Origin of the sequence: Psychroflexus salarius (assembly GCF_900129035.1) — a bacterium.
GTDB lineage: Bacteria > Bacteroidota > Bacteroidia > Flavobacteriales > Flavobacteriaceae > Psychroflexus > Psychroflexus salarius.
In genome coordinates this window covers 173,015-230,685 of record NZ_FQTW01000004.1, presented here as the reverse complement: position 1 = coordinate 230,685, position 57,671 = coordinate 173,015, and the positions used below count along the sequence as shown (strand labels likewise).

General features: G+C 34.6%; 55 protein-coding genes (2 of these 55 running past the window's edge). 35 read left to right on the top strand and 20 right to left on the bottom strand.

The features are described from left to right. Positions 1–379: the 5' end (the start) of a GumC family protein gene (locus BUB82_RS07095; protein WP_073192911.1), read on the bottom strand. The gene continues 2,015 nt to the left of window position 1, outside the view; only the first 379 of its 2,394 coding nucleotides appear in the window; its start codon is at positions 377–379; its stop codon lies beyond the left edge, outside the window. Positions 380–388: 9 nt separating this feature from the next. Next, entirely contained in the window at positions 389–1,153 is a 765-nt protein-coding gene (locus tag BUB82_RS07090) for a polysaccharide biosynthesis/export family protein (protein WP_073192910.1), read from the bottom strand. A 120-nt stretch (positions 1,154–1,273) separates the two neighbouring features. Here BUB82_RS07090 and BUB82_RS07085 point away from each other — a divergent pair, with 120 nt between their 5' ends. Continuing rightward, positions 1,274–3,172: a polysaccharide biosynthesis protein gene (locus BUB82_RS07085; protein ID WP_234949767.1), complete on the top strand. Its 1,899-nt coding sequence runs from the start codon at positions 1,274–1,276 to the stop codon at positions 3,170–3,172. Here the strand turns inward: BUB82_RS07085 and BUB82_RS07080 are convergent. After that, a complete protein-coding gene (locus tag BUB82_RS07080; protein WP_073192908.1) occupies positions 3,169–3,621 on the bottom strand; it encodes a GAF domain-containing protein in 453 nt (150 codons plus the stop codon). The genes BUB82_RS07085 and BUB82_RS07080 overlap by 4 nt on opposite strands. Before the next feature lie 84 nt (positions 3,622–3,705). On the opposite strand from BUB82_RS07080, the gene xrtF reads away from it, so the two are divergent. The 7 genes from xrtF (at position 3,706) to BUB82_RS07045 (ending at position 13,269) form a co-directional block, all read left to right on the top strand. Then, positions 3,706–4,242 carry an exosortase family protein XrtF gene (gene xrtF, locus BUB82_RS07075; protein WP_073192907.1) on the top strand — a complete coding sequence of 179 codons (537 nt, stop codon included), beginning with the start codon at positions 3,706–3,708 and terminating at the stop codon, positions 4,240–4,242. Next, positions 4,242–4,685: an exosortase F system-associated membrane protein gene (locus tag BUB82_RS07070; protein WP_159432028.1), complete on the top strand. Its 444-nt coding sequence runs from the start codon at positions 4,242–4,244 to the stop codon at positions 4,683–4,685. Before xrtF ends, BUB82_RS07070 begins: the two co-directional genes overlap by 1 nt. A 23-nt stretch (positions 4,686–4,708) precedes the next feature. Further along, a complete protein-coding gene (locus tag BUB82_RS07065; RefSeq protein WP_073192906.1) occupies positions 4,709–5,119 on the top strand; it encodes an HYC_CC_PP family protein in 411 nt (136 codons plus the stop codon). Positions 5,120–5,203: 84 nt separating this feature from the next. Further along, positions 5,204–9,118 (top strand): efflux RND transporter permease subunit, encoded by a 3,915-nt coding sequence (locus tag BUB82_RS07060; protein WP_073192905.1) that lies wholly within the window; start codon positions 5,204–5,206, stop codon positions 9,116–9,118. A gap of 17 nt (positions 9,119–9,135) precedes the next feature. Beyond that, a complete protein-coding gene (locus BUB82_RS07055) occupies positions 9,136–10,401 on the top strand; it encodes a TolC family protein (protein ID WP_083574490.1) in 1,266 nt (421 codons plus the stop codon). A gap of 2 nt (positions 10,402–10,403) precedes the next feature. After that, positions 10,404–11,630, top strand: a complete 1,227-nt coding sequence (locus BUB82_RS07050; RefSeq protein ID WP_073192904.1) for a permease — start codon at positions 10,404–10,406, stop codon at positions 11,628–11,630. A gap of 10 nt (positions 11,631–11,640) precedes the next feature. After that, on the top strand, positions 11,641–13,269 hold the full coding sequence (locus tag BUB82_RS07045; protein WP_073192903.1) for an efflux RND transporter periplasmic adaptor subunit: 1,629 nt from the start codon (positions 11,641–11,643) through the stop codon (positions 13,267–13,269). A 32-nt stretch (positions 13,270–13,301) separates the two neighbouring features. Here the strand turns inward: BUB82_RS07045 and BUB82_RS07040 are convergent, their stop codons facing one another. Together BUB82_RS07040 and purN are read right to left on the bottom strand one after the other, a co-directional pair. Further along, complete coding sequence (locus tag BUB82_RS07040; protein WP_073192902.1) at positions 13,302–13,916, bottom strand: ribonuclease H1 domain-containing protein; 615 nt, start codon at positions 13,914–13,916, stop codon at positions 13,302–13,304. Continuing rightward, complete coding sequence (purN, locus tag BUB82_RS07035) at positions 13,916–14,497, bottom strand: phosphoribosylglycinamide formyltransferase (RefSeq protein WP_073192901.1); 582 nt, start codon at positions 14,495–14,497, stop codon at positions 13,916–13,918. Before purN ends, BUB82_RS07040 begins: the two co-directional genes overlap by 1 nt. A gap of 154 nt (positions 14,498–14,651) precedes the next feature. Here purN and BUB82_RS07030 point away from each other — a divergent pair, with 154 nt between their 5' ends. From BUB82_RS07030 to pyk, 5 genes are read left to right on the top strand one after another with little or no spacing between them, the layout of a single operon-like run. Continuing rightward, on the top strand, positions 14,652–14,885 hold the full coding sequence (locus tag BUB82_RS07030; protein ID WP_073192900.1) for an acyl carrier protein: 234 nt from the start codon (positions 14,652–14,654) through the stop codon (positions 14,883–14,885). A 9-nt stretch (positions 14,886–14,894) separates the two neighbouring features. Then, complete coding sequence (gene fabF / locus BUB82_RS07025) at positions 14,895–16,145, top strand: beta-ketoacyl-ACP synthase II (protein WP_073192899.1); 1,251 nt, start codon at positions 14,895–14,897, stop codon at positions 16,143–16,145. 12 nt (positions 16,146–16,157) lie between these two features. Next, positions 16,158–16,910: a ribonuclease III gene (gene rnc / locus BUB82_RS07020; protein WP_073192898.1), complete on the top strand. Its 753-nt coding sequence runs from the start codon at positions 16,158–16,160 to the stop codon at positions 16,908–16,910. A 47-nt stretch (positions 16,911–16,957) separates the two neighbouring features. Next, positions 16,958–17,437 carry an IPExxxVDY family protein gene (locus BUB82_RS07015; protein WP_073192897.1) on the top strand — a complete coding sequence of 160 codons (480 nt, stop codon included), beginning with the start codon at positions 16,958–16,960 and terminating at the stop codon, positions 17,435–17,437. A 1-nt stretch (position 17,438) separates the two neighbouring features. Next, positions 17,439–18,869: a pyruvate kinase gene (pyk, locus tag BUB82_RS07010; protein ID WP_073192896.1), complete on the top strand. Its 1,431-nt coding sequence runs from the start codon at positions 17,439–17,441 to the stop codon at positions 18,867–18,869. 51 nt (positions 18,870–18,920) lie between these two features. On the opposite strand, the gene rsmI is transcribed toward pyk, so the two are convergent. Further along, positions 18,921–19,592 (bottom strand): 16S rRNA (cytidine(1402)-2'-O)-methyltransferase, encoded by a 672-nt coding sequence (gene rsmI, locus BUB82_RS07005; RefSeq protein WP_073192895.1) that lies wholly within the window; start codon positions 19,590–19,592, stop codon positions 18,921–18,923. Continuing rightward, positions 19,585–20,691 (bottom strand): hypothetical protein, encoded by a 1,107-nt coding sequence (locus tag BUB82_RS07000; protein WP_073192894.1) that lies wholly within the window; start codon positions 20,689–20,691, stop codon positions 19,585–19,587. The genes rsmI and BUB82_RS07000 overlap by 8 nt, the downstream gene beginning before the upstream one ends. A 101-nt stretch (positions 20,692–20,792) precedes the next feature. Here BUB82_RS07000 and BUB82_RS06995 point away from each other — a divergent pair, with 101 nt between their 5' ends. From BUB82_RS06995 to BUB82_RS06910, 18 genes are all read left to right on the top strand, one after another. Further along, positions 20,793–21,431 carry a thymidine kinase gene (locus BUB82_RS06995; protein ID WP_073192893.1) on the top strand — a complete coding sequence of 213 codons (639 nt, stop codon included), beginning with the start codon at positions 20,793–20,795 and terminating at the stop codon, positions 21,429–21,431. Beyond that, complete coding sequence (gene alr, locus BUB82_RS06990) at positions 21,431–22,534, top strand: alanine racemase (protein WP_073192892.1); 1,104 nt, start codon at positions 21,431–21,433, stop codon at positions 22,532–22,534. The genes BUB82_RS06995 and alr overlap by 1 nt, the downstream gene beginning before the upstream one ends. Positions 22,535–22,875: 341 nt before the next feature. Beyond that, a complete protein-coding gene (gene amaB / locus BUB82_RS06985; RefSeq protein ID WP_073192891.1) occupies positions 22,876–24,429 on the top strand; it encodes an L-piperidine-6-carboxylate dehydrogenase in 1,554 nt (517 codons plus the stop codon). A 221-nt stretch (positions 24,430–24,650) separates the two neighbouring features. Further along, positions 24,651–25,646: a beta-ketoacyl-ACP synthase III gene (locus BUB82_RS06980; RefSeq protein WP_073192890.1), complete on the top strand. Its 996-nt coding sequence runs from the start codon at positions 24,651–24,653 to the stop codon at positions 25,644–25,646. Positions 25,647–25,665: 19 nt separating this feature from the next. Further along, on the top strand, positions 25,666–26,169 hold the full coding sequence (accB, locus tag BUB82_RS06975; RefSeq protein ID WP_073192889.1) for an acetyl-CoA carboxylase biotin carboxyl carrier protein: 504 nt from the start codon (positions 25,666–25,668) through the stop codon (positions 26,167–26,169). A 31-nt stretch (positions 26,170–26,200) separates the two neighbouring features. Next, positions 26,201–27,580: an acetyl-CoA carboxylase biotin carboxylase subunit gene (gene accC, locus BUB82_RS06970; RefSeq protein WP_073192888.1), complete on the top strand. Its 1,380-nt coding sequence runs from the start codon at positions 26,201–26,203 to the stop codon at positions 27,578–27,580. A gap of 214 nt (positions 27,581–27,794) precedes the next feature. After that, positions 27,795–28,847 (top strand): thiamine-phosphate kinase, encoded by a 1,053-nt coding sequence (gene thiL, locus BUB82_RS06965; RefSeq protein WP_073192887.1) that lies wholly within the window; start codon positions 27,795–27,797, stop codon positions 28,845–28,847. 106 nt (positions 28,848–28,953) lie between these two features. After that, positions 28,954–29,283 carry a HesB/IscA family protein gene (locus tag BUB82_RS06960; RefSeq protein WP_073192886.1) on the top strand — a complete coding sequence of 110 codons (330 nt, stop codon included), beginning with the start codon at positions 28,954–28,956 and terminating at the stop codon, positions 29,281–29,283. A gap of 11 nt (positions 29,284–29,294) precedes the next feature. After that, a complete protein-coding gene (gene sufB, locus BUB82_RS06955) occupies positions 29,295–30,740 on the top strand; it encodes a Fe-S cluster assembly protein SufB (RefSeq protein WP_073192885.1) in 1,446 nt (481 codons plus the stop codon). A gap of 13 nt (positions 30,741–30,753) precedes the next feature. Then, the gene (locus BUB82_RS06950; RefSeq protein WP_073192884.1) at positions 30,754–31,155 is read left to right on the top strand and encodes a hypothetical protein; all 402 of its coding nucleotides are present in this window, start codon (positions 30,754–30,756) and stop codon (positions 31,153–31,155) included. A gap of 1 nt (position 31,156) precedes the next feature. Beyond that, positions 31,157–31,915 carry a Fe-S cluster assembly ATPase SufC gene (sufC, locus tag BUB82_RS06945; RefSeq protein ID WP_073192931.1) on the top strand — a complete coding sequence of 253 codons (759 nt, stop codon included), beginning with the start codon at positions 31,157–31,159 and terminating at the stop codon, positions 31,913–31,915. A 16-nt stretch (positions 31,916–31,931) separates the two neighbouring features. Continuing rightward, complete coding sequence (gene sufD, locus BUB82_RS06940; RefSeq protein ID WP_073192883.1) at positions 31,932–33,245, top strand: Fe-S cluster assembly protein SufD; 1,314 nt, start codon at positions 31,932–31,934, stop codon at positions 33,243–33,245. A gap of 50 nt (positions 33,246–33,295) precedes the next feature. After that, positions 33,296–34,534 carry an aminotransferase class V-fold PLP-dependent enzyme gene (locus tag BUB82_RS06935; protein WP_073192882.1) on the top strand — a complete coding sequence of 413 codons (1,239 nt, stop codon included), beginning with the start codon at positions 33,296–33,298 and terminating at the stop codon, positions 34,532–34,534. Then, a complete protein-coding gene (locus BUB82_RS06930; RefSeq protein WP_073192881.1) occupies positions 34,531–34,938 on the top strand; it encodes an META domain-containing protein in 408 nt (135 codons plus the stop codon). The genes BUB82_RS06935 and BUB82_RS06930 overlap by 4 nt, the downstream gene beginning before the upstream one ends. A gap of 4 nt (positions 34,939–34,942) precedes the next feature. Continuing rightward, the gene (locus BUB82_RS06925) at positions 34,943–35,371 is read left to right on the top strand and encodes a SufE family protein (protein WP_073192880.1); all 429 of its coding nucleotides are present in this window, start codon (positions 34,943–34,945) and stop codon (positions 35,369–35,371) included. 4 nt (positions 35,372–35,375) lie between these two features. Beyond that, a complete protein-coding gene (locus BUB82_RS06920; protein WP_073192879.1) occupies positions 35,376–35,702 on the top strand; it encodes a DUF59 domain-containing protein in 327 nt (108 codons plus the stop codon). Between the two features lie 3 nt (positions 35,703–35,705). Then, on the top strand, positions 35,706–36,224 hold the full coding sequence (locus BUB82_RS06915; protein ID WP_073192878.1) for a DUF2480 family protein: 519 nt from the start codon (positions 35,706–35,708) through the stop codon (positions 36,222–36,224). Positions 36,225–36,261: 37 nt separating this feature from the next. Beyond that, positions 36,262–37,161 carry a DUF3078 domain-containing protein gene (locus BUB82_RS06910; RefSeq protein WP_073192877.1) on the top strand — a complete coding sequence of 300 codons (900 nt, stop codon included), beginning with the start codon at positions 36,262–36,264 and terminating at the stop codon, positions 37,159–37,161. Between the two features lie 43 nt (positions 37,162–37,204). Here BUB82_RS06910 and BUB82_RS06905 read toward each other — a convergent pair whose 3' ends face one another. From BUB82_RS06905 to BUB82_RS06895, 3 genes are read right to left on the bottom strand one after another with little or no spacing between them, the layout of a single operon-like run. Beyond that, positions 37,205–37,645, bottom strand: coding sequence for a hypothetical protein (locus tag BUB82_RS06905; protein ID WP_073192876.1), 441 nt, complete (start codon positions 37,643–37,645; stop codon positions 37,205–37,207). Position 37,646: 1 nt separating this feature from the next. Continuing rightward, complete coding sequence (dprA, locus tag BUB82_RS06900; protein ID WP_073192875.1) at positions 37,647–38,753, bottom strand: DNA-processing protein DprA; 1,107 nt, start codon at positions 38,751–38,753, stop codon at positions 37,647–37,649. A 17-nt stretch (positions 38,754–38,770) separates the two neighbouring features. Beyond that, positions 38,771–40,633: a cation:proton antiporter gene (locus BUB82_RS06895; RefSeq protein WP_073192874.1), complete on the bottom strand. Its 1,863-nt coding sequence runs from the start codon at positions 40,631–40,633 to the stop codon at positions 38,771–38,773. 93 nt (positions 40,634–40,726) lie between these two features. On the opposite strand from BUB82_RS06895, the gene BUB82_RS06890 reads away from it, so the two are divergent. The 3 genes from BUB82_RS06890 to BUB82_RS06880 are packed head-to-tail and all read left to right on the top strand — an operon-like array spanning position 40,727 to position 45,107. Beyond that, entirely contained in the window at positions 40,727–41,584 is an 858-nt protein-coding gene (locus BUB82_RS06890; protein ID WP_073192873.1) for an MBL fold metallo-hydrolase, read from the top strand. 9 nt (positions 41,585–41,593) lie between these two features. Continuing rightward, complete coding sequence (locus BUB82_RS06885; RefSeq protein ID WP_073192872.1) at positions 41,594–43,270, top strand: S8 family peptidase; 1,677 nt, start codon at positions 41,594–41,596, stop codon at positions 43,268–43,270. 4 nt (positions 43,271–43,274) lie between these two features. Then, positions 43,275–45,107: a M1 family metallopeptidase gene (locus BUB82_RS06880; protein ID WP_073192930.1), complete on the top strand. Its 1,833-nt coding sequence runs from the start codon at positions 43,275–43,277 to the stop codon at positions 45,105–45,107. A gap of 232 nt (positions 45,108–45,339) precedes the next feature. Here the strand turns inward: BUB82_RS06880 and BUB82_RS06875 are convergent, their stop codons facing one another. The 6 genes from BUB82_RS06875 to BUB82_RS06850 form a co-directional block, all read right to left on the bottom strand. After that, positions 45,340–46,272, bottom strand: coding sequence for a T9SS type A sorting domain-containing protein (locus BUB82_RS06875; RefSeq protein ID WP_073192871.1), 933 nt, complete (start codon positions 46,270–46,272; stop codon positions 45,340–45,342). 20 nt (positions 46,273–46,292) lie between these two features. Then, entirely contained in the window at positions 46,293–47,006 is a 714-nt protein-coding gene (locus BUB82_RS06870; RefSeq protein WP_073192870.1) for a 3'-5' exonuclease, read from the bottom strand. 1 nt (position 47,007) lies between these two features. Further along, complete coding sequence (locus tag BUB82_RS06865; RefSeq protein ID WP_073192869.1) at positions 47,008–48,150, bottom strand: serine hydrolase domain-containing protein; 1,143 nt, start codon at positions 48,148–48,150, stop codon at positions 47,008–47,010. Between the two features lie 124 nt (positions 48,151–48,274). Next, complete coding sequence (locus tag BUB82_RS06860) at positions 48,275–50,314, bottom strand: M13 family metallopeptidase (protein WP_073192868.1); 2,040 nt, start codon at positions 50,312–50,314, stop codon at positions 48,275–48,277. Between the two features lie 85 nt (positions 50,315–50,399). Continuing rightward, positions 50,400–50,915 carry a nuclear transport factor 2 family protein gene (locus BUB82_RS06855; RefSeq protein WP_073192867.1) on the bottom strand — a complete coding sequence of 172 codons (516 nt, stop codon included), beginning with the start codon at positions 50,913–50,915 and terminating at the stop codon, positions 50,400–50,402. Next, positions 50,869–51,369 carry a hypothetical protein gene (locus tag BUB82_RS06850; RefSeq protein WP_073192866.1) on the bottom strand — a complete coding sequence of 167 codons (501 nt, stop codon included), beginning with the start codon at positions 51,367–51,369 and terminating at the stop codon, positions 50,869–50,871. Before BUB82_RS06850 ends, BUB82_RS06855 begins: the two co-directional genes overlap by 47 nt. Positions 51,370–51,480: 111 nt before the next feature. Between BUB82_RS06850 and BUB82_RS06845 the strand changes: the two genes are divergently transcribed. Continuing rightward, positions 51,481–52,431 carry an NAD-dependent epimerase/dehydratase family protein gene (locus BUB82_RS06845; protein ID WP_073192865.1) on the top strand — a complete coding sequence of 317 codons (951 nt, stop codon included), beginning with the start codon at positions 51,481–51,483 and terminating at the stop codon, positions 52,429–52,431. Between the two features lie 96 nt (positions 52,432–52,527). Here the strand turns inward: BUB82_RS06845 and BUB82_RS06840 are convergent, their stop codons facing one another. The 4 genes from BUB82_RS06840 to BUB82_RS06825 all read right to left on the bottom strand — a co-directional run. Then, positions 52,528–53,274, bottom strand: a complete 747-nt coding sequence (locus tag BUB82_RS06840; RefSeq protein ID WP_073192864.1) for a succinate dehydrogenase/fumarate reductase iron-sulfur subunit — start codon at positions 53,272–53,274, stop codon at positions 52,528–52,530. A gap of 7 nt (positions 53,275–53,281) precedes the next feature. Beyond that, a complete protein-coding gene (locus BUB82_RS06835; protein ID WP_073192863.1) occupies positions 53,282–55,285 on the bottom strand; it encodes a fumarate reductase/succinate dehydrogenase flavoprotein subunit in 2,004 nt (667 codons plus the stop codon). A 9-nt stretch (positions 55,286–55,294) separates the two neighbouring features. Further along, entirely contained in the window at positions 55,295–55,975 is a 681-nt protein-coding gene (locus tag BUB82_RS06830; RefSeq protein ID WP_073192862.1) for a succinate dehydrogenase cytochrome b subunit, read from the bottom strand. Between the two features lie 233 nt (positions 55,976–56,208). Then, positions 56,209–57,671: the 3' portion of a T9SS type B sorting domain-containing protein gene (locus BUB82_RS06825; RefSeq protein ID WP_073192861.1), read on the bottom strand. 874 nt of this gene lie beyond the right edge of the window; the window shows 1,463 of its 2,337 coding nt (coding positions 875–2,337); its start codon lies beyond the right edge, outside the window — the gene reads right to left on this strand; it ends in the stop codon at positions 56,209–56,211.

Genomic DNA, 57,671 nt, shown 5'->3' with positions numbered 1-57,671 from the left:
TTTCTGAAGCTTTTAATGTGCCTAATTTATAGTATTGAGTTTCTAAGTTTAATGTTTGAATAATTTTTTTAGAAAGTCGTCTTGATTTTAAAATTTGAATTTCATTTTCAAGGTTAACTTTACTCATATCAATTAAAGGAGAACTACCTTGTAAGCCTGACAAATCTAAACCTTCTTGCTCTTTTAAAACTTTAATTTTAGAGCTTGTTGTGTAAATGTTGGTCGCATATTTTAAAAAAATAAAAGAAACGCCTAAACTTATAATAACGCAAATCACAAACCATGGCCAGTAGCGAAGATATTGAAGGATAACAGCTTTGATATCCTCTTCTCTTTCTGGCTCGTTTTGATGGTATTGCGTAGACGGATTGTTGTTCATAAAATCGATTTATCTTAATAAAAGTACAGCTGTCGAGAGTAAAATTGAAAATACTGAAAGTAAAGTGCCAACATTTGTTATGAAGCCAGCTGATTTTATTTGAGGGTCGTTAGGTTCTATATAAATAATGTCGTTAGGATTAACGTAATAATAATCGGTATTCATCCAATCTACTGAAGTTAAATCAATGGTTTTTACCACACGTTTATCTTCAAGTTGTCTAAATATTTTTATGTTTTCACGTTGTCCTCGAATAGTTAAACCGCCTGCTAAACCAAGTGCTTGTGGTAGGGTAACGCGTTCATCAATAATTTCATAGGTGCCAGGTCGGCTAACTTCGCCTTGAACGGTAAATGAGTTGTTGATAATCCTAATATTCACAGTGGCATCTTTGACATACGTTTTTAATTGCGACTCTATTAAGTTTTGTGCCTTTTGGGTTGTGAGTCCTCTTACTTTTATTTTGCCTAATTCAGGGAAATTAATTTCACCGTTTTCATTAACGAGATAACCTTCAACTTTAAGCATTTGAACTTGTCTTGCTTGCATTTGTTGGGTGCCAGCATCTTTAGAGAACGCAGCGATACTTTCGGGATTAGCAGATGAAATACTGATGTGCAAAATATGATTGGTCTGTATGACAGGATGTGTGTAAACTTTTTCAATTGCCGATAAACTAATATCGTCGCTATTTTGGTAATAAACAACGTCTTTACGGGTGGCACATGAAGTAATAATTATTACTATTAAAAGTAGGAATCCAAATTTTTTCATGCTACAAATATAAATTAAATATTGATTTTATAACCTTTACACTAAATAGGTTTGAAGTAATGAAGTTGAATTATTTAGAATATTTTTATAAATTTGTATTCCTAACCAATTTGCGTAAACGTGCTGAAATTAAAGCTATTAACAATAGAGCTTCTTAAAAGGCTTTCTAGAAATTACGTTCCTCGTTATCTTATTTTTGCAATTGATTTTCTGATTGCTTTTGTCTCGGCTCAAGCCACATTTTTTTTAATATCCTCAATTCAGTCGCCTCAACTGATTTATTTTGAGTTTTCATGGAAACTTTTAACCATTCTATCAATTCAAATTATTGCTTTCTTAACCTTTAAAAGTTATTCAGGTATTGTTAGATATACGGGTTTTAGAGATGCCATTAAGCTCATACAAACCACTATTTTTTCAGTAGCTGTCTTGTTGATTATCAACAATATTTATTACATGGCTTATGAAATTAAAATAATTGTTGATGCCGGTTTAATTATGTATGGCTTTATATTATTTTCAATATTATTTTTATTCAGAATTGTAGTTAAAAGAGCTTATCAATTAATTCATGCCAATCAAACCACGACCAATGCCTATATTTTAGGAACAGGTCTTGCTGATGTTGCTATTGCAGAAGGAATTATCTCTGATACCCAAACACAATTTAAACTATCGGGTTTTGTAAACGTTAACTCAAAAATAAAACGCAACCGAATTTTTAACCTCCCAATTGTTCTTGTAGATGACTTGTTAGAAAGCCAAAACGAACAATGTGTTATCATTAATAGCAGTAAGTTAGACCAGCTAGACCAATCACTTCAACAAAAAATAGATATACTTCTTGAAAATAATATTAAAGTCTATAAACTTCCTGAAATTCAAGACTGGAATGATACAGCCAATGTCCTGTCTCAAATTAAAGAGATTAATTTAGAAGATTTACTTCAGCGGAACCCAATAAAACTGAATAAAGAAAAGTTGAAGTCGATTTATCAAGGAAAGACTATTTTAGTAACAGGTGCAGCTGGCTCAATAGGAAGTGATATTGTACGGCAGTTAATTCCGTTTGACCCTCAAGAAATTTTACTTTTAGATCAAGCCGAAACGCCATTACACGACATGTGTATTTATATTCGGAAAGAACATCCAGAGACCGAGTTTAAATCTATTATTGCTGATGTTCGAAATTATGAGCGCTTAGCTGAAATTTTTGAAGAATATAGTCCTGAAGTCGTATTTCATGGTGCAGCCTATAAACATGTTCCTATGATGGAAGACAATCCTATTGAAGCGATGCATGTGAATTATTTAGGGACTCAAAACTTAGTTAACTTGGCGTCTAAACATCAAGTTAATAGGTTTGTGTTTGTTTCTACCGACAAGGCTGTTAACCCAACAAATATTATGGGTGCTACCAAACGAAGTGCCGAAATTTTTGTACAGTTTGTCTCACGCCAAAAAAATAATAAAACCTTATTTATAACTACCCGTTTTGGTAATGTTTTAGGGTCTAATGGTTCTGTGATTCCGCATTTTAAAAAGCAAATTTTGCAAAACGGACCTGTGACGGTAACTCATCCTGAGATTACTCGGTATTTTATGACAATCGATGAAGCTTGCCAATTAGTTCTTGAGGCTGGTGCATTAGGTAAAGGTGGCGAGATCTTTGTATTTGATATGGGCAATCCAGTTAAAATAGTAGATTTAGCGAAACAAATGATTCGCTTATCTGGTTTTACGCCTAATGTAGACATTAATATTACCTACACTGGCTTACGTCCTGGCGAAAAGCTTTATGAGGAATTACTCGCTGATAAAGAAAATACGTTGCCAACACATCACCAAAAAATATTAATAGCAAAGTCATCTTTTGAGTTTGATAAAGAGAATACAATTTTGTTAGAGAATTTATCTAATCAAATTATGCAAAATCAAACTTTAGCTGCGCTAAAAATATTATATCAACTTGTTCCAGAATTTAACCATAATAAGCTTGAAAACAGAAAAATCGGTTAATATAGTTGGGCAACTTCTGCGTTAAGCCAAACTAGAAAGCTTTCATCTTCTTGAGAGAAAGCATTAGCAGTATTTGAATCAATATCTATTTGACCAATGTTTTCGTCATTTACAAATAAAGGAATTACAATTTCAGATTTTACATCTATACTACAGGCAATATAATTGTCTTGAGCACTAACATCTTCAACTAAAAAATTTTCATTACTTACGGCAACTTGACCACATATGCCTTTTCCAAAAGGGATAATAGTATGGTCTGTAGGTTTTCCAGCGTATGCTTTAAGCTTAAGTTCAGGCTTGTCTCCGTTTTTAAAGTAAAAGCCAACCCAATCGTAATGCTTTACGTTTTCTTGTAAGAATTCACAAATCTTGCTAAGTTTTGAGTCTACTGTTTTGCTTGTGCGTATAATTTTTGTGATTTCAGGCTTTAAAAGGCTTAAACTCATAATCTTTAATTTTGTGCAAAAGTATTTAGAAATCTTAATTAATTAGCTCATCTAAAAACTATAAATTTGTTAAATATATAAGTGATGGAATTAATTAAGAAAAATAAAGCGGTATTAAAATTCTTAGGAATTTTTTTTGGAAGTTATCTTATCTTCACGATAGCCTATAATTACTATTTGACTAACTTCTCATCACAAACCTATTACCCAGAAATTATTACTCATGTTGTAACACTCCAAAGCCAAGAATTAATTGAAGCTTTTGGCTATACAACAAAAAGTATTAAGAGTCTTAATGACCCGTCGATGCGGCTTGGAGTTAATGGCCAATATTTGGTTCGTATTGTAGAAGGTTGTAATGCCATAAGTGTTATGATTTTATTTATGGCGTTTATTCTGGCATTTAAAACCACTTGGAAAAAAACTTTGCTCTATATTTTGGCTGGATTGGCCATCATTTATGCACTAAACATCGTTCGTATTGCATTGTTAACAATTGCCTTATACGAATATCCTCAATATGAACACTTCTTGCATGGCACCGTTTTTCCTGCTATAATTTACGGTGTTGTCTTTTTACTTTGGTTTATTTGGATCAAGAATTTCAAGCCCAAGAAATAGTGAAATTAATACCGACAAGCTTCAAAGTAATTTCTATAATTTTTTTAATCTTCTCGTTAATTGCGATTAGATTTTTTGAACGCTCCTTGTTTCCTGAGGCTTTACTTGACTTTTATGCAACAACTTACAGTTTTAGTGAGCCACCAAACTTCAACTGGTTTAACTTAATTTCTACAACTATACTCAGGTATTTGGTTAATTCTATCTTATCGATTTTAATTATTTACATATTATTTCCTTCAACTAAAACATTAAAATTTGTAGTTTGGTTTTACAGTGTAGCCTTTGTTGTTTTAATTTCCGCGTTTTCAATTTTGTTATCTCAACTTACGCCTGAGTATTATATGACATTATTTTATATACGCCGATTTTTAATTCAACCTTTATTTTTAATTCTTTTAGTACCAGCTTTATATTATCAAAAAAAAGTAGCACAAAAATAATTTTGTGTAAATTTGCTTTAGATATGAAAAAAGGCTTATCACAAATATTAAGTGTTTTAATGGCTATTGTAGTCTTAGTTTCTACAATGTCAATGACAGTTAGCACCCACTACTGCGGTAATATTTTGGTTGATAAAACGATTATGAAACCCGCTCAAAAATGTGCGATGCACGACGCAACTTCGCAACACGAGAATGAAGATAAACACAACAGTTGCTGTGATGATGAAGTCAAAATCATTAAAGGTCAAGACCAATTAAAACTTCAATCTACTGATTTTGAATTGCCGCAGCCCATTTTTGTTCAAGCCCTAGTCTATACTTTTTTTGTAAAACCAGTTCTTCAAACTGATACAAATCCTAATTCCTACGAATATCCACCACCTTTATATCAAGGTGATTTTCAAGCTTTATACCAGGTTTACTTAATTTGATTTTAAAACATCACTCTTTTAGCTCTTTTTGATTTTCATCAAACTGAGCCGAGCTATAGTATTTATGTTTTAATCTCAAATTTTATGTTGAATAAAATCATTCAATTTTTTCTGAATCAACGATTGGTGTCGTTCATTCTATTGTCAGCCATAATTATAAGTGGTTTAATCGTTTCGCCTTTTCAATGGGCAGATTCGTTTTTGCCCAAAAACCCTATTCCAGTAGATGCCATTCCCAATACGGGTGCCAATCAACAAATTGTATTTACCGAATGGCCAGGGCGTTCGCCACAGGATATAGACGACCAAATTACTTATCCGTTAACTACCTATTTGCTCGGATTACCTGGCGTAGAATCGGTGCGTAGTAATTCTATGTTTGGATTTTCTAGCATTTACATCATTTTTGATGATGATGTAGCGTTTTATTGGTCGCGTTCACGAATTTTGGAGAAGCTGAGTTCCATTCCGCAAGGACTTCTTCCGGCAGAAGCTAAACCCACGCTGGGTCCAGATGCCACAGCACTTGGTCAGGTGTTTTGGTATACCCTAGAACCCCGAGATAAAAACAACAACCCAACGGGCGGCTGGAATTTAGATGAAATTAGAAGTGTCCAAGACTTTTATGTGAAATACGGTTTGAGTAGTGCGAAAGGCATTTCAGAAGTAGCTTCTATTGGTGGTTTTGTAAAGGAATATCAAATTGATGTCAATCCAGATGCGCTAAAGTCTTACGGAATTTCCTTAATGCAAGTAGCCAAGGCGGTAAAAGAAAGCAATCGCGATGTGGGCGCAAAAACTTTAGAAATAAATCAAGTAGAATACATTGTTCGCGGTTTAGGCTACATAAACAATCTTCAAGATTTTGAATCCATAGTGGTTGATGAAAATCAAAATGTGCCAATTTACCTAAAAGACGTGGCGCAGATCAAAACAGGTCCGGCTCAACGTCGTGGTGTTCTCGATAAAGCAGGAGCTGAAGTGGTTGGTGGTGTGGTTATAGCTCGAGACGGTTTTAATCCTATGGAAGCCATTAATCACGTCAAGGATAAAATCAAGGAAATTTCACCAGGTCTTCCAAGCAAAACTTTAGCTGATGGCACTAAAAGTCAATTGAAAATTATCTCGTTTTATGACCGTTCTGAGTTGATAAATGAAACCATTAACACACTTGAAGATGCCATAAGTCTTCAATTGATCATCGCGTTGCTGGTTGTCATAATTATTGTTTTCAATTTAAGGGCGTCTTTGGTCATTTCAGCAGTATTGCCCATTTCAGTGTTATTGGTGTTTATCGCCATGAAATGGTTTAATGTGCAAGCCAATATTGTAGCTTTATCAGGTATTGCTATCGCTATTGGAACGATGATAGATTTGGCGATTATCCTTTCTGAAAATGTATTGAAGAAACTTGAAGAATCCCCAAAAAACTCCTTAGTTAATAATATTTATAAAGGTTCTGCTGAAGTCAGTTCAGCCATTTTGACTGCAGTTTTAACCACCGTAGTCAGTTTTATTCCTGTTTTTGCATTAGAAGCTGCTGAAGGCAAGCTTTTTATGCCGTTGGCTTATACCAAAACTTTTGCACTGATTGCCGCATTTTTAGTCACAGTTTTGATTTTACCAAGCTTGATGCATATTGTGTTTAAAATTAAAATTAATAAAACCAAAATTTCATACGTCTTGAATGCTTTGCTTTTTGTCATAGGTGTTTGGACTATTTTTAATGCATTTTGGCTTGGCTTATTTGTATTGCTTTATGCTGTCAGTTATGGGTTGTCGCATCAATATTTTAATAAAAGATTTCGCATAAAAAATCTCCATTTTTATGCTTTAATCGCTGGAGTTTTAGTCTTATTATCAAAGCTTTGGTTGCCACTTGGCGCTCAGCAATCTATGGGTTCTAATATTATTTTTGTTGGACTTTTAGTAGGTGTGTTGTTAGCATTTTACCTGATTCTTCAAAAGTATTATGCTCAACTATTGACTTTCTTTTTAAAACACATCAAAGGGTTTTTACTCTTGCCTTTATTGTCAATTTTGATAGGAATTATGATTTGGCTTGGGTTTTCTAAGGTTTTTTATTATCCAAAACAAGCGTCAAATGCATTAGGATTTTCTATTGAAAATACCCGATTTTGGAATACTATGAATGATCTTTTTCCTGGAATAGGCAAAGAGTTCATGCCTAGTTTAAATGAAGGCAGTTTTATCTTGATGCCAACCAGCATGACGCATTCAGGGATCGAGTTTAACAAAGATAAGCTTCAACAGATGGATGTTTTAGTGAGCCAAATTCCTGAAATTAAAACTGTAGTCGGGAAGTTAGGCCGGGTAGAGTCTGCCATCGATCCCGCGCCGATTTCGATGTTTGAAAATTTAATCACTTATAAATCAGAATTTATTTTAAATGAAGATAACAGTTTACAAGCTTTTGAAGTCAACGCCAAGGGATGGTTTAAAATTCAGGGATTAAAAATTGAAGAGCATCAAGTTTATCTCACTAAACAATCAAATGATGTGCTTTGGTTTGATAACCAAAACTATGTGTTTGCTAATAAAAATGGAATGGTGTTTTCTGACGATATTCAATCTGAAATATTTTATGAAATTGAAAATGATTTCGCGCCCTATTTAATTGAAGACTCTAATGGAAATTACTTTAGAAATTGGCGTCAGCATATACAATCAACAGATGATATTTGGAATGAAATTGTCAAGGTGACTAAAATTCCTGGTTTGACTTCTGCACCAAAATTGCAACCAATTGAAACTCGTCAAGTCATGTTGCAAACGGGAATGCGTGCGCCAATGGGTATAAAAGTTTCAGGCCCTGATTTAAAAACAATAGAAGATTTTGGACAGCAATTAGAACCTATTTTAAAACAAGTTGATGCAATTAAGTCCCAAGCCGTATTTGCCGATAGAGTAGTGGCTAAACCGTATTTACACATCAATCTCAACAGGGAAAAATTAGCACGATACGGATTGAGCATCAATGATGTCCAAAACTATATTGCTGTGGCTATTGGTGGAGAAGTGTTGACGCAAACTGTTGAAGGTCGCGAGCGCTACGATGTGCGAGTTCGTTATCCTCGTGAGTTGAGAAACACACCCCAAGCGATTCAAAATATGTTGATTTCAACGTCATCTAATACGCAAATTCCTCTAGGAGAACTTGTGGATATTGAATATGAGCCGGGTCCGCAAATGATCAAAAGAGAAGAAACCTTTCTTAATTCTTATGTCTTGTTTGATCGAGCTGATGGCGTTGCTGAAGTCACTGCGGTAGAAGCCGCCAGAGATGCAATTGCTAGTGAAATCAAAAGTGGCAACCTGAAAGTGCCCAGTGGTGTAAGCTATCGATTTGCAGGTAATTTTGAAAATCAAGTGCGATCAGAAAAGCGCCTATCTATCATAATTCCTGTGGTTTTCGTGATTATCTTCTTGGTTTTGTATTTCCAATTCAAATCAGTACGCATCAGCTTGATGGTATTTTCATCAGTTGCTTTAGCCTTTAGCGGTGGATTCATCATGATTTGGTTTTACGGTCAGGATTGGTTTCTGAATTTTAGTTGGTTTGGAGAAAATCTTCGCGATATTTTTCAGCTAAAAACCATCAACTTGAGTGTCGCGGTTTGGGTGGGATTTATTGCTTTGTTCGGTATTGCTACTGATGATGCGGTGTTGATGGCAACCTATTTAAGGCAATCCTTCAAAGCGAATCCTACCAAAACCAAAAAAGAACTGCGTGAAGCGGTGATGGAAGGTGGATTGAAACGAATTCGTCCAGCGGTGATGACTTCCGTAACTACGGTTATTGCGCTTTTACCAGTGTTGTCTTCTACAGGAAAAGGCTCAAACATTATGGTGCCGATGGCTATTCCAGCTTTTGGTGGGATGCTGATGGCAAGTTTAACCTACTTTTTACTGCCTATTTTATTTTACGTCATTTACAGCAGACAATTAAATCAATCATCTGATATGAAATTCAAATGATTATAAACGACAAACTTATGTTTAAAATACATCACATAAAATCCATACCAATTTCAATTCAACTTGTGCTTATAAGTGTTTGGCTATGTTTTAGTTTTAATTTAAAAGCGCAATCTCTTGAAGAATTAAAAACTATTGCCGCTGAAAATAATTTAGCTTTAAAAGCTCAATACAAAACTTTTGAAGCCCAATTAGAACAAGTGTCGCAGGCCAAATCCTGGCAAGACCCCAATTTGAGCTTTGGCTATTTTATCAGTCCGATTGAAACTCGGGTGGGACCACAAATCGCAAGATTTTCACTGACACAAATGCTGCCTTGGTTCGGAACCTATAAAGCCAAAGGCGATATCGCATCATATAGAGCTGAAGCTGAATTTGAAAAGTTTCAGAATCAAAAATTGAAATTATATCTCGATGTTGCTGAAAAGTATTTCGACCTTTCTGCGTTAAGACACATCACCGAATTGGAAGCCGAACAACTTCAAATTTTAGAAGATTTGAAATCTATTGTGGAGTCGAATTACGAAAACAACAAAGCAAATTTGGTGGATATTTTAAGAGTTGAACTTCAAATAGACAAACAAGCCAATGTGCTTCAGGTACTGAAAGACCAAGATGCTGCAATGGTTGCACAACTCAATCAATTGATGAATCGACCGTTGAAAACACCCATTCTCATTTCAAATCCAAAACAAATTTTGGAGCAAAAAGAAATCGTAGAAACGGATTCTATTTCCAGTAATCATCCGCGATTGAAAGCCATTCGTAATTTACAAGCATCCAACAAAGCGGAAAGTCTGTTAGCCAAAAAGCAAGCGATGCCGCAGTTTGGGTTGGGCTTGGATTACGCCATTATTCAAGATCGAAATGTGATGTCGGCAGATGCTGGACAGGATGCGATTATGCCTATGCTTTCGGTGAGTTTGCCCATTTTTGGAAAGAAAAATAAGTCCAGAAAAAAACAAGCTTCACTCCAAGGCGAATCCCTTCAGCTTCAACTGGAAAACGAAGAAACACAGATAGCTACAGAAATTCAAGTCGCTCAATACCAATGCGATGAACTTTATAGTCTTTTGGATTTATATAAGCAGCAACTTTTGCGTTTAAAAGACATATTACAACTTTCAGAAACCGCATTAGCCAATGCCTCCATGGAAATTGAAGAAGTACTACGTCTACATGAAGAACGTTTGCTTTATGAAAAACAATGTGCTAAAACTTTGGCGAAACTTCAAAAAACAAATGAAACTTTAATTTACCTCACCTCAAATTCAGCATTATGAACATGGATGCTTTTTTAGAAAATTGGGGGAATGCAGCGAATACGGCCTTAGGATTTTTTTGGATGGCGCTTTGGGCTTTTATTTTGGGCTATGCGTTGAGCAGTCTTATCCAAGTCTTTGTGACCAAGAAAAACATGCAAAAAACCATGGGAGAATCCGATGCCAAATCTGTGCTTTTTGGAACTTTCTTTGGCTTTATCAGCAGTTCGTGTAGTTTTTCTGCTTTAGCGACTACCAAATCGCTTTTCCAAAAAGGAGCAAGTTTTGTGTCGTCTATGGCGTTCTTGTTGGCTTCAACCAACTTGGTGATAGAACTCGGAATCGTGATTTCCATCTTTTTGGGTTGGCAGTTTGTGGTTGGTGAATACGTCGGAGGGATTTTGCTCATTCTCATCAGTTGGCTATTGGTTGGGTTAATCAATCCCAAATCTATCATTTCAAAAGCTAGAAAAAACCTTGGTGAAGCAGAGAAAGAAAAAGCCGATTCTAACCCCATTTCAGAAAAATTAAGAAATACAACCAATTGGGTAAAAGTTGGGAAACAATATGGCATGGAATGGAAAATGGTCTGGAAAGATGTCACTATCGGTTTTACCATTGCCGGGATAATTTCTGCTTTTGTGCCAGATGCTTTCTTCCAAACTTTATTCATCAACACAGGAGAAGGACAAAGCAGTTTTGGTTTTTTCACACTGTTAGAACATGTTATTGTTGGGCCTTTTGCCGCTTTTATCACCTTTATTGGTTCGATGGGAAATATACCTTTGGCGGCTTTGCTTTTTGGAAAAGGCGTTAGCTTTGCAGGGGTTATGGCATTCATATTTAGCGATTTGGTGGTGTTTCCAGTATTGAGAATCAATGCTAAATATTACGGTTGGAAAATGTCACTTTTCATACTTTCTCTTTTGTTTACGGCATTAATCATCACATCATTGGTCTTGCATTACAGCTTTGAAGTGTTTGATTTAATTCCAGATTTTACATCAAATAATATTTCAGAAAAAGAACATTTTCAATTTAATTACACCTTTTTCATGAACATCGGATTTTTAATCATCTCGGGGATTTTAGTCTATCTGGGTTTCTTTTCAAAACAAAAAGACATTTCCTATATGAAGGAAATGGCCCCTAAAAGTCCACTTTTGGAGAAGGTTTTAAAATACCTTGCTTTTGTAAGTTACTTCTGGTTAGCAGGTGGAATTTTAGTCAAATATATATTCAATTTTTAAACAACTTAAAATGAACAATAAATTAAAAACCTTTAGTATTGCAGGGCTTATTCTAGTCCTAGGTGTCTTTCTTGGCGCTATTTTGTTTTCTTCAGAAGACAATAAAGAAGCACACGATCATTCTCAGGCGCAGGCAGATGAGACCGTTTGGACCTGCTCCATGCATCCGCAAATTCGTAAAGATGAACCTGGAGATTGCCCCATTTGTGGAATGGATTTGATTCCGGCATCTTCAATGGAAGATGATGTCGATCCAGATGCCATCAGGATGAGTAAAACCGCACGTAAATTGGCACAAGTCGAAACCATGTCTGTCGGTAACGAAGACCAAAAATCGAGCATGAATTTCTCTGGTCGCTTAGAAGTTAATAAGGATAATACATCGTCTATTTCTGCTAATTTTAAGGCGCGAATTGAACGTTTGTACATTAACGAAGAAGGCGAAGAAGTGCAAAAAGGGCAAGTCATCGCCGAATTGTATGCGCCAGAAATTCAGGTTTTAAAAGATGAATTGGAGTTAGCCACTCGACAGGAAAATGATGTTCTTCTGAAAAGCATCACCAGAAAAATTGAAAACTATGAGCTTTCCCTTAGCGACATTCAATCTTTAGAAAATGGAACCTTAAAATTGAGATCTCCCAAAAATGGAATGATTTCAAGTTTGAATGTACAACAAGGCGATAATGTAAAAGCCGATCAAAATTTGATGAGTATTGCAGATTTATCAACGCTTTGGGCGATTGTAGATGTGTACGAAAGTGATTTAAATCGAATTAAGAAAGGCGACGAGCTTAGAGTTTCTATTCCTAATGAAGAAAATTTGACCGGGAAAGTGGTTTTTGTTTCGCCTGTTTTGGACGCCAATTCTAGGTCGGCCAAAGCGCGAGTAGTTATCAATAATCCGTTTCGAAACTTGAAGCCAGGGGTGTTTATAACGGCTGAGTTAACGAATACAAAATCAGAATCTACTGAAAACCAAGTTTTGATGGTTCCAAAATCGGCTGTGCTCTGGACAGGCAAACGTTCGGTGGTGTACCAAGAATTGGAAAATGAAAACGGCGTGTATTTCAAAATGAAGCAGGTGGAAACGGGTTCTTCTTCATCAGATTTTATTGAAATCTTATCTGGTTTAGAAGCAGGAGATGAAGTGGTAACCCGCGGCGCTTTCAGCATAGATTCGGAAGCACAACTATCTGATAAATCGAGTATGATGAATCCTTCAAAACCTCATCGAGAAATTGAAATTGCTGAATCTGACCTTTCCAATAGTAATTTAGAGCAATTACTTTCGAAATATCTTGAATTGAAGAATATTTTGGTTCAAGATAATTTTAGTCAAGCACAAGGAAGCTTTAAGGACTTTATTTCAATTTTTAAGGAACAAAATTCAAACCTCAATATTCAACAAGACTTTAAAAATATTGAAGCCTTAAGAGAAGAATTTCAACTCATTTCTCAAATAATGATTAAAATCGTTAAAAAAGCTGAAGGTTTACCTAAAACAATATACATCCAAAATTGTCCGATGGCAGATGATAATTCAGGAGCAGATTGGTTGAGTTATTCAGATGCAATTCGTAATCCTTACTTTGGTTCAGCAATGCTTAAGTGTGGCAGTGTGATAGATTCTCTTCAATAGGATAAATGTAATTATAAGACTTATTTAAATCATTATTTACGTCCAAAATCCGCTGGAATTTCGCCCCATTCTTTTGTATTCCATTTTAAAATCTGAGTATTATAAGTGTTTTTTTTAAGCCAATGTTCAGCTCGCATGATGAGGTCAAATAATTTTTGATTTTTTTGATTTCTCGCTAACTTAGTTTTACATTTCTTTTGTTTCACCCAACTGATAGCAATTTTAGAATCAGAGTAAATTGCTGCGTTGCTTTTTTTAGTTTGTAGAAAGGCTAAACCATGGACTAAGGCTAAAAACTCTCCAATGTTGTTAGTGCCTTGAGCAAATGGACCAATATGGAATAATTGAGCCTTGGTTTTAGTTATGACACCGCGATATTCCATTTTTCCAGGATTTCCACTTGAGGCGGCATCTACTGAAATACTATTAAAATTGATTTCAGAAAGTACTTTTGAGGATAAATTTTGCTTAGATTTCTTATAATTAAAAAAACCTTCGTTGTAAGCTTGATTTGCTTCAGTTTTAGTTTTGAAGGATTTATATTTGGCATTTGGGTAATTATTTATCATCCGTTTGCAAGTGTTCCAAGAGTCATAAATTCCTGGCTCCCAACCATCCCAAACCACATAAAACTTTTGCTTTGCCATTAACTTAAAAGCTTGTGAATTTCTTTAGGGAAATGCTTGTATTCTAAACTGTGAATTTTTTCAGCAAGGGTTTTATGATTGTCATCGCTTGCAACATCTAAATGATATTGTGCAATAATTTCGCCCTCATCATAAACTTCATTCACATAATGTATAGTGATCCCACTTTTTGTTGCACCATCTTTGATAACTGCTTTGTGAACTTTTTCTCCATACATACCTTTACCACCATATTGTGGTAATAAAGCAGGATGAATATTAATAATTTTTTTAGGAAATGCTTTGATGAAATTATCAGGTATTTTCCATAAAAATCCCGCAAGAACAATTAAATCTGGTTGAAGCGCTTCAATGTAATCAAGTAATTCAGTGGTTGAATAGAAGGATTCTTTATCAAATTGAATGGCGGTAATACCCAAATCATTGGCCTTTTTTAAAACTTTAGCCTTAGCATTATTCGAAAAAATATGGCTAACGCTAATTCCTTCAACTTTATTGAAATAATGATAAATATTGATGGCATTAGTACCGTTTCCTGAGGCAAAAATGACAATTTTCTTCAGTTTTTTTGGTTGTTTCATCTTTAAATGGACGTTTCTAAAAGTGGTCTAATAGCAACAAATATCTGCTTTTAAGATCAATCCTTGTAATTTTATTCACATTTTTTTAATTAAAACTTGTTTTAAAATAAAGTTTTTTATTTTTGCTGACTGATAACATAAAACATAAAAAATCATGTCAGACATTGCATCAAGAGTAAAAGCAATTATCGTTGACAAGCTAGGAGTTGACGAAAACGAAGTTGTTACAGAAGCTAGCTTTACAAACGACTTAGGTGCGGATTCTTTAGACACCGTTGAATTAATCATGGAGTTTGAAAAAGAATTTGATATTCAAATACCAGACGATCAAGCAGAAAACATCTCAACAGTAGGTCAGGCCGTAGCTTACATTGAAGAGGCAAAATAATTTAATTTAATGGAACTAAAGCGAGTTGTTGTTACAGGTCTTGGTGCACTTACACCTATAGGTAATAATATTTCAGAATACTGGGATGGACTTATTGCTGGTAAAAGTGGTGCTGCGCCTATAAGTTATTTTGATACAGAACACTTCAAAACAAAATTCGCTTGTGAAATTAAAAATTTTGACACTAAAGCTTATTTTGATAGAAAAGAGCTCAGGCGTTTAGATAAGTTTGCCCAATATGCCATGGTTTCTTCAGACGAAGCTATTGCTGATTCGGGAATAGATTTAAATAATGTTGATAAGTATAGGGTTGGTGTAATTTGGGGTGCTGGAATAGGTGGTTTAGAGACATTTCAAAATGAAGTGATGAGTTACGCTAAAGGCGATGGTAAACCGCGTTTTAATCCATTCTTTATCCCTAAAATGATTGCTGATATTGCCCCAGGTAATATTTCAATCAAACATGGGTTTATGGGGCCAAACTATACAACTGTTTCAGCTTGTGCTTCATCAGCCAACGCATTAATAGATGCGTTAAATTATATCAGACTTGGCTACAGTGATGTCATTGTTTCAGGCGGAAGTGAGGCTGCAGTTACAGAAGCTGGTATGGGAGGTTTTAACTCTATGCATGCTTTATCAACTCGAAATGAAAGTCCAGAAACAGCCTCAAGACCATTTGATGCTAACAGAGATGGTTTTGTTTTAGGTGAAGGTTCAGGTGCTTTGATTTTAGAGGAATATGAACATGCTAAAGCTAGAGGAGCCAAAATATATGCTGAAGTTGTTGGTGGCGGACTATCTTCTGATGCTTACCACATGACTGCACCACATCCTGAAGGTCAAGGTGTTATTGCTGTGATGAAAAACTGTCTTAACAATGCAGGTTTAAAACCTGAAGATGTTGATGCTATTAACACTCACGGTACTTCAACACCATTAGGAGATGTGGCCGAGTTAAAAGCGATTAAAGAAGTCTTTGGTGAACACGCTAAGAATATCAATATAAATTCAACCAAGTCAATGACAGGTCATTTGTTGGGAGCAGCTGGTGCTATTGAAGCTATTTCTTCAATTTTAGCAATGCAAAATGGGATTGTTCCTCCAACAATAAACCACTCTCAAGCCGATGAAAATATTGATCCAGAGCTAAACTTAACACTCAATAAACCTCAGAAACGAAATATCAAGGTTGCTTTGAGTAATACTTTTGGTTTTGGTGGTCATAATGCTTGTGTGGCTTTTAAGACTTTAGAATAATTAATTCATTTTATGAATTTCTTACAAAACTTATTGTCAAAATCCCGTTCTGAAGCGAACGGGATTTTTTTTGCTTCACTTGAGAAAATATTAGGTTTTAAACCAAAAGCCTCTAATTATTATTTACGAGCATTTACGCATCGTTCAATGCAAGAGAAAAATGAATTTGGACATCCCGTGAATTACGAAAGACTCGAATTTCTAGGTGATGCTGTATTAAGCACGGTAATTTCAACCTATTTGTTTGAAAATTCTCCAGATGGTAATGAAGGTTATTTAACGGTTATGCGATCAAAAATAGTAAGTCGTAAAAACTTAAATCAAATAGGTCATGATCTCGGTTTAGTAGATTTATTAATAACTAATATGCCAGAACACCAACACGGTAAAAATATTTCTGGTAACTTGTTTGAAGCTTTAATCGGCGCAATTTATTTAGATCGAGGATTTAAGTTTACAGAAAAATTTATCCAAAAACATTTAATTTCAGCTTATGTTAATCTTTCAGAACTTGAAAAGAAAGTAACTAGCTATAAAAGCCTCATTATTAAATGGTGTCAGAAACATAAATTTGAGTTCGATTTTTGTACCAAAGCTGATGATGGTAAAGATCATGAAAAACATTTTTCTGTTTGTTTTTATATTAACAACGAACTCGTTTCAAAAGCCCGAGAAACTTCAAAGAAAAGAGCAGAAGAAAAAGCAGCTAAACGCGCATATTATGCTTTGCAAAACAAAATTGAAAGTAAAAGTTTAAACATTTAAGCCTTCTTAAACTATTTCAATCTTAGTATATTTACACTAAAAATAAATTGTATAAGTTAAAATCACTCGTATTAGAAGACGATTTTAAGTTAATTGGTATTCACACGTCATTAGAAGCTTATAAGTTAGCCTATCTGATTAATAAGCATTTTAGTATCAGTTTTGAAAGAGCAACTTATGATTTAGATATGACTTATAAAGATAGTTTTGCACATTTTCCACTATTCAATTATTACGACCAAAATTGGGATTGTGACATGTATTTAATTGCTAATAAATTTAGCGATGATGTCCCTAATTTAAAAAGTTCAGGTTCTCTATTTGATGAGGCACAAACCGAAACTCAAACGTTTTACCTCTTTAGTAGTATGAAACATATTGATTACTTTATTAAAGTTGAAGATGAATTAGATATATTTGACAGCCAACATATTTTAAAGACTATAAATTCTATAGGCCGTATTAAAAAAGCTTATTTAATCAACAACAAAAGCATAAAAAATCCTGAATATTTAATTTTTAAATAAAATGAAGACAACAAAAAAAACAAAGATAGTTTCAACCTTAGGTCCAGCAACTAGCCAAAAAGATGTTTTAAAGGCTATGATGGAAGAAGGCGTTAATATTTTTAGAATTAATTTTTCTCATGCTGAATACAGCGATGTACGTGAACGCGTGAAAATGATTAGAGGCCTCAATGAAGAATATGGCTTTAATGTTGGTATATTAGGAGATTTACAAGGCCCTAAACTTCGTGTTGGTAAAATGAAAGACGAAGTAGTTGTAGAAAAAGGTGACCGTATAAGCTTTGCAACAGGTAAGGAGTTTGAAGGTACGAAAGATCGGGTTTACATGAATTACGAAACCTTTCCGCAAGATGTTAAACCTGGTGAGCGTATTTTACTTGATGATGGTAAATTGATTTTTGAAGTTGTTAAGACCAATAAAAAAGATGAAGTTTTAACCGAAGTTGTTCAAGGTGGACCTTTACGTTCTAGAAAAGGCGTTAACTTACCAAACACAAAAATTTCATTGCCTGCTTTAACTGAAAAGGATGTTAAAGACGCTATTTTTGCTTGTGAATTAGAAGTTGATTGGATTGCACTTTCATTTGTACGCTATGCAAGCGACCTTAAAATTTTACAAAAATTGATTGCAGAAAACAGCGATCATAAAATTCCTATTATTTCAAAAATAGAGAAACCTGAAGGTGTTAAAAATATTGATAAAATTATTGCTTATTGCGATGGTTTAATGGTTGCAAGAGGTGATTTAGGTGTTGAGGTGCCAGCTCACGAAGTACCGCTTATTCAAAAGCAACTCGTGCTTAAAGCTAAGCAAGCCAGAATTCCAGTTATTATTGCTACACAAATGATGGAAACCATGATTACTAGCTTAACACCAACACGTGCCGAAGTTAACGATGTTGCTAATTCAGTCATGGATGGTGCAGACGCTGTAATGCTAAGTGGCGAAACTTCAGTTGGTAAATATCCAGTTCAGGTAATTCAAAAAATGGCTCAAATTGTTAAAAGTGTCGAGAACTCACCGCTTATTCGTGTTCCTCATGAAGCACCACATATAAAAACCAAACGCTATATCACAAAATCAGTATGTTATCATGCTGCTGTTATGGCAAATGAAATTAATGCAAGTGCTATTTGCACATTAACCAATAGTGGTTATACGGCGTTTCAAATCTCAGCATGGCGACCACAATCACATATTTTAGCTTTTACCTCAAACAAACGAATTTTAACCCAATTAAGTTTACTATGGGGCGTTAACGCTCAGTTTTATGATAAATTTGAAAGTACTGATCAAACCATTGAAGATGTAAATACAATTGCTAAAGAGAAAAAGTATGTTGAAAAAGGCGACTTTACAATTAACTTGGCTTCAATGCCAATTGAAGCAAAAGGTATGGTAAATACACTTCGCGTTTCTGAAATAGATTAAAAGATAAATAGTAATAAATCATCAAACACTGCTTTTAGAAAGCGGTGTTTTTTATGATTTACCAGAAACAACAATTACAAATTCACCTTTTGGTGTTTGAGTTTTAAAATGTGTGATTAACTCTATTAAACTGCCATTTATAGTTTCTTCATACAGCTTTGTTAACTCTCTTGATATTGAAGCTTGCCTATTTTCGCCTAAATATTTGGCTAAATGCTCCAAAGTTTTTAAAATTTTGTAAGGTGATTCGTACAAAATCATTGTCCGCTGTTCTTCAGCAAGAATGTTTAAACGTTTTTGCCGACCTTTTTTTATAGGTAGAAAACCTTCAAATATAAATTTATCATTCGGTAAACCGCTATTAACCAATGCAGGAACAAAAGCTGTAGCGCCTGGTAGACAATCAACAGAAATTTTATGCTCAACACATGCGCGACTCATTAAAAATCCCGGATCAGAAATCGCAGGCGTACCTGCATCAGTAACCAAGGCAAATTGCTCACCTTGTTTAATTCGCGCGATGATTTGCTCAGTTTTTTGGTGTTCATTATGTTGGTGATAACTCAACATTGGCGTTTCAATAGCATAATGCTTTAACAATTTACCCGTAACGCGCGTATCTTCAGCCAAAATAAAATCGACAGATTTTAAAACTTCAACGGCTCGAAACGTCATGTCTTTCAAGTTGCCAATTGGTGTTGGAACAATAAATAATTTAGGCATCAAATTTACGTTCTATAATAGTTAAAAAGCGTTCGTAAACTTCTGGCTTCTGCTCAAAGCTTGGGTATTCTGGCTTGATTGTTAATTCGATAAATGATTTAGCTTCATCAAATTGACTAAAAGAATCTAATTGTGAAAGTACACGGTTATAATCTTCAACTTTGCCGTCAAATAATTGTTTCGTAAAAGCTAATCGATCATTTAAACCTATTTTGATGCCTTTTTGAAGTTGATCGTTTAATGATTTCTTTTCCTGTTGAAATAAATCTAAGGTACGCTTAGGTGTTGAGGATTTATCTTCAACATTGCGTTCCTTTTTGTCTTGCTCGGTTGGTGATTCGTTCTTAGTTGAAGTTTCCGAAGCCACCTCTTTTGTAGAGCTATCGGTTGGCTCTTTAGGTGTTTTTTGTTGACTTGAATCAGTAGTTTCAGTTGGCTTGTTTTGGCTTGAGTCTTCAGCTGGTTTAGGTTCAAAGTCTGGCAAATCGTCAAAATGAACACCGAAATCTTCTTCTAAAGACGAGGATTTGTTTGATGAATCTCTAAGGTCATCAACTTGATTTTGATCTAAATTTTCTTCAGAAGTTGCATCGCTATTATTTCCTTCATTAGATGTTGTTTCATTGTTATCAAGATCGTCATTGTTATGGCGACCGTCGTCATTACTAATTTTAGATTCACTTGAGTTACTTGGCTGTTTTTCTTTAGTTTGCCCTAAATCTTCACTCGTAAGTTTTTGAAACTGTGCCATTAAATAATCAACTTGCTCGGCTTCTGGTGGCATTTGAGAGACAATGTCTTTAATTTTTTCAGTATTAGGCTCAGAGATCGCATCTTCATTATATTCGGTGCCATCAGGATATTTTTGATCACCATCATCATCAAAATCTTCATATTGTTTGAAGTAAGCCTCAGTAAACTCTTTTTTACCTATCGTTGGTCTTATTCCACCAAAATGTTGTTCAGCAAATGATAAAACTGAAAGTTTTTCATATAAAATACTAGCTTCTTTTTTTAATTGATGAATATCAGCCCGACTTTTTAACTTTAAAATTCTGTGTGCTAGACTTATTAACTCGTCTTCTAAAACTTTCTTCATAACTTTTAGCGTTTCGCCTTGTTATAGCGCTTAAATTTTTACTAATTTTAGCAATTAATAGTGATTAATTTCAACTTTAATTTAAACGCCTAAATTACAAAATGTTTCTCGAAAATACAGTAAATCCAGAAGAGCAATTTGGTTGGATAGAAGTTATTTGTGGCAGTATGTTTTCGGGTAAAACCGAAGAGTTAATTCGCCGGTTAAAACGTGCCCAATTTGCCAAACAAAGAGTTGAAATCTTCAAGCCACAGATAGATACGCGTTATGATGATGAAAACGTTGTCTCTCACGATGAGAATGAAATTCGCTCTACACCAGTGCCTGCGGCTGCTAATATTAGACTTCTGGCAGATGATTGCCAAGTGGTAGGCATTGATGAAGCTCAATTTTTTGACGACGAAATTGTAAGCGTTTGCAACGACCTTGCTAACAAAGGTATTCGCGTTGTTGTGGCTGGCTTAGATATGGATTTTAAAGGCAACCCTTTTGGGCCAATGCCAAATTTAATGGCTACTGCAGAATATGTAACTAAAGTTCATGCAGTGTGTACACGAACAGGGAACTTGGCGCAATACAGCTACCGAAAAACAAGCCAAAGTGATATTGTTTTACTTGGTGAGACTGAAGCCTACGAACCATTAAGTCGCGCTGCTTTTTATAAAGCCATGAATAATGAAAAACTTAAAACTATTGAAGTCAATAATTCTGAGGAAATCACTAAAGATTCAACACACTAATGCCAGTTAAAGAAACTAGACTCATTATTAACCTAAACGACCTAGCTTTTAATTATGCTGTTATAAAAGAAAAGCTAAAGCCAGAGACCAAAATAATGGGTGTTGTAAAAGCTTTTGCTTATGGTACAGACTCTGAAGTTGTAGCTCAAAAATTAGTCGATTTAGGCGTTGATTATTTAGCGGTTGCTTACATTGAAGAAGGTGTGAGATTACGCAAATTTGGCATAACAATTCCTATTTTAGTATTTTATCCGCAAGTAGAAGAATTAAAACAATTACTTACCTACAACTTAACGCCTAGTATTTATAATTTTAGATATCTAAAAAAATTAAATGCAACTTTAAACAAAGAAGACATTGAAGACTTTCAAATACATATTAAAATAAATACAGGTTTAAATAGACTGGGTTTTGACTTAAATGAGCTTGAAGCAATTTATAATGAAATTAATCAGTCTAAACGCATAAAAGTTGTGGGCTTATTTTCGCATTTAGCAGCCTCAGGAAATGCGAAAGAAGCTAAATTTACGCAATCACAAATTGAAAAATTCGAAATTGCTAAGCGTTTTTTTCAATCTAAATTCGACCAAAAACTAATAGCGCATTTGTGCAATTCAAGTGGCATTTTTAACTTTCCTGAAGCAGAATATGATATGGTTCGTGCAGGAATTGCTCTGTATGGTTATGGCAACAACACAAAAGAACACGAGCAACTTCAACCAATTTCAAGTTTAAAAACAGTGATTACCCAATTAAGAAGCATTCAAGTTGGTGAAAGTGTTGGCTACGAACGTTTATTTAAGGCTTCACGAAAAACAAAAGTGGCCACCTTACCACTAGGTTATGTAGATGGTATTGCACGACAATTTGGTAATTTAAAAGCCGAGGTGCTAATTAATGGTAAAACGGCACCAATTATAGGTAATGTCTGTATGGACACAATGATGGTTGATGTTACAGATATAGAATGTAAAGAAGGTGATCACGTCACTATTTTCGGAAAAGAACATTCTGCACTAAAGTTTGATAAGCTTCAGCAAAGTATTCCATACGAAATTATCACACGCATTTCACAACGTGTTACAAGAGTTATAGAGTCTTAAAGATTTCAACAAAGTGCACCGCTGCACTACATAGATGTTTAACCAAACCACAAGCTTAGAGTTTGTGGTTTTTTTTGATGTTATGCTTTAAATGATTTCAATTTAACCCGACTTATTTGTTAGAACTTTGTGATGAGATTTAAAAATACAATAAAATCAGCTGATTTGGAAGATTTAGCATTGCACAGCTATGGTAAATCTGAAAACTCCAATGAAATGTTGATTTTGAAGTAGTTTAAGGTCGTAATAGATTTTCTGATGCATAAGTCTGGTTTAAAGCGCCTAAAAATTGTTACTTTCGCATTAAATTATTTAATAATCGATTAAAATTTGAAAATAATATGAGTGAAATTGCCAAAAACTTCGGAATTGATAAAGCCTTTAAAGAATTAGGCTTAGAACACGAAAATAAAGGAACATCAGTTGGAACTGATTTTTTTGCTAATGGCGAAACAATCGAATCTTACTCGCCAGTTGATGGTGCTTTAATTGGTAAAGTTCAAGCAACGACAGAAGCAGATTATCAAAAAACTATTGAAACAGCTCATAAAGGCTTTTTAGAATGGCGAAAATGGACGGCTCCAGCTCGTGGTGAAGTGGTTCGCCAATTTAATGATGAGCTCAGACGCTTAAAAGAACCACTAGGAAAATTAGTGTCTTATGAAATGGGTAAATCTTATCAAGAAGGTTTAGGAGAAGTTCAAGAAATGATTGATATCTGTGACTTTGCCGTAGGTTTATCACGTCAACTTCATGGTTTAACAATGCACTCAGAACGTCCAGGACACCGCATGTACGAGCAGTGGCATCCTTTAGGTGTGGTTGGTATAATTTCAGCCTTTAATTTTCCTGTAGCTGTTTGGTCTTGGAATACAGCTTTAGCTTGGGTTTGTGGAGATGCTTGTGTTTGGAAAGGTTCAGAAAAAACACCACTTACATCGGTAGCATGTCAAAAAATTGCTGCTCGAGTATTTGAGAAAAACAATGTGCCAGCTGGCGTTTCGTCTTTAATAACAGGTGATTATAAAGTTGGTGAATTAATGACAAACGATAAACGTATTCCATTAGTTTCAGCAACAGGCTCAATTAGAATGGGTAAAATTGTTGCTCAAGCTGTAGCTAAGCGCTTAGGTAAATCTTTACTAGAATTAGGTGGAAATAATGCCATTATCGTAACACCAGACGCAGATATTAAAAATACGGTTATTGGTGCTGTTTTTGGAGCTGTAGGAACTTGTGGTCAACGTTGTACTTCAACTAGACGTTTAATTATACACGATTCAATTTACGATAAAGTAAAAAATGCAATTGTAGATGCCTACAAGCAAATAAAAATTGGAAACCCATTAGATGAAAATAATCACGTGGGACCATTAATTGATCAAGATGCTGTAAAAAATTATCAACATGCTTTAGAAAAAGTTGAAGCTGAAGGCGGTAAGGTTTTAGTTGAAGGCGGTGTTTTAGAAGGTGAAGGTTACGAAAGTGGATGCTATGTTAAACCAGCCATAGCCGAGGCAGAAAATCATTTTGAAATTGTTCAGCACGAAACTTTTGCACCAGTATTGTATATTATGAAATATTCTGGTGATGTTGAAAATGCATTAGAATTACAAAATGGCGTTGTACAAGGCTTGTCATCTGCAATTATGACTAATAACCTTAGAGAGGCCGAAAAATTCTTATCAGCTGAAGGCTCAGATTGTGGTATTGCTAATGTAAACATTGGAACATCAGGTGCTGAAATTGGTGGTGCATTTGGCGGTGAGAAAGAAACCGGTGGCGGTCGCGAATCTGGCTCAGATGCTTGGAAAGTTTACATGAGACGTCAAACCAACACCATTAATTATACAACAGAGTTGCCGCTTGCGCAAGGCATAAAATTTGATTTATAAGTTTTATTTAAAAGCCGATGAAATATCTCATCGGCTTTTTTATTTAGATATTTTAATAAGCAGAAGAACACTTTTTTGGTGTTAATTTGAATAGTATTAAGTCAATGTTAAATAATTGTTTAGCTAGTTTTTTGTGTAACAACAAAAAACATTTTACTTTGCAGTGTTTTTTAGTTTGTGAAATTAAAACCTATTTAATTTTGCAATAAAATAATCTTTATATGAGTCAAATTAAAGCAGCAATTACAGCTGTAGGTTCTTTTGTTCCAGAGCATAAACTAACCAATCAAATGCTCGAAGAAATGGTAGATACCAATGATGATTGGATTACCACAAGAACAGGAATTAAAGAAAGAAGAATATTAAAAGAAGAAGGTAAAGGTTCTTCTTATTTAGGGATTAAAGCTGTTGAAAATCTAATTGATAAAACAGGTTTAGACCCTTTAGAAATTGACCTTGTTCTTTTTGCAACAGCTACGCCAGATATGCCAGTAGCATCATCCGCTGCTTATTTAGCGACTCAAATTGGCGCTAAAAACGCCTTTTCATATGATTTGCAAGCTGCTTGTTCTAGCTTTTTATTTGGGATGTCAACAGCATCAAGCTATATTGAGTCTGGACGTTATAGGAAAGTACTTTTAGTTGGTGCCGATAAAATGTCTTCAATTATAGACTATACGGATAGAGCTACCTGTATTATTTTCGGAGATGGTGCAGGCGCTGTTTTGTTTGAGCCTAATTCTGAAGGCCTAGGTTTACAAGACGAAATCTTGAGAACTGATGGCATAGGCCGTGAATTTTTGAAAATAGATGCTGGTGGTTCACAATTGCCTGCAAGTGAAGAAACCTTGAAAAACAAACAACACTTTGTTTTTCAGGATGGTAAAGCCGTTTTTAAATTTGCAGTGTCTAATATGGCAGATGTGAGCGAAAAAATAATGTTAAAAAACAACCTCACTGCGAAAGATGTTAACTGGCTAGTTGCACACCAAGCCAATAAGCGAATAATAGACGCCACATCAAAACGCATGAATTTAGATCAAGATAAAGTACTTATGAATATTCAGCGTTATGGAAATACGACTTCAGCAACGCTACCTTTATTACTCAGTGATTACGAAAAACAATTAAAAAAAGGCGATAACATTATTTTTGCAGCATTTGGTGGTGGATTCTCTTGGGGATCTATTTACTTAAAATGGGCTTATAATGCTTAAGTCTAAAATACCTTAAACTATGGATATTAAACAAATTCAGAATCTTATTAAGTTTGTCGCTAAATCAGGCGCTAGCGAGGTCAAGTTAGAAATGGACGACGTTAAAATCACCATCAAAACCGGCTCTGAAGATTCAGGAGAACGTGCTGTTATACAGCAAGTTCCGATGGGGATGCCTCAGCAACAAGTAATACCTCAGCAACAACAGCCCGTACAGCCTGCAGCTCAACAAACTCAAGCAACGTCAGAATCTGCAAACAATGAAGCAAAAGAAAATGACAAGTACGTTACTATAAAATCACCAATTATAGGGACATTTTATAGAAAACCTTCGCCAGATAAACCAGCTTTTGTTGAAGTAGGCGACTCGGTTAATGAAGGAGATGTACTTTGTACAATCGAAGCGATGAAGCTTTTTAACGAAATTGAAAGTGAAATTTCAGGTAAAATTGTGAAAGTTTTGGTTGATGATTCATCACCAGTCGAGTTTGATCAGCCATTATTTTTGGTAGATCCGTCATAAATTCACTTTCCCCATAAACAAAACAACGCCTATGTTTAAGAAAATTCTTATCGCCAATCGTGGCGAAATAGCCTTACGTGTCATTAGAACATGTAAAGAAATGGGCATCAAAACAGTGGCAGTATATTCTACTGCAGACAAAGAAAGCCTTCACGTTCGTTTCGCAGACGAAGCGGTTTGTATAGGTCCAGCAGCTTCAAGCGATTCGTATTTAAAAATACCAAGTATAATTTCTGCTGCTGAAATTACTAATGCTGATGCCATACATCCAGGCTACGGTTTTTTATCTGAAAATGCTAATTTTTCAAAAATTTGTGCTGAACACGATATCAAGTTTATCGGTGCCTCAGCTGATATGATTAGTAAAATGGGAGACAAAGCCACAGCAAAAGAAACTATGAAAGCTGCAGGTGTTCCTTGTGTTCCAGGCTCAGATGGAATTATTAAAGATTTTCAAGAGTGTAAAAAGACAGCAAAAAAAGTAGGTTATCCTGTAATGCTTAAAGCCACTGCTGGTGGCGGTGGTAAAGGTATGCGTGCTGTTTGGAAAGAAGAAGATTTAGAGCATGCTTGGGAATCTGCACGTCAAGAAGCTAAAATTGGCTTTGGTAATGACGATATGTATATGGAAAAGCTGATTGAAGAGCCACGCCATATCGAAATTCAAATTGTTGGTGACCAAACCGGTAAGGCTTGCCATTTATCAGAGCGTGATTGCTCAGTTCAACGCCGTCATCAAAAATTAACCGAAGAAACACCATCGCCATTTATGACCGATGAACTTCGTGAAAAAATGGGTGAAGCCGCTGTTAAAGCTGCAGAATACATCAAGTATGAAGGCGCTGGAACTATTGAATTTCTTGTAGATAAACACCGTAATTTCTATTTTATGGAAATGAATACAAGAATTCAAGTTGAGCACCCGATTACAGATGAAGTTGTAGATCATGACTTAATTAAAGAACAAATCTTAGTTGCAGCTGGTATACCAATTTCAGGTAAAAATTATTACCCAAAATTACATTCAATCGAGTGCCGAATCAATGCTGAAGATCCATTTAATAACTTTAGGCCATCTCCTGGGAAAATAACAACTTTACACATTCCAGGCGGGCATGGTGTTCGCGTTGATACACATGTTTATAGCGGTTATGTAATTCCTCCTAATTATGATTCTATGATTGCTAAACTTATTGTTACTGCGCAATCACGAGAAGAAGCTATTAGTAAAATGCGCCGTGCCTTAAGTGAATTTGTTGTTGAAGGTGTTAAAACTACAATTCCGTTTCATAAGCAATTAATGAAAAATGAAGATTATGTTTCAGGAAATTACACCACAAAATTTATGGAAGATTTCGAGTTGAAACAACCCGTTAATCAAGAAGAAGATGATGATGATGACGATGAATAAATAATTTACGATTTACATATTCTAAAAACCGTTTCTATTTTGAAGCGGTTTTTTTGCTTCTGGAATCCTTTACAAACTGTTCACTTCAACTAAAACTTAAATCAAGGTGTAAGATTTCAGCTATGCAAAAAAGCTGAAGCTTTTTTCCTCTACAAGAGGTTTAATCAATTTAAATTCCAAATTTAAGTTTGCTACCTTTGTAAAAAATTAATTCATGTTCGAGAATACTAATAATAGCAAAACAAAATTGTCTGAACTTGGTGAGTTTGGTTTAATAGATCACCTAACGCAACACTTTAAAATCAAGCATACAACAAGTACTTTAAAAAGTATTGGTGATGACGCTGCTGTTTTAAAACATGAAAATGAAATAGTTGTTACCACCGATTTATTAGTTGAAGGCGTCCATTTTGATTTGGCTTATATGCCGTTAAAACATTTGGGCTATAAAGCTGTGATGGTCAATTTATCTGATGTATACGCAATGAATGCGCAAGCAAAACAAATCACAGTTTCAATTGCATGCTCAAATCGATTTACAGTTGAAGCTTTAGAAGAATTATATGCTGGCATTTCTGCAGCTTGTGAAGTTTATAATGTTGATGTTGTTGGCGGTGATACAACTTCATCTGTAAAAGGAATGCAAATTAGTATTACAGCTATTGGTGAAGCTTCAAAAGAAAATATAACTTATAGAAATGGTGCAAAACCAAATGATTTATTAGTGGTCTCAGGAGATTTAGGTGGTGCTTTTTTAGGTTTAAAAATTTTAGAACGTGAAAAAGAAGTCTTTAAAGTTAACCCAAATGCTCAGCCAGATTTAAGCGAGTACACTTATCTAGTACAACGACAGTTAAAACCAGAAGCACGTAAAGATATTGTAGAATTGTTAGCAGCTTTAGATGTTAAGCCAACAGCAATGATTGATATTAGTGATGGGCTTTCGTCAGAAATGATGCATTTGTGCAAAAACTCTAAAGTTGGTGCTAATTTATTTGAAGATAAGTTGCCGTTAGACCCAAAAGTTATTTCTACTTGCGAAGAATTTAAATTAGATAGTACAACCGTTGTTTTAAATGGTGGCGAAGATTATGAGCTTTTATTTACAATAGACCAAAACGACTTTGATAAGATCAAAGCAAATCCTCATTTAAGTGTAATCGGCCACATGTGTGATGCCTCTGATGGTATTCATTTAATCTCTCAGATGAACACTAAAATCCCAATGAAAGCAAGAGGTTGGAGTGCTATTGAAGATGAAGAATAATGAAAAGTTTTAGGCTTTTACATAAGTAATAATATTGTTAATGCATGTTGTAATTAATTCTTCAAAATGTATATTTGTAAATTAATTAGAATTAATCTAAAAACAAATGATTAAAGTAAGTGAATCAGCAAAACAAAAACTCATCTCGCTTATGGCTGAAGAAGGCTATAATACAGATGATCATTTTGTGAGAGTTGGTGTGAAAAGTGGCGGATGTTCAGGTTTATCTTACGATCTTAATTTTGACCAAAATAATCAAGATACCGATAAAATATTTGAAGATAACGGCGTAAAAATCGCCGTGAACAAAAGTAGCTTTTTATACCTTGTGGGAACCACTTTAGAATATTCTGGTGGTTTAAACGGTAAAGGATTTGTATTTAATAATCCTAATGCACAACGTACATGCGGTTGTGGTGAAAGTTTTTCACTTTAAAAAGTTAAATTATGGCGTATACAGAACATGAGTTAGAACAAGAGTTAAAAGATAAAGAATACGAATACGGCTTTTATACAGATATCGAGTCTGATACTTTGCCGCCAGGTTTAAATGAAGATATTGTTATAGCTATCTCTAAACGTAAAAATGAACCAGATTGGATGACTGAATGGCGTTTAGAAGCTTACAGACACTGGAAAACAATGGCGGAGCCTAATTGGGCCAATGTCGGTTATGAGAAGCCAGATTATCAAAATATTTCTTATTATTCGGCACCTAATAAAAAGCCTAAATACGAAAGTTTAGATGAAGTTGATCCAGAATTGTTAGATACATTCAACAAACTTGGAATTTCTTTAGATGAGCAAAAAAAATTAGCAGGTGTGGCTGTTGATGTGGTGATGGATTCAGTTTCAGTTGCCACCACTTTCAAAAAGAATTTAGCTGAAAAGGGTATTATTTTTTGCTCCATTTCTGAAGCGATTTCAGAACATCCGGAGCTTGTTAAAAAATATATAGGTAGTGTTGTTCCACCTAAAGATAATTTTTTTGCAGCCTTAAATTCTGCTGTATTTAGCGATGGTTCATTTTGTTATATTCCAAAAGGCGTTAGATGTCCGATGGAACTTTCAACGTATTTTAGAATTAACCAAGCAGGAACTGGTCAGTTTGAGCGTACTTTAGTTATTGCTGAAGAATCAAGTTATGTGAGCTACCTTGAAGGTTGTACAGCGCCAATGCGTGATGAAAATCAATTACATGCTGCTGTGGTAGAATTAGTGGCTTTAGATAATGCTGAAATAAAATACAGTACAGTTCAAAATTGGTTTCCAGGAAATAAAGAAGGTAAAGGTGGCGTCTTTAACTTTGTTACCAAAAGAGGTCTTTGCGAGAAAAATGCTAAGATAAGTTGGACGCAAGTAGAAACTGGTTCGGCAGTAACTTGGAAGTATCCGAGTTGCGTTTTAAAAGGTGATAATTCAGTTGGAGAGTTTTACTCCATCGCCGTTACTAATAACTTCCAACAAGCTGATACAGGAACTAAAATGGTGCATCTTGGCAAAAACACTAAAAGTACCATTATTTCAAAAGGGATATCTGCAGGGCAATCTCAAAACTCATATCGCGGACTTGTACAAGTGAATAAACGTGCCGAAAATGCTCGTAACTTTTCGCAATGTGATTCTTTGCTGATGGGGAATAAGTGCGGAGCTCATACCTTTCCATATATAGAAGCTAAAAATAAAACAGCTCAAATAGAGCACGAAGCTACAACAAGTAAAATTGGCGAAGACCAAATATTTTATTGTAATCAACGTGGTATTGATACTGAAAAAGCGATTGCTCTAATTGTAAACGGTTTTAGCAAAGAAGTATTAAATAAGTTACCAATGGAATTTGCTGTGGAAGCTCAAAAATTACTTGAAATTTCACTTGAAGGTTCAGTTGGATAAATATAAGTAACCTATGAAATCTGTTTTAAGTTTTTTAATCATCACCTTAACTTTAGTTGCTTGTCAATCTTCAACTAAAACTAAAGGCAAGACCGAAAATACTTCAACTTCAGCAAAAACTAAAATATATAAAGCTGAAGATTTAATTAAAGGTGAATTCATCTATGTTGACAGTTCAGCAGTCTTGAAAGGAAGTGATTTTATTTATGGCGTTGTTCTAGATGACAAAGCACAAGAGTTAATTAAAAAGACCAACGCACTTAAAACAGACCAATATGATATGTTTCCAGTCATTTTAACTGGAGAAATTATTGAAAAAAATTCAAAAGATACATGGCAGCAATGGCTTGAAATTAAAGATATTGTTGAAGTCAATGCACCAAAATCAAACCAAATACAACTACAAACGCAGTAATATGTTAAAGATAAAAAATTTACACGCCAGCGTTGAAGGCGAAGAGATATTAAAAGGAATTAATCTTGAAATTAATCCAGGTGAAGTTCACGCCATTATGGGACCAAATGGTTCTGGTAAAAGTACATTGGCTTCGGTAATCGCTGGTAATGAAGATTTTGAAGTCACTGACGGAGATATTTTATTTGAAAAGTCAAATATTTCTGAGTTGTCTCCAGATGAGCGTGCTCATAAAGGAATTTTCTTGTCATTTCAATACCCTGTTGAAATTCCAGGTGTAAGTGTTACAAACTTTATTAAAACCTCGATTAATCAAGTTAGAAAGTCTCGCGGACAAGAAGATATGCCAGCTAACGAAATGTTGAAAAAAATTAGAGAAAAATCAGCTTTGTTAGAGATGGATCGTAAATTTTTATCACGTTCGTTAAATGATGGTTTTTCAGGTGGTGAGAAAAAACGTAACGAGATTTTTCAAATGGCTATGCTCGAACCAAAATTAGCTATTCTTGACGAAACTGATTCAGGTCTTGATATTGATGCGCTTCGTATTGTTTCTGAAGGCGTTAATAGACTTAGAACTAATGAAAATGCCACTTTAGTCATTACACATTACCAACGTTTACTTGACTATATTGTTCCAGATGTTGTTCATGTATTACTAGATGGTAAAATTGTAAAAACCGGTGATAAAGAGCTCGCTAAAGAGCTTGAAGAACGCGGTTACGATTGGTTAAAAGAAGAATCTACAGCTAAGGTTTAATAAATTAAACACAATTATGTCATTAAAAGATAAACTTATATCATCTTTTTTAGCGTTTGAAGAAAACATCGACTTAGAAAACGATATTCATACGCAACGTGATTCTGCTATTAAATATTTCGAAAATACAGGATTTCCTACAAAAAAAGATGAAGCTTGGAAATACACTTCTTTAAACTCAATTTTAAAAGAAGATTATAGCATTTTCCCTAAAAAAGAATTTGCCTTAGATTATAAAGATGTCAAGAAATATTTTATTCATGATATCGATACTTATACCATTGTATTTGTAGATGGTATTTATTCTAGTCATTTATCAAGCACAACACATGATAAATTTGATGCCTGTTTAATGTCATCGGCATTAAATAAAGCAAAGTATAAATCTATAATTGATACCTATTTTAATAAAGCAACGCCAGAGGATAGTTTGGTTTCATTAAACACAGCATTCACTCGTGAAGGCGCCTATATTCGTGTACCAAAAAATGTAGCTGCTGAAAAGCCTGTACAGATTATTAACTTCTCTACAGGAAGTGAAACGGCTTTAATGGTTCAGCCACGTAATTTAATTATTGCTGAAGATGGTTCGCAACTTCAAATCATTGAGCGTCACCAAAGTTTAACCGATAATGCTGTATTAACCAATTCAGTAACTGAAGTTTTTGTAGGTAAAAATGCAAATGTAGATTATTACAAAATTCAGAATGATAAAACTTCTGCTTCATTAATTGATAGTACATACGTTAAGCAAGATCGTGATAGTGTTGCTTCGGTGCATACGTTTTCATTAGGCGGAAAGCTGACGCGTAATAATTTAAATTTTTACCAAAATGGTGAAAATATCAACTCTATCTTAAAAGGCGTCACCATTTTAGAAGATAAACAGCATGTAGATCATAATACATTAGTTCATCATCAGCAACCTAACTGTGAAAGTCATCAAGATTATAAAGGAATTTTCTCCGATAAATCGGTTGGTGTTTTTAACGGCAAAGTTTATGTAGATAAAATAGCACAAAAGACAGATGCCTACCAAAGCAATAACAATATTTTAATTGATGACACTTCAACTTGTAATTCAAAACCACAACTTGAAATTTTTGCAGATGATGTAAAATGTAGTCATGGTTGTACCATAGGTCAGCTTGATAATGAAGCTTTATATTATCTTCAAACTCGTGGTATTCCTTACAAAGAAGCGCGTGCATTACTCATGTTTGCCTTTGCAAACAATGTGCTTGACAGTGTGAAAATACCAGAAATTAAAAAAAGAATTACCAAACAAATTGCTCTAAAAATAGGTGTTGAATTAGGATTTGACCTATAATTTTAGCACATCACAATTGTTTGGGAGCGAATTTTAGAAAAAAAAAACACATGCAAACGACTTCTAAGCAGTTATTTAATGTTGAAGCAATTCGAGCTGATTTTCCGATACTCAATCGTAAAGTTAACGGTCAACCGCTCGTTTATTTTGATAATGCGGCAACTTCACAAACACCACAACAGGTTATAGATTGTATCGTAGATTATTACAGTAATTACAATGCAAATATTCATCGAGGTGTACATAGTTTGTCCCAAATTGCTACCGATGCTTATGAGAAAGCGCGTCAAAAAGTTCAGCAACATTTTAACGCTAAACATGCGCACGAAATTATATTAACTTCAGGCACAACCCATAGCATTAACCTTGTTGCAAATGGTTATGCAAAATTTATAACTGAAGAAGATGAAATTTTAGTTTCAGCAATGGAGCATCACTCTAACATTGTGCCTTGGCAAATGCTTTGTGAAAAGACAGGTGCTAAACTGAAGGTAATACCTATGAATGAAAACGGCATGCTTGAAATAGATCAATTTGAAGCCATGCTGACAAATAAAACCAAGTTAGTTTTTGTTAACCATGTTTCAAATGCATTAGGAAGTATTAACCCTATAAAACACATCATAGCAAAAACACACGAAGTTGGTGCTAAGATATTAGTTGACGGCGCTCAAGCAGCACCGCATTTAAAAGCTGATGTGCAAGATTTAGATGTTGACTACTATACAGTTTCCGCACATAAAATCTGTGGTCCAACCGGCGTGGGAATGCTATACGGTAAAGAGGCGCTTTTAGAAGAATTACCGCCATACCAAGGTGGCGGAGAAATGATTGCTGAAGTCACTTTCGAAAAAACCACTTATGCGGGTTTACCACACAAATTTGAAGCTGGAACCCCAAACATTGCTGGAGGAATCGCTTTTGGCGAAGCGCTTGATTATATGAATACGATTGGCTTTGATGTTATTGCAGCTTATGAACATGAACTTTTAGATTACGCTACAGCGCAACTTAACACTATCGAAGGTGTTCGTATTTTTGGAGCAAAACCAGAACAAAAAACTGCAGTAATTTCATTTAATATAGAAGGTATTCACCCTTATGATATGGGAACTTTACTTGATAAAATGGGTATTGCAGTTCGTACAGGTCACCATTGCGCACAACCAATCATGAACTTTTATAAAATACCTGGCACAGTTCGCGCCTCATTTTCATTTTATAATACCAAAACGGAAATTGACCGTTTTGTTGAAGGTGTAAAAAAAGCTAAAAGCATGTTGTTATGAAGTATTTAAAATCTCTAACTTTATTAATCACTATCATGTTATTTGCATGTAAAGCACAACAAATTAAAACGACTGATTTGTCTTCTGGAGAATATAATATTATCAGTATAAATAATAATGATGTTAGCCAGCATGAACTTACATTAAAAGTTAACGCCGAGAAAAACTTAATAACAGGTTATTCAGGTTGTAATAACTACAGGTTTAATTACAAAGAGTCTAAAAAGCAACTAGACTTAGGTTTTGGTGTTTCTTCAAAAATGTACTGTAAAGATACACAAGCTATTGAAGACAGTTTTTTTGAAGCTACATCTAATGTCAAGGCATTCAAACAATCGAAAACAAGTTTAGAACTGCTTAACAGCAAAGGTCAAGTTGAAGTGAAAGCGGTAAAAATAAATTAAAAGTATGAGCTCTATTCAAGATACACAAGCCGAAATTATAGATGAATTTAGCATGTTCGACGATTGGATGCAACGTTACGAATACATGATTGAACTTGGTAAATCTTTACCACTAATTGACGAAAAATATAAGACGGAAGACAACATTATAAAAGGTTGTCAAAGTCGAGTTTGGGTTCATGCTGAAAAAAATGATAAAAACTTAGAGTTCACAGCCGACAGCGATGCCGTGATTACCAAAGGTATTATCGCTATACTAATTCGTGTTTTCTCTGGCCAAACACCTGAAGATATCATGCAAGCCGATACTAAATTTATAGATGAAATTGGCTTAAAAGAGCACTTATCACCAACTAGAGCTAACGGCTTGGTGAGTATGATTAAACAAATTAAAATGTATGCCATTGCTTTAAACTCATCTCAAAACTCTTAAAACTATGTCTGAACAAACAATAGATACTGAAAAATTAGGCGAAGAAATTGTTCGTGTATTAAAAACAATTTATGACCCAGAAATACCGGTTGATATTTACGAGCTCGGTTTAATTTACGATGTCTTTGTAAATGAAGATTATGAGGTAAAAATACTAATGACTTTAACTTCTCCCAACTGTCCAGTTGCCGAATCATTACCTCAAGAAGTTAACGAAAAAGTAAAATCACTTGACCAAGTTAAAGATTCAGAAATTGAACTTACTTTTGATCCGCCTTGGTCACAAGACTTAATGAGTGAAGAGGCAAAGTTAGAATTAGGAATGCTTTAAATTATGGCTGAAGAAATTATTAATCGCGTTGCAAATAGCAAATTAGTCACGATTAATCTTGAAGATTTTTATCAAGAAGGCACACGTTTTGAAATTGATCTTAAAAATTGGCTTGTTGAAGGATTTATACTTCGAGAAAAGGAATTTAGAGCCGAATTGAAGTCTCATGATTGGTCTGTTTATAAAGATGCTTATGTTGCCCTTCACTGCTCTACTGACGCTATTGTACCAGCCTGGGCTTATATGCTTATTTCATCACACTTAAGTCAATTTGCTAAAAAAATAATTTACGGAAATCTTGAAACACTTGAAAGCATACTATACGCAGAAGTTTTGCAAAGTTTTGATGCTTCAGAATTCAAAAATAAACCAATCATCATAAAAGGATGCAGTAATAAACCAGTGCCTCAGAATGCTTATTTGCTTTTACAGCAAAAACTTCAACCTGAGGTTAAAAGTATAATGTTTGGTGAAGCTTGTTCAGCAGTGCCTTTATATAAACAGTCACGAAATAAAGTTTAAAAATTTAATACATTTGCGTTTTTAAAATTTTTAAACCATGAAACAAAACTTCATTTTCTTATCTCTAACTGTTCTTAGTTTAATAAGCTTTTCAGTTAGTGCTCAAACACAAACACCAAAAGATTCAACTTGGACAAGTGGTGGTAACTTTTCGCTACTTATAAATCAGTCTGCATTTAATGCCGAATGGCAAGGTGGTGGAACTTCAAATTATTCGGCTAATATTATTGTCAACTATAATTTGAATTATAAAAAAGGCAATTATACCTGGGATACCAAATTTTTAGGGGATTTTGGTATTAATAAAACTAAGGATCAAGATTTTTATCGTAAAACCAGTGACCGTTTAGAAATTAACTCGGTTGTTGGCAGACAAATTAACGAGAGTAAATGGTATGCTTCAGCTTTGTTAAATTTTAGAACTCAATTTGACAAAGGTTACAGTTTTAGTGAAGATCCAAACACAGGAGAAGAACTCAGAACAACACAAACTGAATTTTTATCACCAGCTTATACGCAGCTAGGTTTAGGTTTTCTTTGGAAAGAAAGCGAAAATTTGAAAGTTAATTTTTCTCCAGTTACAGGTAGAATTATCACGGCTAACAAGAAATTTACAACGACACCTGGCTACCAAGATGGCGATTTTTTTGGTATCGATCAAAATGATTGGATTAGAACAGAATTTGGTGCGTCTGTAAATGCTTATGGTAAATTTACCTTGATGGAAGATATTACTATGGAAAATATCTTAAACTTATACTCTAATTATATTGAAGACCCTCAAAATATTGATATTGATTATACGATGAATATCGTTATGAGTATCAATAAGTATATTTCAACAAACTTTACTTTCCAAGCTATTTATGATGATAACGCTGTTAATGGCTTCCAGATCAGAGAGGTTTTAGGTGTAGGCGTTAATTTTAGGCTATAAAAAAAGCGACTTTAAAGTCGCTTTTTAGTTTTTTTAGTGGCCATTATTTATTTTGAACAAGCATTTGAGCCTCTTCAAGACTATTTAAAATAGCTTTTTTCATTTTGGTAGCTTCTGAATTTAAGTTTTTCAACTCATTTAATTTGAGTTTAATACTGTCTAAATTTTCAGTTTGTAAGCCTTGATTTATTTCAGCTCTTGTAAAAGTGTTGCTAAAATCCTTCATCCAAGACATCATTTGGTCGTGAGCTGATTTTAAGTCTTTAATTGCTTGTTGCTGCTTCAGTGAGTCTATACTTTTTAGAGTATCTAGCTTTTGAATGTTTTGATTCAAGCTACTCATTTTTGGCATAACCTCATCATGAATTTCAATTGTTTCACCCATTAAAGTTTTAAACTTTTTTACTTCTTGTGGTGTTTCTTTAGCACAACTTAAAGCAACAATGGCAAGGCTAAATAAGCCTAGTTTTGATAAAATTTTCATATTAGTAATTTATGATTTCATATAATTTTCCTGGTAAAGGCCTTACAAGACCTTTCAGTTCCAAATTTAGTAAAATAGGTGCAATTTTATAGCTTGGTAACTGAGTTAATCTACAAATTTCGTCAAGTTCGGCTTTAGACTGTTTTTTTAGGGCTTGAATACAGGTTTCTTCTTCTGCTGTAAGCTCTACAAATAACTCAGTTTGTTGAACTTGTTTTTGTTCTTCTAAATCCCAATTGAGCATGTAAATAACATCTGCAGGTTCGGTTAAAACATGCGCTTGTTGTTTTTTGATCAAGTTGTTACAGCCTTTACTAAATTTATCTGTAGGTCTACCTGGAACTGCAAAAACTTCTCGATTATATGAATTGGCAATATCGGCTGTGACTAAAGAGCCGCCTTTTTCTGCACTCTCTATAACGATAGTTGCTTCACTTATGCCTGCTATGATGCGATTACGACCTAAAAAATTATTACGGTCAAAATTTTGATAACTGCAAAAATCGGTCATAAACCCGCCATTTTTTAAAATATTGGTTTCGTATTTTTTATGTGCTTTAGGGTAAAGTGTGTTAAGACCATGTGCTAAAACAGCAACAGTTTGTAAATTAAGATCTAAGGCTTTTTTATGAGCACAAATATCTGCACCATAAGCAAATCCTGAAATAATTATGGGGTTAAGTGGTGCTAAGGTTTCTATAAGTTGTTCGCAAAAATTTATGCCGTTGCTCGTGATTTGTCGTGTACCAACAATACTAATAATATGTTGTTTTTGAAGATCAATATTACCTTTTTGAAAAAGAACAATTGGACCATCAATGCAGTGCTTTAGGTTTTGTGGATAGCTTTTGTCTTTGAAGTAAGTCACTTGTATTTGTTCTTCTTCAATAAAACGGGCTTCTTCTTCGGCAAGTTTCAAATAGCTTGGGTCTCTAAACTGCTTTAATTTATGTTGACCAAAACCATTTACAGCGAGTAAGTCGGTGTTGTTGGCTGAAAAAACTGCTTTTGCTGAGCCAAAATGTTGTATTAATTTTTTGGCTGTAGCATCGCCTACGTTTGGGATTTGCTTTAGGGCGATGAGATATTGCAATTCTTCGCTGTTCATAAAGTTTAATGGTGCTGTTAGGCTTTCAATGTGTTTTCTTTTAAAACTTCGTCTGAGTTTTCTTTTTCAAACTCTTTACCAAGGTAAACTAGTTTATCATCTTCGGCGACTTCAACCGAAGTACTGTCTGAAGGTATAATTTCAAGATTACCTTCATTGTCTTTAATAAATAACGGTATAATATCGCTATTTCCTTTACTTATTTCAACTAAGCCATCGTAATGTTCTTTTGAATTGAGTTCAATTTCATGAATTTTAGGATAGCGTCTTGTTAAGTTGACCAATTTAATGTAATCATCAGTATGAGAAAATAAGCCTTCTTTAGGGTTTTCTTCTGGATTTTCCATTTCTTCAGAAGAGATTACTCTGAAGGTTCCGTGTTCACCAAAATTTTTCGCAAAGTTCTCAATGGCTTTTTTGTTTACAGATGTATTTCCAGTAAGCGCCATCATGTAACCAACGTCACTAAGTTCTATGTTATCGATTAAATCTTCAGAATAAATATTAGAGTTAATAGCGTCAATACCCATTTTTTTGGCGTTTTCGATATTACTTTTATTATTATCAACAATAACTACATGGCGGTTATTGTCGATAAGATATTTAGCGATAAGACGCGAAAATGAGGAAGAGCCAACAATTAAAATACCTTTCGAGTCTGTTAAATATACACCTATTAGTTTAGCAAATGGGCGTGCTGTTGTGGCGTTTAATAAAACAGTACCCAAAACAACGGTAAATACTAAAGGCGTTATTAATTCTGCATTTGGTATGTTTTGCCCCATTAAGCGTAAACCGAATAAAGAAGCAATACCTGCAGCTACAATTCCTCTTGGGCCAACCCAACTCACAAAGATTTTTTCATTAGTTTTTAAAGGTGATTTTATACTGCTTAAAAACACACCAAGAGGTCTCACAACAAAAACAACTACGACAAACAAAATAAGCGTTTCCCAGTTGTAAACCAGCATGAGGTCTTCAAAATTAATGTTGGCAGCAAGCAGGATAAATAAAATCGAAATTAAAAGTACGCTTAGTGATTCTTTAAAATACAGAAGCTCTTTTAAATTTGGTAAGTTGGTATTTCCCATGATAATTCCCATCACAACCACTGCTAAAAGACCGCTTTCATGAGCAAAATGGTCTGCTAAAACAAAGACGCCTAAAACAGTTGCTAAAGTAAAAACGTTTAATAGATAATGTGGTATCACTTTCTTTTTTATAGCGAAAGCTAAAGCATGTGCAAAAGTAAAACCGAATGTGAAACCAAATAAAACAATTTTTCCAAACTCGATTAAAGCCGTTCTTGTGTAGGCTTCACCTTGACCAGCCATAATAAACTCAAACACTAAAACTGAAATTAACGCACCGATTGGATCAATTAAAATACCTTCCCATTTTAAAATTGCAGAAACATCTTTTTTAAGTGGAATGTTCCTAAGTATGGGAGATATCACAGTTGGACCAGTTACAATAATCAGCGCAGAAAATAATAATGAAATTTGCCAGCTAAGACCAAGAATAAAGTGGGCAGCAATACCTGCGCCAACAAATGTAATGGCCACAGCAACAGTAATTAACTTAACAATTACAGGACCAACATTTAATATTTCTCCACGACGTAAGGTTAAACCACCTTCAAATAAAATAATACTAATAGCCAATGACACGAAATAAAATAAGCTTTCTCCAGGAAACAAGCCAGATTCACCATTCCAAATAGGTTCTATGAGTTTAGTGTTATCTTCTGTGAAAAGTGTGGCGATTGGCCCAACAAGTAAACCAATTAAAATTAAAGGTAAAATAGCAGGGATTTTAAACCGCCAAGCAAACCACTGTGCCATAATTCCTAAAATTATTATTCCTGCTAATTCTACCATTGTTAAAATTTTGTTGTTAAAAATAGCATAATTCAAATTATATGAAAGCTATAGTTAAGACAGTTTTAGTATTTTGCAATTTAAATTATTTGTATGACCTTACATCCTATTGAAACAGGAAATTTTAAGCTTGATGGAGGTGCTATGTTTGGCGTAGTCCCAAAATCATTATGGCAAAGGACTAATCCTGCCGATTCTAATAACATGATTGATATTGCAGCCACAAGTCTGCTTATTGAAGATGGTAAACGCCTTATTTTAATAGATACAGGCTTGGGCGATAAACAAAGCGAAAAGTTTTTTAGTTATTATTACCGCTGGGGCAACCACAGCTTAGATAAATCGCTTAAAGCAAAAGGGTTTACTCGTGATGATATTACAGACGTTTTTATGACCCATCTTCATTTTGACCATTGTGGCGGTAGTGTTCAGTGGAATAAAGACCGAACTGGTTACGAGCCAGCTTTTAAAAATGCAAAATTTTGGACTAATAAAGAGCATTGGGATTGGGCAGTAAATCCTAATGATCGAGAAAAAGCCTCATTCTTAAAAGAGAATCTTTTACCGATGCAGGAAGCAGGACAGCTTGAATTTTTAGAGCGTAGCCAACAACGGCATTTCTATGACGAGCTTGGTTTTGAAGTTTTATTTGTTGATGGACATACTGATAAACAAATGATTCCTATTATAGACTACAAGGGCAAAAAGTTAGTCTTTGCAGCTGATTTACTACCAACCGCTGGTCATGTGCCGCTACCTTTTGTGATGGGTTATGATACAAGACCTTTACTAACATTAAAAGAGAAAAAAGCATTTTTACAAGAGGCTGTTGCTAAAGACTACTTTTTGTTTTTAGAGCATGATGCACATAATGAAATTATTACACTTAAAGATACTGAAAAAGGTGCACGACACCATAACACCTATACATTTAACGAATTATTTAATTAATCTTTTATCATGAATATAAATTCAATTAAAAAAACCACAGGCTTTATACTGGCAACTGGGTTATTAGTTGGCTGTGCAAGCGGTCCTAAATTTGAAGCATCAGCTTTAAAAAACCAAAATAATGAAACAGCAAAAGTTTCTCAACTAGACGAAAATCAGCGTAAGTCATGGTCGTCATTAGACTTATTGACCGATACTATTCCCGGAATGAGTATTAATCTCGCTTATGAAGAACTCATCAAGGATTATGAAGGCGAAACAGTAATTGTTGCGGTTGTTGATAGTGGTATAGACATTGAACACGAAGATTTAAAAGACGTCCTTTGGGTTAATGAAGATGAAATACCAAATAATAATATAGATGACGATAAAAATGGTTATGTAGATGATGTTTACGGTTGGAACTTCTTAGGAGATATTGTTGAAGAAAATCTTGAAAAAACAAGAATTGTTCGCGACCTTCAGCCGAAGTACGAAAGCAAAACAGCCGAAGATATTTCAGCTGAAAATAAAGCCGAGTACGAAATGTACATGAAAGCCAAAGCTGAATTTGATGAAGATGTTCAGAAGGCAAAACAAAATTCAGATTATTATAAGGGTTTAAAGAAACAAGTTGAAGTTGCTCAAGTAAATTTAACGGACTCACTTAAAGGTAAACCACTAACTATCGAAAATCTTAAAGCACTCGAAACCAATGATGCGGCATTATCTCAACAAAAAATGTTCATGCTTAATATTATGAACAATGTTGGTGAAGATATTTCTGCAGCTATTGAACAATTAGATGGCGGTATTAATTACTTTCAAAGTCAGCTAGATTATCATTATAACTTAGATTTAAACGCACGTGCTGAAAAATTAGGTGATAATCCAGACGATTGGTCAACTAAATACTACGGAAATAACCAAGTTACAGGTCCAGACCCAGAGAAAGCAGATGCTAGACATGGAACTCACGTTGCAGGTATTATCGCAGCATCACGTCAAAACGATGTAGGAATGAGCGGTGCTGCTTCAAATGTAAAAATCATGAGTGTTCGTGCTGTTCCAGATGGTGATGAGTACGATAAAGATATCGCTTTAGGTATTCGTTATGCAGTTGATAACGGTGCAAAAGTAATTAATACCTCTTTCGGAAAATACTTTTCAACACACACAGATTGGGTAAACGGTGCTATTAAGTATGCAGAAGAAAACGATGTTTTAATTGTTAATGCAGCAGGGAACGAAGGTATTGATTTAGATGAAAACCGTGTTTACCCTAATGATGAATGGCCAGGGCAAACTTCTGAAATTGCCAACAACTTTATTAATGTTGGTTCAATTACACCAAGTTATAGTGAAAATCTAGTCTCTAGTTTCTCTAACTACGGTAAAGATGATGTTGATGTCTTTGCACCTGGATCTGCAATTTACTCAACAGTTCCTTTAGATAAATACGAGTTTTTACAAGGGACTTCAATGGCATCACCAAATGTTGCTGGAGTTGCGGCGATGATTCGTTCTTTGTATCCAAAATTAACAGCTGCACAAGTTAAAGAGGCTATTATAAATAGTGGTTTATCTTCTTCAATACAAGTTAATGTTGGTGGAGACCCAGAAAATAAAAAGGCGTTTAATGAGCTTTCAAAGTCTGGGAAAATGGTAAATATGTATAATGCTTTAATTTATGCTTCAAAACTATAAACTTATGTTTAAACAACTTTCAATTTTATGTCTTTGTTTATGGTCAACCTTCAATTTTGCGCAACGCAATAATACAAACTATTGGCAGCAAAGCGTCAATTACACAATGGAAGTTGACTTTGATGTAGAAAATTATCAATATGATGGTGAGCAAGAATTAGTATATACTAATAACTCACCAGATACTTTAACTCAGGTTTTCTATCATCTTTATTTTAATGCTTTTCAGCCAGGTAGTGAGATGGATGTTCGTTCAAGAACAATTAAAGATCCAGACCCAAGAGTTGGTGATCGAATTTCGAAACTTAAAGATGACGAGATTGGTTTTATGAAAGTTAACTCTCTTTATCAAGATGGTCAAGAAGTTGCTTACGAAGTTGCTGGAACAGTTTTAGAAGTTAAGTTAGCCAACCCAATTTTACCTGGAGAAAGTACAACTTTAGACATGAATTTTAAAGGTCAAGTGCCTGTTCAAATTAGACGATCAGGCCGAAATAATGCTGAAGGTGTTGCCCTTTCGATGACGCAATGGTATCCGAAATTAGCTGAATACGATTTTGAAGGTTGGCATGCAGACCCTTATATTGGTCGAGAGTTTCATAGTGTTTGGGGAAATTTTGATGTTAAAATCACCATAGATAAAGATTATATTTTAGGTGGCTCAGGCTACATTCAAAACCCTAATGAAGTTGGTTATGGTTACCAAGATGAAGGCACTAAAGTAAAACGTCGTGGTAAAACTTTGACTTGGCATTTTGTTGCACCTAATGTACATGATTTTACATGGGCTGCAGATCCAGATTATATCCATGATAAACGTATAGCTAGTGATGGCACAACGCTTCATTTCTTATATAAAGATAATAAAGACATCAAAGATAATTGGGTCAACCTTCAGTCTAAAACTGAAGATTTGCTCTTGTTTTTCAATAAACATATTGGTCAATATCCTTACAAACAATATTCAGTTATGCAAGGCGGTGATGGCGGTATGGAATATGCCATGTGTACATTAATTACAGGTGAACGCAGTTTTGGAAGCTTAGTTGGAGTGACGGCTCACGAAATGGCGCATGCTTGGTTTCAACATCTTTTAGCCACTGATGAAGCTCAACATGAATGGATGGATGAAGGTTTTACAACTTATATTTCAACTTTAGCTGAAAACGAGGTGATGGACAACAATCCTGAATTTCCATTTGATCGAACTTATAGAGGTTATGTGAGTTTAGCGAATTCTGGCTTTGAACAACCACAAACAACGCATGCCGATCGTTATCAGTATAATCAAGCTTATGGAATTTCAGCTTATTCAAAAGGTGCTGTGTTTTTGGCACAATTAGGTTATATTATCGGTGAAGATTTACTTGATCAAACGATTAAGCGTTATTATAAGGAATGGAAGTTTAAACATCCAACTCCGAACGATTTTATTCGTGTAGCTGAAAAGGTTAGTGGCGCAGAATTAAGTTGGTATCTAAATGATTGGACGAGAACTACTAATACAGTTGATTATTCTATTGCTTCAGTTTCAAATGATGTAACACAAAACACAATTGTGATTAATCTAGAAAGAAAAGGCCTGATGCCGATGCCTATTGAAGTTGAACTGACTTACAAAGATGGCTCTACGCAACTATTTTATATTCCTTTACGTATCATGCGCTGGGAGAAGCCACAATTTGAAACAGTTGAAGAAGATTGGCCTTGGGCTTTTCCTACCTATAAGTTAGAATTACCTGTTACTAATTATACTGTAACTAAGGTTGAAATTGATCCGAGCCAACGGATGGCTGATGTTGACCGTTCTAATAATGTAAAAACTTTAGAGGAATAATTTTAAATTATACCAAATATTCTATAATATGAGACAAAAAGAAATTGAATTATAATTGTCTTAATCAAGGCAAAAAAATTAAACATAGCCTAAGCTACGTTTCATTTTTTTAACGAAGAGAAAGGCAATTAGAAACTATTTATTTATCTTATTTTATGGAAGATTTGGTATTAGATAATTACATTTATTGAAAAAGCTCCTTAAATGAGGAGCTTTTTTGTTTTAATAAAAATTATTGTTTTAGAAGTTTGATATTTAAGGTATGATTAATCTTGATAAAGTATAGACCGCTTTTTAGTTCACTTAAATTAATTTTTTGATTTGGGTTATTAAAATTCTTTACTGATTTCCCTCTGATATCTAAAACTTCAACATGGTTAATCTTAATTTGGTGTGGGTTGCTAAACTTTATTATATCTTCAACTGGATTAGGATAAATATTAATTCCATTTAGCTTTTCAATATTTGTTTGGCTCAAATTACAATTAGAGGAAAAACTATACGAGCTAAATTCATTATCAATAATCGTCCATGTATTATAAGGTGTATTTTGATTAACGGCATCTTCAGGGTCATTAACTTTGATGCAAGTGTGAGCCATAAAAGAATTTGAGTAAGAAGAATTATCGGCTGATGGTCTTAATAAGCCATTAGCACGAATATCTATGGTAATTCCTGAATAGTCAAAATTAGGGTTGTCGATAATCAGTTCTCTTTGGCCACCTCTTATGTCTATATATTCAAGCAATTCAAGCTGACTCACATCTAATTGGCTAAATTCAATATGTACTGCTCCGCCATCAAACTCATACATATAAATTTCTTTTAAATTGATGTTTTGGTTTAAGAAATCGGCATTTGAGTCACTAATGCTTATATATCTTTGCCCTGTGAGATTAATGATTTCTAGAGCTGTAAAGTCTTCAATACCGGTAAAATCTGTAATGGGTGATAAATATTGAAAATCAATAGCATCGAGAGAAGAGAAGTCTAACTCAACCAAATTTTCTATATCAGCGGTAAGCACTTGACCATTTATTGTGGCATCACTATCTATATTAAGGTCGATTAAAGCTTGTTCAAAATTTTGGTCAAGTATGGTCGTTGTTTGTGCTTGCGTAAGTAATCCAAAACTAATAATACATAATGAAAGAAATTTTTTCATAATTAAATTTATTAAATGACTTAAACCGACTTTATTTGATGCTCTTCTAACAGCGGTTCTTGGCGTAATTTTTTCAAGACTTGAACTATTGCTAGGACATCTTTTTCGCAGTATTTTATAATTCGGTCTATATCTTTTTCGTTGTAAAATACGTCGCGAACTTGGCTACCATCAATATCATCTTTAGGCGACGGAATTCCTAATATTGCTGTTAACAATTTAAGTGAAGTATAATGTTTGTAGTCACCAAACTTCCATAATTCTAAGGTATCTAAATGCGGAATTTCCCATGGTTTTTTACCAAATAGTTGAAGTTTTTCTGGTAATGAAATTCCATGAATGAGCATTCGTCTAGCGATGTAAGGAAAGTCAAATTCTTTGCCATTATGAGCGCACAAGAGGTGATAAGGTAAATTGAAATGATCGTTTAGCAAGTGTTTAAACTCTAATAATAATTCTCTTTCATCACCATATAAACTTTTAAGTCTTAGCTGTGGTTCACTTCCTTGGCTTACCAGATATCCAACAGAAATACAAACAATCTTTCCAAACTCAGCCCAAATACCAGCACTTGAATAAAAATCCTCGGGTGAAATTTCATCTTTACGGCGATAGGCTGTTTTAGAAGCAAATAATAGCTGAAGTTGTTCAGGTAAGTCTGAAAAATTTTCATAAGCTGGAACAGTTTCAATATCTAAAAACAAAATATGCTCAAGTTGAAGTTTGTGTAACATGTTAGATTTGGTTTAACATTTGGTAGGTTTCATCAATATAAATATAAAAATCTTTCGGGAAATGATTGATTTTTTCTTTAGACCGATGATGACCAAGCCTAACGATAAGTAAATTGTCTTCAGGAATACCAATAACATATTGCCCTAAAATACCACGCATACTAAATAGTTGTTTAGATTTATAATTACTCAGCCAGAAACCATAGCCATATTGTGGGCTTTCTTTAAAACGGGCTTTTGTAGCTAGTTTTACATAACTTGTGTCTATGATTTGTTTTCCATTCCAACTACCATTTTGTAAAAACAATTGTCCTATTTTAGCAAAATCACGTGCATTAGATGCAATGCAACAGTAAGCTTTCTCAATGCCACTTTCAACATTATCTAATTGCCAATAGGCTGTTTGACGCATGCCTAAAGGACGCCAAAAGCTTTGACTTAAATATTCAGACAGGCTTTTGTTTGTGGCTTTACTAATAATCATTCCCAGTAGTAAGGTATTGCCACTTAAATATTTAAAGCTTTGTCCTGAAGCTTGGTTAACCTCTAAACTGTTAACAAGTTCACCAATTTCATCATCATAATAAGCGCGAGCCGTCATCGAAAATGGACTGTAATAATGTTCTTCCCAATTAAGTCCGCTAGCCATCGAAGCTAAATCGCCTACTGTAGTACTTTTAGCAAACTCACCTTTAAAGTCTGGAAAAAAATCGGTTATAGGTTGCTCTAAACTTTTGATGTAACCATCTTGAATTGCTTTAAACAGTAAACTTGTTGTAATACTTTTAGCCATCGAAAATGAATTCGTTTTTGAGTCCTTAGTATAATCAGGTGCATAGTTTTCATAAATAATTTTCCCATTTTTAATAATCAAAAAAGCGGTGGTACCAAGCGCATTGTTAACCGAATCTAAGCGTTCTGTTGGTTTAATAGAGTTATAAGTGTTAGCCTTAGGCCAATTTTGAACGGTTTTATTTTCAATACTTCGGTTGTCAAAGTACTTATAATCATCTATAAAAGCTGTGGTATGACCTGTCAAGTACACCACTCGAATACCTTTTAAAATATAATTGTAATCGGTTACATAAAGTAAAATAATTAGTGTTGCGATGCTGATTAAGAACCATTTTAAGAGTTTTCTCATATCTATAAACTTCAACTGAAGTTATAAATATAATTCATTTTGTGTAGTTTTGATTTATTTTCAAAAAAAGAAGCCTTTTAGTTAAGTAACTAAAAGGCTTCGATTCGATCTATTTTTGTTGATGTTACCAGATTCTTACGCGATCTTCTGGTTTTAAATACAATTCATCACCTTCTTTAAGGTCAAATGCTTCATAAAATGCATCTACATTTTGTAATGGCACATAAGCACGGTATTGTCCTGGAGAATGTGGATCGGTTTTAATTTTGGTTTTCAAAGCTTCATCTCTCATTTTCGTACGCCAAACGGTTGCCCACGATAAAAAGAAACGCTGTTCTGGTGTAAAGCCTTCAATTTTACCTGGATTACCATTTTCTTTTAAATGCATTTGTAAACCATCGTAAGCGCCTAAAACACCACCCAAGTCACCAATGTTTTCACCTAGAGTAAATTTACCATTAATGTAAACGCTATCTAATACTTCAATGCTACTGTAAAGTGCAGCTAATTTTTCACCACGTGCTGTAAACTGTTCTAAGTCTTCATCAGTCCACCAATTTTTAAGATTGCCATCAGCGTCAAAACGGGCGCCAGAGTCATCAAATGCATGTGAAATTTCATGACCAATTACAGCACCGATTCCGCCGTAGTTTACAGCTGCATCAGCTTTATAATCATAAAACGGTGGTTGTAAAATAGCGGCTGGAAAAACAATTTCATTATACAATGGGTTAAAGTAAGCATTTACAGTTTGTGGAGACATGCCCCATTCTGTTTTGTCTACTGGTTTACCGATTTTAGATAAATTGTCTTTAAAATTCCATTCGCTAACTGCTAACATATTTTCGTAGTATGACTTGTTTTTGCCAACCTTCAAATCTGAATAATCTTTAAATTCATCTGGATAACCAATTTTAACGGTGAATTTGTTAAGCTTTTCAATAGCTTTAGCCTTAGTCGAATCTGTCATCCATTCTAAGTTGTTAATTCTGTTTTTGAATGCAGAAATTACATTAGTTACCATAGCTTCAGCTTTTTCTTTAGCTTCTGGCGGAAACTTTTCGTCGACATATAATTGACCTACAGCTTCTCCAATTGTGTTGTTGACTACTGATAGTGCACGTTCTTTGATAGGTCGTTGAGCTTTGGCACCACTTAAAGTTTTACTGTAAAACTCCCAATTGGCTCTTTCTATCTCGGTTGAAAGTTGTCCTGTGGCATCGTTAAATGTGGCCCATTTTGTAAGAAGTTTTAAGTCTTCAATAGGCGTTGAAACCAGCATTTGGTCTAATTGACTCATGTACTTTGGCTCCATAACTAAAACTGTATCTGGTAGTGATTCCATTCCTAAATCTGACATGAAATTTTTCCAGTTAATGTTTTCGGCAACGGTATTTAAGTCATTAACATGATAGCGATTATTGTAATTTCTGAAATCACGACGCGCTACTTTATCTAAACGAGGTTCAGCTAGCTGAGTCTCCAATTCTAAAATACGCTCAGCTTTAGCTTCGGTATCAGTTTCGCCAATATAGTTTAACATTCTAGATACATGAGCTACATATTGTTCGCGAATTTTTTTAGAATCTTCATCTTCTTTCAAATAGTAATCGCGATCTGGCAACCCTAAACCACCTACGCCTATGTAGGCTACATTTATGTTACTATCATTCGGGTCTGAATACGCAGAAAGCCCAAAAAATGGTGCTGATATTGCTGAAGGATTTGTGGCTAGCAACTCTTGTAGTGCGCTTATTGAAGTCACTGCTTCAATTTTATTAATGTAAGGCATAATTGGCTTTATCCCTTTTTCATCTCGTGCTTTGGTATCTAAGATTGAATTAAACACCGCAATTGCCTTAGCTTGATCGGTATTTTTATCATATTTACCGGAAGCTTCAGCTTTTTCTAAAATACTTAAAACATCAGCATCGGTTTGCTTTCTTAAGATTTGAAATCCGCCCCAAGATGTTCGATCATCTGGTATTTTAGCCGTTTCATTCCATTTTCCATTAACGTACGTATAGAAATCGTCTTGAGGTCTTACGCTAGTATCCATGTATTCAACATCAATACCTGGCGCATCTTTTTGTGTTTCGTTTGTTGAGCAACTAGCTGCAAGGCCTAATGTTGCTACCGACAAAGCTAAATGTTTAATTTTCATAGGTTTACTTGATTTTATAATATATAAGTCTTGTTTTTTTGATATCGTTACAACTTAGACTTCAACTTTTGAAAAATGTTTAGTTTTAGGGTGTTTTGATGTACTCAGTATCATGCTGTTTCTTTTTATCATTAACTTGATCGACTAATTCATTAGGAACGAGAATAGATAATACATAATGTTTAATTTTCCATTGATGATCAACTAATTCTACAATACCACTGCCACGGCATAAACCCATATGAGTTGAGGTTAATACTTCATCAAACCAAGCTATATTATTGGCGTTTACATAAATATTGCGACTCACAGGCGTAAACGTCCAAGCTTTACCATTGTTGAAGTATGGCATGGCAAATGCTTTAAAGTTTTTTAGACTCCAAACTTCATCGGCATCTGAGCCAACAAAAACAGCATCTTCTGTCATTAAATCAAAATATTTTTCAGCATTGGCATTGGCAGCGGCTTTATGCCATTGGTTGAGACTTTGGTTAATCTCTTCTTGTTCTTGAGCAAAACTGAGATTAACAACAAAGACTAAAATTGTAATTAATTTAAATTTTAGGTTCAATAAATTGAGGTGTTTCAATAAAGCGTTCATTTATTTGTCTATTTAAACTACTAAAACCTTGTACAAGCTTGTAAATACTTTCTTTAATTGTTGCTGTGTCCTGACTTTTACGGGTGAGGAGCTGTTGCTGAGTTTTGGCTTGTGTTTCAATAAGTTTTAGCCTTGCTTTTATAGGTTCTACATTAAAAGTATCAGGTAAACTGACCTTTAGAGAATCGCTTATTCTAATAATGTTTTCGGCATTGTTAAGCGCATCGCCAATATTCATGGCTTTTGTTCTTGTTATTTCAGTTTTAATAGCAAGGTAATCGTTCCATTCATTGGCAAATTCTTCAGCTTTGTTAGAAAGTTGAGCGATAGCAATGGTATCCACTTTTAATTGTAAAGCATAAAAATCAGTGTTTTTAGTCACTGCTTTTTCTTCAGTATGGTCACAAGACCAGCAGCACGAAACTATAATAAAAGCTAATAAATATTTAATCATTTAATCTGATTTATAAGATATTATCAAATATAAGAGATATTATCAATTTATAATTATGAAATAATTAATCTCTCGACTACTTCAATCTGTATATTTGCAAAAACTTTTTAAATTATGGCAAAGACATTAATTGTTGGCGCTTGTGGACAGATTGGTTCTGAATTAACTGCTACATTGCGTCAAAAACACGGTAAAGATACAATTATTGCAAGTGATATAAGAGAAGGTTCTGCCGAATTAATGGCTTCAGGACCTTTTGAAGTTTTAGATGCGACGAATTTTGCACAGCTTCAAGATGTGATTATGCATTATGATATTGACACGGTTTATATGATGGCTGCCATGTTAAGCGGGACTGCCGAGAAATTTCCGATGAAAGCTTGGGAATTGAATATGAATTCTCTTTTTAATGTTTTAAATCTTGCTAAAGAACAAAAAATAAAGCATTTGTTTTGGCCGTCAAGCATCGCCGTTTTTGGTCCAACTACACCTAAGCTTGATACGCCTCAACAAACCATAATGGAGCCTAGCACAGTTTACGGCATCAGTAAACAAACTGGAGAGCGCTGGTGCGAATATTACTATAAACGCTATGGTGTTGATGTTAGAAGTATTCGCTATCCTGGACTAATTAGCTATAAAACACCACCTGGTGGCGGCACAACTGATTACGCGATTGAAATTTTTCATAGCGCTGTTAAGGGTGAAGTTTACACATCTTTTTTAAATGAAGACACCGCTCTACCAATGATGTATATGGATGATGCCATTAAAGCGACCATAGAATTAATGGAAGCAGATGGCGATAAAATCAATGTACGTTCATCTTACAACCTAGGCGGAATTTCATTTACACCGCATGAATTATCCGAAGCGATTAAGTTGAAGGTATCAGAATTCAAGATTAATTACAAACCCGATTTTAGACAAGCCATTGCCGATTCATGGCCGTCTAGCATAGACGATTCTGTCGCTCAAAAAGATTGGAATTGGGAGCACAAATACGATTTAAAAACTTTAGTGGATGTCATGCTTAAAGGCGTTGAGGAATCAATAAGTTAAAAACATTACAACAAAAAAAGCACCTCTTAAAAGGTGCTTTTTTTAGCTTTTTTTCAACTTATCCCAAATATTTTATAGGAGATTTGGTATTATTAATCAGCCCTTAAAACTAGCTGATAAATATTCGCGGTTTAAGCGTGCAATGTTTTCTAAAGAAATTCCTTTTGGACATTCAATTTCGCAGGCGCCTGTATTGGTACAATTACCAAAACCTTCTTTATCCATTTGCTCAACCATATTTAATACGCGCTCGGTTGCTTCAATTTCACCTTGTGGCAATAATGCATATTGAGAAACTTTAGCCGATGTAAATAACATTGCACTTGCATTTTTACAAGCAGCTACACAGGCACCGCAACCAATACAAGTTGCTGCATTAAAGGCCATATCCGCGTTTTCTTTCTCAATAGGAATAGAGTTAGCATCTTGAGTATTGCCAGAAGTATTTACTGAAATATAACCACCTGCATGTTGTATACGGTCAAAAGCTGAGCGATCTACTACTAAATCTTTTATGACAGGAAATGCTTTTGCTCTAAACGGTTCTATAGTAATGGTGTCACCATCTTTAAATTTACGCATGTGTAGTTGGCAAGTAGTCACGCGACGGTCTGGTCCGTGAGGCTCACCATTAATTTGAAGTGAACACATGCCGCAAATACCTTCGCGACAATCATGGTCAAATTCTACGGGTTCAACTCCTTGTTCAACTAAATTGTTATTAAGGACGTCTAACATCTCTAAAAATGACATGTCACCATCAATGCCATCTAAGTCATAACTTTCAAATTGTCCTTTTGCGTTGGCATCTTCTTGACGCCATATATTTAATTTAAGCTTCATAATGATCTTATTTATAGCTTCTCGTTTTTAATTCAATATTTTCAAAAATCAACTGCTCTTTATGTAGAACAGCATCTTTAGGTTGACCTTTATATTCCCAAGCAGAAACATAACGGTAATTTTCATCATCTCTTAGGGCTTCTCCATCTTCAGTTTGGTATTCTTCTCTAAAGTGGCCACCGCAAGATTCATTTCTATCTAAAGCGTCTTTAGCAAATAATTCACCTAACTCTAGGAAATCTGCAACACGACTTGCTTTTTCAAGTTCTGCATTTTTAGCAGTTGCTTTACCAGGAATTCTAACATTGCTGTAAAATTCTTCTCTAAGCTGTGCAATCTCTTCAATCGCTTCTTTTAGTTCATTTTCATTACGAGACATTCCACATTTATTCCACATAATTAAACCTAATTTTCTATGGAAATAATCAACTGGTTTATCACCTTTAATGTTCATTAAACGATTTAAACTATCAAGAACCTCTTTTTCAGCTTGCTCAAATTCTTTAGTTTCTGTTGAAATAGGACCAGTCTGAATATCGTTCGATAAGTAATCACCGATTGTGTAAGGTAATACAAAATAGCCATCAGCTAAGCCTTGCATAAGTGCTGAAGCACCTAAACGGTTAGCACCATGGTCTGAAAAGTTTGCTTCACCAGCGGCATAACAACCAGGAATAGTGGTCATTAAATTATAATCTACCCAAAGTCCGCCCATAGTATAATGTACTGCAGGGAAAATCATCATAGGTGTTTCATAAGGATTTTGGTCGGTAATTTTCTGGTACATATCAAATAAGTTACCATATTTAGATTCCACCACTTCTTTACCTAATTTTATAATTTCATCTTGTGATGGATTTTTATGGCCAGAAGAAAAGGCTTTTTCTTTACCATAGCGTTCAATAGCGCTTGCAAAATCAAGGTAAACAGCTTGACCTGTTTTGTTAACGCCATAACCAGCGTCACATCGTTCTTTTGCTGCACGTGAAGCTACATCACGCGGAACTAAATTACCAAAAGCTGGATATCGACGTTCTAGATAGTAATCGCGATCTTCTTCTTTTAATTCTGTTGGTTTTAATTGGCCAGATCTAATCGCTTCGGCATCTTTTTGATGTTTTGGCACCCAAATACGTCCATCATTTCTTAATGATTCAGACATCAGGGTTAATTTAGCTTGTAAGTCACCTGATACTGGAATACAAGTTGGGTGAATTTGCGTAAAACAAGGATTAGCAAAAAATGCACCTTTTTTATGAGCTCTCCAAGCAGCAGTAACATTGCTTCCCATGGCATTGGTTGACAAGAAGAAAACATTACCATAACCACCTGAGGCTAATACAACAGCATGAGCCGAGTGGCGTTCAATTTCACCAGTCACTAAATTTCTAGCGATAATCCCTCGCGCTTTTCCATCAACTTTTACAATATCCATCATTTCATGACGGTTAAAAGCCTGAATTTTTCCTCGATTAATTTGGCGGTTCATAGCTGAATATGCACCGAGTAGTAATTGTTGTCCTGTTTGTCCTTTGGCGTAAAAAGTTCTTGAAACTAACACGCCACCAAATGAACGGTTGTCAAGTAAGCCACCATATTCACGTGCAAAAGGAACACCTTGAGCCACGCACTGATCGATAATATTACTTGAAACTTCAGCTAAGCGGTATACGTTAGCTTCTCTAGAGCGGTAATCACCACCTTTAACTGTATCATAAAATAAGCGATAATCAGAATCGCCATCGCCTTGATAATTTTTTGAAGCATTAATTCCACCTTGTGCTGCAATAGAATGCGCACGTCTAGGTGAATCTTGAAAACAAAATGTTTTTACATTATAACCTAATTCAGCTAAAGTTGCTGCTGCACTAGCACCAGCTAATCCAGTACCAACAACTATAATGTCTATATTTCTCTTGTTTGCAGGATTAACAAGATTAATTTCATTTTTATGCTTGGTCCACTTTTCTGCAATCGGACCGCTTGGTATTTTTGAATCTAAAATTGACATAATCCTTAATTATAAATTATTGATGTAGTGAAATATAGCAATAAATGCGAAGCCTAAAGGGATAACAATTGCAAAAGCTTTGGTAAAAACTTTTAAACCTTTAGAATATTTATTGTTAAACCCAACAGTTTGAAAAGATGAAGCAAACCCATGTAAAAGGTGAAGCATTAAAAAGACAAATGATAATACGTAAATACCTAATCTTACGGGTTGACCAGCAAATTTAGCAACTGTTTCTTCATAATAACGAAATTCGCCAGCAGCATTTAAGCCGCTCATGTCACCTTGGAGATATTTAACTTGCATTTCATGAATCCAGAAATCATAAAAGTGTAAGCCTAAAAATGCCAAAACAACAGCTCCTGAAATAATCATATTTCTAGAAACCCATGGTGCGTTTGCGCCGCCATTGTAGTTTTTGTACTTAACCACTCTAGCTTTATTGTTTTTGATTTCTAAAACAAAACCCATAATGAAGTGAAAGACAACCCCAAAAATTAATACAGGTTGTAAAATGGCTTGAACTAAAAAGTTTGTACCCATAAAATGGGAAATTTCATTAAAGGTGTCTGGACTAACAACCGACGTAAAATTAATGGTAAAGTGTTGTGCCAAAAAAAGAACTAAAAATAGTCCTGAAAGTGCCATAGCAAATTTTCGTGCTATTGATGTTTTTAAAATTCCACTCATTGTGATGTTTTTGAAAAATTTATTTCAAAAATACATCGCATTCGCCTTACACACAAAAAACTAAGCTTAATTCGTGTTAATTTAGAATAGTTTTAAAACAATTTCAATCGATTTCGTCAATTTCATTAAGATATGAATCTGCAGTAAATAATCATTTAAGTATTTCTAAGGTTTAAATTTAGTTTTTGTTTGGAAAATGGAAGCTTAGTATAGCGTTGAGAGAAGAATAAAACTCAGCGTTTCAGCGTAAAGTTAGCTTTAAGACGTTTTGGTTCACCCGTTTTAGGGTCTTTATAGTTAAGGATAAACCAATAATCACTAGTTGGCATTGCTTTACCATTAAAAGTGCCGTCCCAAGCGTTGTTGTCTTGGTTGAGTTTTTGAATTAGCTTACCGAAACGATCAAAAATAAACACTTTTGCATCGGGCAAATTTGTAATCGACCAAGTATCATTAAATCCGTCATTATTAGGTGTAAAAAACTCAGGATAATTTAATAGTAAAACGCTTTTAGTGTTTTGACCACAACCTGCTAAACTTCTGCCAATGACTTGAATTTCGCCACCAGGTAAGTTTGAAAAAATTAGCTGGCTTTCTCCTTGATAATTTTGCCAATTTTGGCCATTAACTGAAAACTCAAAGTCACCAACACCTTGAATATCGGTAATTTCGATGCTGTTATTCTGATTAAAATTTTGACCTATCACATTAACTTCAAAATCAGGGATTGAACTTACAATCACTTCTGCCACATAACTGGTTTGGCAATTGGTTGTAATCTCGGTCACGATAACTTCATAGAATCCAGCTTCTTGCACCTCAAGGCTATTTCCTGTAAAGTTTAGAAGTTCACCATCTAAAAACCATTCAAATGTATAATCAGTTTCATTCAGTTGGGTGTCGAGTATGGGCGCACTGATGATGGTATTGCTTAAAAAATCAATACAAATCACTAAATCTTCACCTTGGTAAAAATCAATAATAGGTATGTTTGCTACCTGTATTGTGATGATAGTTTGCGTAGTAGAAGCGCAGCCAGAGACTGGATTAACTACTTCAGCGATCACTTGAGTAGTGTTGGCGTTGATTTGAAAATTATCAGGTTGGTTAATTGGCAAGTTGTTATCAAAATCAGTTTGGCTTTGATAATACACCACATCATGCTTAGGGTTAAGTTTAATGCTAATATCAAACTCAGTAAGATTTACAAAAACGCCATTACTGACATCATCACAGAGATTGACCGTTAAAGGCTGATCGTTAATGGCAGGGCTTTGTGGTATAATAAGATCAGCGCTAAAATTATTGTTTAAAACATTAGCTTCGTTAATAGGTTGTGAGCCATCTTCAAGCGTGTTTGCTTTTAAGATTAAAGTTGTGTTATTTGGGATTTGTGGAGGAATGGCAAGCGTTAAAAACTGAGTTTCAGAACCGTTAATAGGAATGATATTTTGGGTAAAAAAAGTGTCTAAAAATACTTCTTCATTATTTTCATCCAACACAAAAACAGAAACAGGCGTATTGGCAGGTAAAAGGTCACTGGAATTAAGATTATAAACAGTCGCTTCAAAGCTAAGACTTTGCGCATTACAATTACCTATACCCGAAAAATTGGTCAGTTGCACCGTGGCATCCGGCAACTCAGAGCGAGTCACGGTCACTACGTTTTGGATTAAACGATCTAATGAAGATGTAA

Coding starts and splice junctions, on each gene's coding strand:
- BUB82_RS07090 (WP_073192910.1), bottom strand. CDS start 1,153: ATGAAAAAATTTGGATTCCTACTTTTAATAGTAATAATTATTACTTCA.
- BUB82_RS07080 (WP_073192908.1), bottom strand. CDS start 3,621: ATGAGTTTAAGCCTTTTAAAGCCTGAAATCACAAAAATTATACGCACA.
- xrtF (WP_073192907.1), top strand. CDS start 3,706: ATGGAATTAATTAAGAAAAATAAAGCGGTATTAAAATTCTTAGGAATT.
- BUB82_RS07065 (WP_073192906.1), top strand. CDS start 4,709: ATGAAAAAAGGCTTATCACAAATATTAAGTGTTTTAATGGCTATTGTA.
- BUB82_RS07060 (WP_073192905.1), top strand. CDS start 5,204: ATGTTGAATAAAATCATTCAATTTTTTCTGAATCAACGATTGGTGTCG.
- BUB82_RS07055 (WP_083574490.1), top strand. CDS start 9,136: ATGTTTAAAATACATCACATAAAATCCATACCAATTTCAATTCAACTT.
- BUB82_RS07050 (WP_073192904.1), top strand. CDS start 10,404: ATGGATGCTTTTTTAGAAAATTGGGGGAATGCAGCGAATACGGCCTTA.
- BUB82_RS07045 (WP_073192903.1), top strand. CDS start 11,641: ATGAACAATAAATTAAAAACCTTTAGTATTGCAGGGCTTATTCTAGTC.
- BUB82_RS07040 (WP_073192902.1), bottom strand. CDS start 13,916: ATGGCAAAGCAAAAGTTTTATGTGGTTTGGGATGGTTGGGAGCCAGGA.
- purN (WP_073192901.1), bottom strand. CDS start 14,497: ATGAAACAACCAAAAAAACTGAAGAAAATTGTCATTTTTGCCTCAGGA.
- BUB82_RS07030 (WP_073192900.1), top strand. CDS start 14,652: ATGTCAGACATTGCATCAAGAGTAAAAGCAATTATCGTTGACAAGCTA.
- fabF (WP_073192899.1), top strand. CDS start 14,895: ATGGAACTAAAGCGAGTTGTTGTTACAGGTCTTGGTGCACTTACACCT.
- rnc (WP_073192898.1), top strand. CDS start 16,158: ATGAATTTCTTACAAAACTTATTGTCAAAATCCCGTTCTGAAGCGAAC.
- pyk (WP_073192896.1), top strand. CDS start 17,439: ATGAAGACAACAAAAAAAACAAAGATAGTTTCAACCTTAGGTCCAGCA.
- rsmI (WP_073192895.1), bottom strand. CDS start 19,592: ATGCCTAAATTATTTATTGTTCCAACACCAATTGGCAACTTGAAAGAC.
- BUB82_RS07000 (WP_073192894.1), bottom strand. CDS start 20,691: ATGAAGAAAGTTTTAGAAGACGAGTTAATAAGTCTAGCACACAGAATT.
- BUB82_RS06995 (WP_073192893.1), top strand. CDS start 20,793: ATGTTTCTCGAAAATACAGTAAATCCAGAAGAGCAATTTGGTTGGATA.
- alr (WP_073192892.1), top strand. CDS start 21,431: ATGCCAGTTAAAGAAACTAGACTCATTATTAACCTAAACGACCTAGCT.
- amaB (WP_073192891.1), top strand. CDS start 22,876: ATGAGTGAAATTGCCAAAAACTTCGGAATTGATAAAGCCTTTAAAGAA.
- BUB82_RS06980 (WP_073192890.1), top strand. CDS start 24,651: ATGAGTCAAATTAAAGCAGCAATTACAGCTGTAGGTTCTTTTGTTCCA.
- accB (WP_073192889.1), top strand. CDS start 25,666: ATGGATATTAAACAAATTCAGAATCTTATTAAGTTTGTCGCTAAATCA.
- accC (WP_073192888.1), top strand. CDS start 26,201: ATGTTTAAGAAAATTCTTATCGCCAATCGTGGCGAAATAGCCTTACGT.
- thiL (WP_073192887.1), top strand. CDS start 27,795: ATGTTCGAGAATACTAATAATAGCAAAACAAAATTGTCTGAACTTGGT.
- BUB82_RS06960 (WP_073192886.1), top strand. CDS start 28,954: ATGATTAAAGTAAGTGAATCAGCAAAACAAAAACTCATCTCGCTTATG.
- sufB (WP_073192885.1), top strand. CDS start 29,295: ATGGCGTATACAGAACATGAGTTAGAACAAGAGTTAAAAGATAAAGAA.
- BUB82_RS06950 (WP_073192884.1), top strand. CDS start 30,754: ATGAAATCTGTTTTAAGTTTTTTAATCATCACCTTAACTTTAGTTGCT.
- sufC (WP_073192931.1), top strand. CDS start 31,157: ATGTTAAAGATAAAAAATTTACACGCCAGCGTTGAAGGCGAAGAGATA.
- sufD (WP_073192883.1), top strand. CDS start 31,932: ATGTCATTAAAAGATAAACTTATATCATCTTTTTTAGCGTTTGAAGAA.
- BUB82_RS06935 (WP_073192882.1), top strand. CDS start 33,296: ATGCAAACGACTTCTAAGCAGTTATTTAATGTTGAAGCAATTCGAGCT.
- BUB82_RS06930 (WP_073192881.1), top strand. CDS start 34,531: ATGAAGTATTTAAAATCTCTAACTTTATTAATCACTATCATGTTATTT.
- BUB82_RS06925 (WP_073192880.1), top strand. CDS start 34,943: ATGAGCTCTATTCAAGATACACAAGCCGAAATTATAGATGAATTTAGC.
- BUB82_RS06920 (WP_073192879.1), top strand. CDS start 35,376: ATGTCTGAACAAACAATAGATACTGAAAAATTAGGCGAAGAAATTGTT.
- BUB82_RS06915 (WP_073192878.1), top strand. CDS start 35,706: ATGGCTGAAGAAATTATTAATCGCGTTGCAAATAGCAAATTAGTCACG.
- BUB82_RS06910 (WP_073192877.1), top strand. CDS start 36,262: ATGAAACAAAACTTCATTTTCTTATCTCTAACTGTTCTTAGTTTAATA.
- BUB82_RS06905 (WP_073192876.1), bottom strand. CDS start 37,645: ATGAAAATTTTATCAAAACTAGGCTTATTTAGCCTTGCCATTGTTGCT.
- dprA (WP_073192875.1), bottom strand. CDS start 38,753: ATGAACAGCGAAGAATTGCAATATCTCATCGCCCTAAAGCAAATCCCA.
- BUB82_RS06895 (WP_073192874.1), bottom strand. CDS start 40,633: ATGGTAGAATTAGCAGGAATAATAATTTTAGGAATTATGGCACAGTGG.
- BUB82_RS06890 (WP_073192873.1), top strand. CDS start 40,727: ATGACCTTACATCCTATTGAAACAGGAAATTTTAAGCTTGATGGAGGT.
- BUB82_RS06885 (WP_073192872.1), top strand. CDS start 41,594: ATGAATATAAATTCAATTAAAAAAACCACAGGCTTTATACTGGCAACT.
- BUB82_RS06880 (WP_073192930.1), top strand. CDS start 43,275: ATGTTTAAACAACTTTCAATTTTATGTCTTTGTTTATGGTCAACCTTC.
- BUB82_RS06875 (WP_073192871.1), bottom strand. CDS start 46,272: ATGAAAAAATTTCTTTCATTATGTATTATTAGTTTTGGATTACTTACG.
- BUB82_RS06870 (WP_073192870.1), bottom strand. CDS start 47,006: ATGTTACACAAACTTCAACTTGAGCATATTTTGTTTTTAGATATTGAA.
- BUB82_RS06865 (WP_073192869.1), bottom strand. CDS start 48,150: ATGAGAAAACTCTTAAAATGGTTCTTAATCAGCATCGCAACACTAATT.
- BUB82_RS06860 (WP_073192868.1), bottom strand. CDS start 50,314: ATGAAAATTAAACATTTAGCTTTGTCGGTAGCAACATTAGGCCTTGCA.
- BUB82_RS06855 (WP_073192867.1), bottom strand. CDS start 50,915: ATGAACGCTTTATTGAAACACCTCAATTTATTGAACCTAAAATTTAAA.
- BUB82_RS06850 (WP_073192866.1), bottom strand. CDS start 51,369: ATGATTAAATATTTATTAGCTTTTATTATAGTTTCGTGCTGCTGGTCT.
- BUB82_RS06840 (WP_073192864.1), bottom strand. CDS start 53,274: ATGAAGCTTAAATTAAATATATGGCGTCAAGAAGATGCCAACGCAAAA.
- BUB82_RS06835 (WP_073192863.1), bottom strand. CDS start 55,285: ATGTCAATTTTAGATTCAAAAATACCAAGCGGTCCGATTGCAGAAAAG.
- BUB82_RS06830 (WP_073192862.1), bottom strand. CDS start 55,975: ATGAGTGGAATTTTAAAAACATCAATAGCACGAAAATTTGCTATGGCA.